Source organism: Streptomyces sp. NPDC060232 (assembly GCF_042726555.1).
Lineage (GTDB): Bacteria > Actinomycetota > Actinomycetes > Streptomycetales > Streptomycetaceae > Streptomyces.
Map to the genome: position 1 here is coordinate 110505 of NZ_JBHXAG010000018.1, position 40892 is coordinate 151396.

Annotated in this window: 41 protein-coding genes, 1 tRNA gene and 3 pseudogenes (1 of these 45 only partly in view); 22 read left to right on the forward strand and 23 right to left on the reverse strand. The window is 72.1% G+C overall.

What is annotated here, in order from left to right; all coding sequences use genetic code 11:
- From nagA to ACFWFZ_RS24735, 3 genes are all read left to right on the forward strand, one after another.
- On the forward strand, positions 1-99 hold the end of the coding sequence (gene nagA, locus ACFWFZ_RS24725) for an N-acetylglucosamine-6-phosphate deacetylase (RefSeq protein WP_387125037.1). Its footprint begins 1053 nt before the window's first position; the window shows 99 of its 1152 coding nt (coding positions 1054-1152); its start codon lies beyond the left edge, outside the window; its stop codon occupies positions 97-99.
- 136 nt (positions 100-235) lie between these two features.
- The gene (locus tag ACFWFZ_RS24730) at positions 236-1156 is read left to right on the forward strand and encodes a 1-phosphofructokinase family hexose kinase (RefSeq protein ID WP_387125039.1); all 921 of its coding nucleotides are present in this window, start codon (positions 236-238) and stop codon (positions 1154-1156) included.
- A 159-nt stretch (positions 1157-1315) separates the two neighbouring features.
- Positions 1316-1774 (forward strand): hypothetical protein, encoded by a 459-nt coding sequence (locus ACFWFZ_RS24735; RefSeq protein ID WP_387125041.1) that lies wholly within the window; start codon positions 1316-1318, stop codon positions 1772-1774.
- A 71-nt stretch (positions 1775-1845) separates the two neighbouring features.
- Here ACFWFZ_RS24735 and ACFWFZ_RS24740 read toward each other — a convergent pair whose 3' ends face one another.
- Both ACFWFZ_RS24740 and cdgB read right to left on the reverse strand, forming a co-directional pair.
- Positions 1846-2895, reverse strand: a complete 1050-nt coding sequence (locus ACFWFZ_RS24740; RefSeq protein ID WP_387125044.1) for a CBM35 domain-containing protein — start codon at positions 2893-2895, stop codon at positions 1846-1848.
- Between the two features lie 68 nt (positions 2896-2963).
- Positions 2964-4721, reverse strand: a complete 1758-nt coding sequence (cdgB, locus tag ACFWFZ_RS24745; protein ID WP_387125045.1) for a diguanylate cyclase CdgB — start codon at positions 4719-4721, stop codon at positions 2964-2966.
- 302 nt (positions 4722-5023) lie between these two features.
- Here cdgB and ACFWFZ_RS24750 point away from each other — a divergent pair, with 302 nt between their 5' ends.
- A complete protein-coding gene (locus ACFWFZ_RS24750) occupies positions 5024-5590 on the forward strand; it encodes a flavin reductase family protein (protein ID WP_387125046.1) in 567 nt (188 codons plus the stop codon).
- Positions 5591-5683: 93 nt separating this feature from the next.
- On the opposite strand, the gene arfB is transcribed toward ACFWFZ_RS24750, so the two are convergent.
- On the reverse strand, positions 5684-6109 hold the full coding sequence (arfB, locus tag ACFWFZ_RS24755) for an alternative ribosome rescue aminoacyl-tRNA hydrolase ArfB (protein WP_387125047.1): 426 nt from the start codon (positions 6107-6109) through the stop codon (positions 5684-5686).
- Between the two features lie 157 nt (positions 6110-6266).
- On the opposite strand from arfB, the gene ACFWFZ_RS24760 reads away from it, so the two are divergent.
- Both ACFWFZ_RS24760 and ACFWFZ_RS24765 read left to right on the forward strand, forming a co-directional pair.
- Positions 6267-6842 carry a TerD family protein gene (locus ACFWFZ_RS24760; RefSeq protein WP_387125048.1) on the forward strand — a complete coding sequence of 192 codons (576 nt, stop codon included), beginning with the start codon at positions 6267-6269 and terminating at the stop codon, positions 6840-6842.
- 105 nt (positions 6843-6947) lie between these two features.
- Positions 6948-7472 (forward strand): GNAT family N-acetyltransferase, encoded by a 525-nt coding sequence (locus tag ACFWFZ_RS24765; protein ID WP_387125049.1) that lies wholly within the window; start codon positions 6948-6950, stop codon positions 7470-7472.
- Between the two features lie 73 nt (positions 7473-7545).
- Here ACFWFZ_RS24765 and ACFWFZ_RS24770 read toward each other — a convergent pair whose 3' ends face one another.
- Both ACFWFZ_RS24770 and ACFWFZ_RS24775 read right to left on the reverse strand, forming a co-directional pair.
- Positions 7546-8958 (reverse strand): M1 family metallopeptidase, encoded by a 1413-nt coding sequence (locus tag ACFWFZ_RS24770; protein ID WP_387125051.1) that lies wholly within the window; start codon positions 8956-8958, stop codon positions 7546-7548.
- Positions 8959-8990: 32 nt separating this feature from the next.
- Complete coding sequence (locus tag ACFWFZ_RS24775) at positions 8991-9551, reverse strand: heme-binding protein (protein ID WP_387125052.1); 561 nt, start codon at positions 9549-9551, stop codon at positions 8991-8993.
- A gap of 244 nt (positions 9552-9795) precedes the next feature.
- Here ACFWFZ_RS24775 and ACFWFZ_RS24780 point away from each other — a divergent pair, with 244 nt between their 5' ends.
- The 3 genes from ACFWFZ_RS24780 (at position 9796) to ACFWFZ_RS24790 (ending at position 12239) form a co-directional block, all read left to right on the forward strand.
- Complete coding sequence (locus tag ACFWFZ_RS24780) at positions 9796-11028, forward strand: sensor histidine kinase (RefSeq protein WP_387125053.1); 1233 nt, start codon at positions 9796-9798, stop codon at positions 11026-11028.
- Positions 11025-11648, forward strand: coding sequence for a response regulator transcription factor (locus tag ACFWFZ_RS24785; protein ID WP_350998726.1), 624 nt, complete (start codon positions 11025-11027; stop codon positions 11646-11648). Before ACFWFZ_RS24780 ends, ACFWFZ_RS24785 begins: the two co-directional genes overlap by 4 nt.
- 87 nt (positions 11649-11735) lie before the next feature.
- Entirely contained in the window at positions 11736-12239 is a 504-nt protein-coding gene (locus ACFWFZ_RS24790) for a hypothetical protein (RefSeq protein WP_387125055.1), read from the forward strand.
- Positions 12240-12254: 15 nt separating this feature from the next.
- On the opposite strand, the pseudogene ACFWFZ_RS24795 reads toward ACFWFZ_RS24790, so the two are convergent.
- The 4 genes and pseudogenes from ACFWFZ_RS24795 to ACFWFZ_RS24810 all read right to left on the reverse strand — a co-directional run.
- Positions 12255-13244, reverse strand: a pseudogene (locus tag ACFWFZ_RS24795) (glycoside hydrolase family 26 protein); the annotation flags it as partial.
- Positions 13245-13472: 228 nt separating this feature from the next.
- On the reverse strand, positions 13473-14147 hold the full coding sequence (locus tag ACFWFZ_RS24800) for a pentapeptide repeat-containing protein (protein ID WP_387125057.1): 675 nt from the start codon (positions 14145-14147) through the stop codon (positions 13473-13475).
- 40 nt (positions 14148-14187) lie between these two features.
- On the reverse strand, positions 14188-14661 hold the full coding sequence (locus ACFWFZ_RS24805) for a GNAT family N-acetyltransferase (protein ID WP_387125059.1): 474 nt from the start codon (positions 14659-14661) through the stop codon (positions 14188-14190).
- A 19-nt stretch (positions 14662-14680) separates the two neighbouring features.
- A complete protein-coding gene (locus ACFWFZ_RS24810; RefSeq protein WP_387125061.1) occupies positions 14681-15580 on the reverse strand; it encodes an aminoglycoside phosphotransferase family protein in 900 nt (299 codons plus the stop codon).
- 109 nt (positions 15581-15689) lie between these two features.
- Between ACFWFZ_RS24810 and ACFWFZ_RS24815 the strand changes: the two are divergent.
- Positions 15690-16037, forward strand: a pseudogene (locus ACFWFZ_RS24815) (FAD-dependent oxidoreductase); the annotation flags it as partial.
- 92 nt (positions 16038-16129) lie between these two features.
- Here the strand turns inward: ACFWFZ_RS24815 and ACFWFZ_RS24820 are convergent.
- Positions 16130-16205: transfer RNA gene (locus ACFWFZ_RS24820), tRNA-Thr, on the reverse strand.
- 288 nt (positions 16206-16493) lie between these two features.
- Here ACFWFZ_RS24820 and ACFWFZ_RS24825 point away from each other — a divergent pair.
- A pseudogene (locus ACFWFZ_RS24825) lies at positions 16494-16565 on the forward strand (helix-turn-helix domain-containing protein); the annotation flags it as partial.
- 548 nt (positions 16566-17113) lie between these two features.
- Positions 17114-17749, forward strand: coding sequence for an RNA-guided endonuclease TnpB family protein (locus ACFWFZ_RS24830; RefSeq protein ID WP_387125063.1), 636 nt, complete (start codon positions 17114-17116; stop codon positions 17747-17749).
- A 217-nt stretch (positions 17750-17966) separates the two neighbouring features.
- Here the strand turns inward: ACFWFZ_RS24830 and ACFWFZ_RS24835 are convergent, their stop codons facing one another.
- The gene (locus ACFWFZ_RS24835) at positions 17967-18647 is read right to left on the reverse strand and encodes a hypothetical protein (protein WP_387125065.1); all 681 of its coding nucleotides are present in this window, start codon (positions 18645-18647) and stop codon (positions 17967-17969) included.
- A gap of 173 nt (positions 18648-18820) precedes the next feature.
- Here ACFWFZ_RS24835 and ACFWFZ_RS24840 point away from each other — a divergent pair, with 173 nt between their 5' ends.
- From ACFWFZ_RS24840 to ACFWFZ_RS24850, 3 genes are all read left to right on the forward strand, one after another.
- Entirely contained in the window at positions 18821-19909 is a 1089-nt protein-coding gene (locus tag ACFWFZ_RS24840; protein ID WP_387125067.1) for an ABC transporter ATP-binding protein, read from the forward strand.
- Between the two features lie 205 nt (positions 19910-20114).
- Positions 20115-20528, forward strand: coding sequence for a hypothetical protein (locus ACFWFZ_RS24845; RefSeq protein WP_030771129.1), 414 nt, complete (start codon positions 20115-20117; stop codon positions 20526-20528).
- Positions 20529-20555: 27 nt separating this feature from the next.
- A complete protein-coding gene (locus ACFWFZ_RS24850) occupies positions 20556-21314 on the forward strand; it encodes an NDP-sugar synthase (protein ID WP_387125069.1) in 759 nt (252 codons plus the stop codon).
- Between the two features lie 178 nt (positions 21315-21492).
- Here the strand turns inward: ACFWFZ_RS24850 and ACFWFZ_RS24855 are convergent, their stop codons facing one another.
- From ACFWFZ_RS24855 to ACFWFZ_RS24880, 6 genes are all read right to left on the reverse strand, one after another.
- Positions 21493-22998 (reverse strand): DoxX family membrane protein, encoded by a 1506-nt coding sequence (locus ACFWFZ_RS24855; RefSeq protein ID WP_387125071.1) that lies wholly within the window; start codon positions 22996-22998, stop codon positions 21493-21495.
- Between the two features lie 142 nt (positions 22999-23140).
- On the reverse strand, positions 23141-24112 hold the full coding sequence (gene rlmB / locus ACFWFZ_RS24860) for a 23S rRNA (guanosine(2251)-2'-O)-methyltransferase RlmB (RefSeq protein ID WP_387125073.1): 972 nt from the start codon (positions 24110-24112) through the stop codon (positions 23141-23143).
- 100 nt (positions 24113-24212) lie between these two features.
- Positions 24213-25613 (reverse strand): cysteine--tRNA ligase, encoded by a 1401-nt coding sequence (gene cysS / locus ACFWFZ_RS24865; RefSeq protein WP_387125075.1) that lies wholly within the window; start codon positions 25611-25613, stop codon positions 24213-24215.
- A gap of 93 nt (positions 25614-25706) precedes the next feature.
- The gene (gene ispF / locus ACFWFZ_RS24870; RefSeq protein WP_387125077.1) at positions 25707-26213 is read right to left on the reverse strand and encodes a 2-C-methyl-D-erythritol 2,4-cyclodiphosphate synthase; all 507 of its coding nucleotides are present in this window, start codon (positions 26211-26213) and stop codon (positions 25707-25709) included.
- Positions 26203-26949, reverse strand: coding sequence for a 2-C-methyl-D-erythritol 4-phosphate cytidylyltransferase (ispD, locus tag ACFWFZ_RS24875; RefSeq protein WP_387125079.1), 747 nt, complete (start codon positions 26947-26949; stop codon positions 26203-26205). The genes ispF and ispD overlap by 11 nt, the downstream gene beginning before the upstream one ends.
- Positions 26950-27220: 271 nt before the next feature.
- A complete protein-coding gene (locus ACFWFZ_RS24880; protein ID WP_003953493.1) occupies positions 27221-27703 on the reverse strand; it encodes a CarD family transcriptional regulator in 483 nt (160 codons plus the stop codon).
- A 627-nt stretch (positions 27704-28330) separates the two neighbouring features.
- Between ACFWFZ_RS24880 and ACFWFZ_RS24885 the strand changes: the two genes are divergently transcribed.
- Positions 28331-29017, forward strand: a complete 687-nt coding sequence (locus tag ACFWFZ_RS24885; RefSeq protein ID WP_387125081.1) for a DUF461 domain-containing protein — start codon at positions 28331-28333, stop codon at positions 29015-29017.
- Positions 29018-29288: 271 nt separating this feature from the next.
- Here ACFWFZ_RS24885 and ACFWFZ_RS24890 read toward each other — a convergent pair whose 3' ends face one another.
- Positions 29289-29969: a response regulator transcription factor gene (locus ACFWFZ_RS24890; protein WP_046419660.1), complete on the reverse strand. Its 681-nt coding sequence runs from the start codon at positions 29967-29969 to the stop codon at positions 29289-29291.
- Positions 29970-30010: 41 nt separating this feature from the next.
- The gene (locus ACFWFZ_RS24895) at positions 30011-31207 is read right to left on the reverse strand and encodes a sensor histidine kinase (protein ID WP_387125083.1); all 1197 of its coding nucleotides are present in this window, start codon (positions 31205-31207) and stop codon (positions 30011-30013) included.
- A 226-nt stretch (positions 31208-31433) separates the two neighbouring features.
- Between ACFWFZ_RS24895 and phoU the strand changes: the two genes are divergently transcribed.
- Positions 31434-32111, forward strand: coding sequence for a phosphate signaling complex protein PhoU (phoU, locus tag ACFWFZ_RS24900; protein WP_387125085.1), 678 nt, complete (start codon positions 31434-31436; stop codon positions 32109-32111).
- Positions 32112-32301: 190 nt separating this feature from the next.
- The gene (locus ACFWFZ_RS24905) at positions 32302-32451 is read left to right on the forward strand and encodes a hypothetical protein (protein WP_387125087.1); all 150 of its coding nucleotides are present in this window, start codon (positions 32302-32304) and stop codon (positions 32449-32451) included.
- Between the two features lie 221 nt (positions 32452-32672).
- Here the strand turns inward: ACFWFZ_RS24905 and ACFWFZ_RS24910 are convergent, their stop codons facing one another.
- Positions 32673-33233, reverse strand: coding sequence for a TetR/AcrR family transcriptional regulator (locus tag ACFWFZ_RS24910; RefSeq protein WP_387125089.1), 561 nt, complete (start codon positions 33231-33233; stop codon positions 32673-32675).
- Between the two features lie 95 nt (positions 33234-33328).
- Here ACFWFZ_RS24910 and ACFWFZ_RS24915 point away from each other — a divergent pair, with 95 nt between their 5' ends.
- Positions 33329-33922: a DUF2867 domain-containing protein gene (locus tag ACFWFZ_RS24915; protein WP_387125091.1), complete on the forward strand. Its 594-nt coding sequence runs from the start codon at positions 33329-33331 to the stop codon at positions 33920-33922.
- 69 nt (positions 33923-33991) lie between these two features.
- Here ACFWFZ_RS24915 and ACFWFZ_RS24920 read toward each other — a convergent pair whose 3' ends face one another.
- Complete coding sequence (locus ACFWFZ_RS24920; protein WP_387125093.1) at positions 33992-34750, reverse strand: phosphoglyceromutase; 759 nt, start codon at positions 34748-34750, stop codon at positions 33992-33994.
- Positions 34751-34879: 129 nt separating this feature from the next.
- Between ACFWFZ_RS24920 and ACFWFZ_RS24925 the strand changes: the two genes are divergently transcribed.
- A complete protein-coding gene (locus tag ACFWFZ_RS24925) occupies positions 34880-36256 on the forward strand; it encodes an MFS transporter (protein WP_387125095.1) in 1377 nt (458 codons plus the stop codon).
- A 29-nt stretch (positions 36257-36285) separates the two neighbouring features.
- Here the strand turns inward: ACFWFZ_RS24925 and ACFWFZ_RS24930 are convergent, their stop codons facing one another.
- Positions 36286-36807 (reverse strand): YbjN domain-containing protein, encoded by a 522-nt coding sequence (locus ACFWFZ_RS24930; RefSeq protein WP_387125097.1) that lies wholly within the window; start codon positions 36805-36807, stop codon positions 36286-36288.
- Positions 36800-38185: a D-inositol-3-phosphate glycosyltransferase gene (gene mshA, locus ACFWFZ_RS24935; protein ID WP_386184501.1), complete on the reverse strand. Its 1386-nt coding sequence runs from the start codon at positions 38183-38185 to the stop codon at positions 36800-36802. The genes ACFWFZ_RS24930 and mshA overlap by 8 nt, the downstream gene beginning before the upstream one ends.
- 250 nt (positions 38186-38435) lie before the next feature.
- Here mshA and ACFWFZ_RS24940 point away from each other — a divergent pair, with 250 nt between their 5' ends.
- Both ACFWFZ_RS24940 and ACFWFZ_RS24945 read left to right on the forward strand, forming a co-directional pair.
- On the forward strand, positions 38436-39257 hold the full coding sequence (locus tag ACFWFZ_RS24940; RefSeq protein WP_387125100.1) for a class I SAM-dependent methyltransferase: 822 nt from the start codon (positions 38436-38438) through the stop codon (positions 39255-39257).
- Positions 39258-39466: 209 nt separating this feature from the next.
- Complete coding sequence (locus tag ACFWFZ_RS24945; protein WP_387125102.1) at positions 39467-40570, forward strand: NlpC/P60 family protein; 1104 nt, start codon at positions 39467-39469, stop codon at positions 40568-40570.
- The last annotated feature ends 322 nt before the right edge of the window (positions 40571-40892 follow it).

Sequence of the window (40892 nt, forward strand, 5' to 3'; positions counted from 1 at the left end):
GAGCCCGGCAAGTACGCGGACCTCGTCGTCCTGGACGCCTCCTTCGACGTCCGGGGCGTCATGCGGCGCGGCGAATGGATCGTCAGCCCCGGCCTCTGACGGCGGTGCTGACGGCCGAGCGGCCGCAGGAGCCGAGGTGGCCGGACGCAGGGGGTGCCGTGTCGACACCCCCTGGGACTGGGCCGACCGCCTCGCGTTTGGCATGATCCCGGCAGCAACAGACCCGGGAGTGCCCATGATCCTGACCGTGACGCTCAACACCGCACTCGACGTCACGTACCGCGTGCCGCGGCTGCTTCCGCATGCCTCGCACCGGGTCACCGCCGTCACCGAACGGCCCGGCGGCAAGGGGATCAACGTCGCCCGCGTCCTGGCCGCGCTCGGCCACAAGGTGACCGCGACGGGCTTCGCCGGCGGTCCGGTCGGCTCCGTCGTACGGAAGCTGCTGGCGACCTCCCCCGGGGTGGTGGACGCCCTGCTGCCCTGCGAGGGCGCCTCGCGCCGCACCCTGGCCGTGGTCGACGAAGCCTCCGGCGACACCACGCAGTTCAACGAGCCGGGCCCGCTCATCACTGCCGCGGAGTGGTCGCGCTTCCTCGGGCACTACGAGGAGCTCGTGGCCCGGGCGGGGGCGGTGGCCCTGTGCGGCAGCCTCCCGCCGGGCGTGCCCGTGGGCGCGTACGCGGTGCTCGTACGGGCGGCCCGCGCGGCCGGCGTCCCCGTACTCCTGGACACCAGCGGCGAGGCCCTGCGGCGCGGGGTCGCCGCCCGCCCCGAGATCATCAAGCCGAACGCCGCCGAGCTGGCCGAGCTCACCGGCTCCCGCGACCCGCTCCCGGCCACGCGGGACGCCCGCCGCCGAGGAGCGCACGCGGTGGTCACCTCGCTGGGCCCGGGCGGCCTGCTGGCCGCCACCGCCGAGGGCACCTGGCAGGCGGCCCCGCCGCGCCCGCTGTCCGGCAACCCCACCGGAGCCGGCGACTCCGCCGTCGCCGGCCTGCTGTCCGCCCTGACGGAGGGCCTGGACTGGCCGGCCCGCCTCACCCGCGCGGTAGCCCTCTCGGCGGCCACGGTCCTCGCCCCGGTGGCGGGCGAATTCGACCCCGTCGTGTACGAGGAACTGCGCCGCACCGTCCGCGTGACCGAGGGCACCTGACACCCCCGCGGCTTTCACTGACCCACCCTCAAACTGTCGTGCAGACAACGCCCTTGACGCCCCCCGGCGGAGATCACCCCGTTTTCAGCTGATTATGATCATGACCCAGCCGACTTGATCAAGAACGCTGCCGATCTACGAGAACGCAAGGCAAAGCACATGAACCGAATCTCCCGCAGGGCGCTCGCCATCACCACGGGCGTCGTGGCCATCTCCACCCTGGCCGCGGCCCCCGCCCAGGCCAAGACCATCTCGGGCGGCTCCTGCGGCGCCGGCTACTACCAGCAGGACGCCTACCCGCTGGGCGACCACGCAGGTGCCACCGGCGCCGGCGTGATGTTCCTCTACTACAACAAGTCCACCGGCAAGAACTGCGCGATCCTCCGCCGCGACAGCAGGTTCAACATCACCGACGGCATGGGCATCTCCATCACGTCCAGCGACGGCAAGTCCGACATCGACGGTCAGGGCGGTTACACCCAGTACGCGGGCCCGGTCTACGTCTCCGCCCCCGGCAAGTGCATCAAGCTCTGGGGCGAGGTCACGGGCTACTGGAACGGCTCCACCGGCCTGCCGGGCACGCACAGCGAGACCACCGGCTGGGTCCACTGCGGCTGACGAGCCCTGCGACAAACGATTCTGGCCCTACCGCGCGTGCGGCAGGGCCAGAATCGTTCAACGGGTCACGGTCAGCGCTTGGTGTGGCCCGAAGCCAGCTCCAGCTGGTCGAAGATGGCATCGCACTGGTTGCCGGCCTCGCACGAGATCTTCATCGCGTTCGAGCCCTTCTTGAGGGTGATCCACGCAAAGGTGCGCGTCCAGCCCTTGTCCCAGGCACCGTCCGCGGCCTTGGCGAAGTTGGACAGGTTCAGCGACTGGTTCGGGCTCTGCCCGTTGACCGTGAGGGTCGCCTTGCCGTCCTTGCCGGGAACGCTGTAGTTGACGAACAGCGTGTAGTCGCCCGCCTCCGGCACGTCCACCGTCCAGGTGAGCGCCGCCCCGGTCTGGTTGAAGCCGGTGACGTACTGGCCGCTCGTGCTCTTCGAGTTGGGCACCACGCTGTCGAGCTTGGCGCCGCCGGTCAGCACCATGCCGGCACCGGCAGCCTCACCCTTCGGCAGCGGGGCCTGTGAGGGCTTTGCGCTCGGGGTGGGGCTGGCCGGGTTCTGCGGGGCCGCCGACTGCTGGCCGCCGTTCGCGGTGTCCTTGCCCTTGTCCTCGCCCTTGTTCTTGTCGCCGAAGGCGAGGGCCGCGCCGATGCCGATCACCACCGCGCCGACCACCGCGACGGCCGCGATCAGCAGACCGCGCCGGCTGGAGGCACCGGCGCCGCGGCCGCCGCGGCCGCCCCCCGGATGCCCGATCGTCTGGGTCTGCGCGGCCTGGGGCTGCTGCGGAACGCCGTAGCCGCCCGCCTGGAGCGCCTCGGGGGCCTGGTACTGGGCCTGGTAGCCGGGAGGCTGCTGCGCGGGGCTCTGCTGGTGCGGGACCGGGCCGCGCTGGCCGCCGCCGTTCCTGCGCTCGCCGACCGTCCGCACCTGGTGGTGCGACGTACGGGGGACACCGGGCTGCGCACCTGGGTGACCGCCGGCCGCCCCGCCGGGGTAGCCGTATCCGCCGCCCGAGGTGGGCGGGGCGGCTCCGGCAGACTGGCCGTCCGCGTAGAGATAGCCGAACGGATCATCGTCCTCGGGCTTGTTCGCCCCACCGTGCGGGCCGTTGTTCGCGGGCGTCGTCATCGCAGGTCACTCCTTTCGACCCCCGGGAGCCTACCCCGAACAGGTGCACACACGGGCGACAGACCGTCTCAGCCCGCCCGGCGGTGCGCCTTGGAACGGGACCTCTTCTCGATGTACATCCGCTGGTCGGCGGAGCGCAGCACCTCGTCCGCCGACATCCCGCAGCTGGCCCAGCCGATGCCGAAACTGGCGCCGACACGCACCGCACGGCCGTCCACGCGGATCGGCGGGATGATCGCGTTGCGCAACCGGACGGCGAGGTCCGCGGCGTCCGCGGCGCCGAGGCCGTCGGCCAGGACGACGAATTCGTCACCACCCAGCCGGGCGACGGTGTCACCGTCCCTGACGCCCGTCGTCAGCCGCCGGGCGACCTCGATCAGGACCGCGTCGCCCGTGTGGTGCCCGAACCGGTCGTTGATCGACTTGAAGCCGTCGAGGTCGCAGAAGAGCACCGCGAGCCCCTTCGTCCCGTCGTCGACGTCGGTCGCGGGTGCCACCGTGTGCACGTGGTGGTCGTACGGCCCGTCCGTCGGGGCGGTCGGCGCCCCGGGGAAGTCGAAAGGATCGGTTCCGCCGTACCGGTCGGGGCCGTCGGCCTGAAAGCCGTGCTCACCGGCACCACCCGCCTCCGCCCGGACCTCGTACCCGTCGGGTCCGACCTGGCCCGCCCTGCCGACCTGCCCGCCGTGCGGGTCGCGCCCCTCGAAGGCCGCGTCCAGGGCCTCGATCGCGCTGGCCCGCGTGGACTGCGGCCTGCGACACAGCCGCGCGCCGAGCCGGGCCCGCAGCTCGGCGCTGTTGGGCAGGCCGGTCAGCGAGTCGTGGCTGGCCCGGTGGGCGAGCTGGAGCTCGTGGCGCTTGCGCTCCTCGATGTCCTCGACGTGCGTCAGCAGGAAGCGCGGACCGTCGGCGGCGTCCGCCACCACGGAATTGCGCAGCGAGACCCATACGTACGTGCCGTCCCGGCGGCCCAGGCGCAGCTCGGCGCGACCGCCCTCGGCGGAGGTGCGCAGCAGGGTGCCGATGTCCTCGGGGTGGACCAGGTCGGAGAAGGAGTAGCGGCGCAGTACGGAGGCGGGGCGGCCGAGCAGCCGACACAGCGCGTCGTTGGTGCGCAGCAGCCGGCCGTGCTGGTCCCCGCCCATCTCGGCGATGGCCATGCCGCTGGGCGCGTACTCGAAGGCCTGGCGGAACGACTCTTCACTTGCGCGGAGGGCCTGTTGCTCGCGCTCCAGCCGGACGAGCGCCCGCTGCATGTTCGCTCGCAGCCGCGCATTGCTGATCGCAATCGCCGCCTGGAAGGCGTACATCTGGAGCGCTTCACGGCCCCAGGCGCCGGGTCGGCGGCCGTTGCGCGGTCTGTCCACCGAAATGACACCCAGAAGTTCCCCGCCGGACGCGTGCATGGGGGCGTAGAGCCGGTCCTCGGGGTGCCACTCGTCCTCGAAGCGCGGGTCGGGGCCGTCGGTGTGCCACTGGGGGACGTCGTCCTCCAGGAGGATCCAGCCCTCCGTGTGCGGGATGAAGCGGAGCCCGTCCCAGCACTCACCCATCGTCAGACGGCGTTCCCATGAGGCGCGGGACCCCACGCGACCTGTGATGAGGGCCTCCGCGGCGGGGTCGCCCGCGAAGGCGGCGACGACCAGATCGCCGTCCGGGCGAACGAGGTTGACACAGGCGAGCTCATAGCCGAGGCCCACGACGATGCCGTCCACGACGGTCTGCAGAGTGTCCGCCAGGCTCCGGGCCGTATTGAGATCGGCCACCACCCGGTGCAGCTGCCGCAGGGTCGCAAGACGGACGTACGGCTCCGACTCGGTCTCCATTGCTCGCTCTCCCCGAGACCTCGACAGCAACTCCAGGTTTGTCATCGGCGTTTCGTTGCGGTGTCCCGTCCACTGAATCACAGTGAGCTGTGCGCCAGGTACACAGGGTCAACAAATCTTGCCCTCTGTGACTCAAGTCACATGAGATGAATTACGGTGCGCGTGGAGAGGGTTCGGGCTGGGAGCGCTCCCCCGCATTCTCGTGAGCAAACGATACGCCTGAGGCCTAGGACGAGGAGTGGGGGCGCGACTCGGACCATGGCCCGATGTGCCGTACGGGAGGGTGAGATTAGCGTTTCAACGTGCTGAAGACGACCCCCGTACCCGCCCCGCCCGACGCCAGCCCCCATGCTGAGGGGGTGAGCAATGACGAGTTCCGCGCCGCGATGTCCCGGCTGGCCGCGGGCGTGTGCCTGATCACGGCCCACGAGATCCCGCTGACGGCCGACGGCCCGCGCGGCGAGGACGTCGGCATGACGGCGACCGCCTTCCTGTCCGTGTCCCTGGACCCGCCCCTGGTCCTGGTGAGCCTGCGCGAGGGCTCCCGCATGGACGACCTGCTGGCGGAGCAGCCGCTGTGGGCGGTCTCCGTCCTCGCCGACCACCAGCTCCAGATCGCAGGCCGCTTCGCCATGAAGGGCCGCATCAGCGACCGGCTGCTCTTCGCCGACCTGCCCTACGTACGCGGCGAGGCCTCCGGCGCGCCCCTGCTGAGCGGCGCCCTCGCCACCCTGGAGTGCCGTACGGAGAAGCGCGTCGAGGCGGGCGACCACACCCTGGTGATCGGCCGGGTCCTGACGGCCGCGCTGCCGTCCCCGGACTCGCCGCCGCTGGCGTACTTCCGCGGGCGCTACCGGCACCTGGGCTGAGCCCGGCCCTCAGCCTCGGCCCCGGCTCCCGGCCCTCGGCTCCCGCCGCGAGGGCTTGCAGGGGGGACTCCGCAGCGGGGGATCCCGCGGCGGCTACCAGTCCCGGCCGGCGCGGCCCCGCTTGGTCTCGGCCCGCGCCTTCTTCTCCCGCAGCCGCCGCTCGTTGATCCCGCGCGGGATCTTCGTCGGCCGGCGCTGCCTGGGCGGCGGCGCCGTCGCCTCGGCCAGCAGCGAGGCCAGCCGGACCAGCGCCATCTCCCGGTTGCGCAGCTGCGAGCGGTGCTCGGAGGCCCGTACGGTGACCACCCCGCCCACCAGCCGGCCCGCGAGGCGCTCCAGCGCCCGCTCCTTCCAGACCTCGGGCAGCGCCTTGGTCGCCGCCAGGTCGAACATCAGCTCCACGCGCGAGTCCGAGGTGTTCACGTGCTGCCCGCCGGGCCCGGAGGACCGCGAGAAACGCCAGGACAGCTCCCCCTCGGGGAGCGCGACCGAACCGCGGATGACATAAGGACCAGGCATGCCCCCTATGATCCGTGCCCGCCCGCTCCGCGTCACCCGCATTTGCCGTCATCCGGAATTCACGCCGGGAACCCGACAGGCCTCTCGTCGCGTTATAGGGGTCAGCGGTAGTTTGACCGCCTGTACATGCATGTCGGATGAGGAAAGGGACATTCCCATGGCTGTCAGCCTGTCCAAGGGCGGCAACGTCTCGCTCACGAAGGAGGCCCCGGGCCTCGCTGCCGTCACGGTCGGTCTCGGCTGGGACGTCCGCACCACGACCGGTGTCGACTTCGACCTCGACGCATCGGCCATCGCCGTGAACGCGATGGGCAAGGTCGTCTCCGACGGCCACTTCGTCTTCTTCAACAACAAGTCCACCCCGGACCAGACCATCGTCCACACCGGTGACAACCGCACCGGCGAGGGCGCCGGCGACGACGAGGCCATCAACGTCAACCTCGCGGGCCTGCCCGCCGACGTCGACAAGATCGTCTTCCCGGTCTCGATCTACGACGCCGAGAGCCGCAGCCAGAACTTCGGCCAGGTCCGCAACGCCTACATCCGCGTCGTGAACCAGGCCGGCGGCGTCGAGATCGCCCGCTACGACCTCTCCGAGGACGCGGCGACCGAGACCGCCATGGTCTTCGGCGAGCTCTACCGCAACGGCGCGGAGTGGAAGTTCCGCGCGGTCGGCCAGGGCTACGCCTCCGGCCTCACCGGCATCGCGCAGGACTTCGGCGTCAACGTCTGAGCCCACCGGGCCTGCCGGTCCGCCGCTGAGCGGACCCGCGGACACCGGCGGGTGCGAAGCCCCCTCCCGACCGGGGAGGGGGCTCGCTTCGCTACCGTTCCCCAGGTGATCCTCCAACCGCTGGTCCCCGTGGACGGCGCCCTCCCCGGCCCGGTCCTGACCGAGATCGCCGCCCTCTACTCGACCAACCACGCCTTCTTCGAACTCAGCGGCGACTTCCCCGATCCGAACCGCATCACGGTCGAACAGGTCGCGGCCGCCCTCGCCGGCGAACTCTCCCACGACAGCGCGGAGATCCTCCTCGCCCGCAGCGCCGGCCGCCTCGTCGGCCTCGCCGCCACCCTGGCCCACAACCCGGCCGCCACCCCCGGGGACGACGACCCCTGGATCGGCCTGCTGCTCATCGACGCCACCGCGCACCGCGAGGGATACGGCCGCGCCGTGGCCACCCTGGTCGAGGACCGCTTCCGCGCCGCCGGACGCAGCGGCGTACAGATCGCCGTACTGGACAACCACCCCGAGGGCCTCGCCTTCTGGCGCTCCCAGGGGTACTCCCCCGTACGCCGCGCCAAGGACCGCGCACGGGGCCGCGACTGCACGGTGCTGCGCAAAGCCCTCGGCACGGCGTAGCGGAGCAGCGGAGCAGCGGAGCAGCGGAGCAGCGGAGCAGCGGAGCAGCGGAGCAGCGGAGCAGCGGACAGGCCTACTTCGGCCGGGCCTCCCCGTACAGCCAGACGTCCCAGACCTTCTCCAGGTCGTGGCCGGTCCGCTCCTGCGCGTAGGCGGTGAAGTCGGCCGTACTCGCGTTCCCGTGCCGGTGGTCGGTGGCCCAGCCGCGCACCAGGGCGAAGAACTTCTCGTCGCCCACCTCCTGCCGGATCCGGTGCAGGACCATCGCGCCGCGCTGGTAGACCGGGCTCGCCGAAATGTCCTCGGGCCCGGGCGGGTCGGCCGGCGGGAAGGCGGCCCAGTCGGACTCGGCGGCCGCGTCGACGTCCGTGTCACCGCTCAGGAGGGCGTCGAAGTGCTCCTGCGCCGTGGGCCCGCCGTGGTCCTCGTCCCACAGCCACTCGGCGTAGGTCGCGAAGCCCTCGTTGAGCCACATGTCCTTCCAGGTCTTCGGCGACACCGAGTTGCCGAACCACTGGTGGGCCAGCTCGTGCAGCACCAGCGCCTCGTCCCCGGGCGCACCCGGGTACACCGGCTTGGTCTGCGTCTCCAGCGCGTAGTCGAGAGTCCCGGCGGGCAGCACGACCGCACCCGCCGTACCGAAGGGGTAGGGGCCGAACCGGCGGCCGCCCCACTCCAGCATCTCCGACTGCCGCGCCAGCGAACTCTCGCTCGCGGCCGCCTCCTGCGGCGACACCGCGTTGTAGAGGGCCACCCCGGAGGGCGTACGCCCCGTGGTCACCTTGTACGGGCCGACGACGGCCGTGGCCAGGTAGCTCGCCATCGGCTCCGGATTGTGCCACGCAAACTGCGTGCGCCCGTCGGCCACTTCGACCCGGGACTTCAACTCCCCGTTGGACACGGCCTCATAGCCGTGCGGGACGTTGATCGTGATGTCGTAGGCGGCCTTGTCGCTGGGATGGTGGTTGCCGGGGAACCAGGTCATCGACCCGACCGGCTCGCCGACGCCGACCGCGCCGTCCTCACCCGCGATCCAGCCCTCCTTGGAGCCGTCCGCGTCCGTGAGGGCCCTGGGCCGCCCGCTGTAGCCGACCTCCGTGCGGAAGACCTGGCCCTTCTTCAGGTCGTCGGCCGGGCGCACCGTCAGCTCGTTGCCGGTCCGGTTGAACCGGGCCGCCTCACCGTCGACGCTCACGTCCTCCACGCGCAGGCCGCTGAGGTCGAGGTTGAAGGAGCTGAGCCCCTGCTCGGCGTGCGCGGTGATGACGGCCGTACCGTGCAGCACCCCGTCGGCGGGGTCGTAGTCCAGGTCCAGCGCGTAGTGCTCGACCTGGTAGCCGCCGTTGCCGGCCTTGGGGAAGTACGGGTCGCGCAGCCCCGCCGCCCCCGGCCGCCCCTGCACCGGGCCTCCCGTGCACGCCGTGGTGACGGCGAGCAGGGCGGCGACGGCAGGGGCGGCGAGACGGGGGAGTGCGCGGCGGTCCACACGCTCGATCCTAAGCGGGCAAACCGCACTCTTTACTTGCCGAGCGCGTCGACGCCTGCCTTGGCGAACTTCTCGTCCAGGTCGCCGCTCGGGGCGCCGGCCACACCGATGCCGGCGACGGGCGCGCCGTTCGCCTGGACCGGGGTGCCGCCACCGAGGAAGAGGGTTCCGGGGATGTCCTTCAGGTTCGGGGCCTGGGCGAGACGGCCCACGAGCACCGAGGTCGGAGCGTTCCAGGACACGGCGGTGTACGCCTTGCGCTGCGCCGACTCGTAGGACTGCGGGCCGGCGCCGTCGCCGCGCAGGGTGACGATGGTGTTGCCGTTGCGATCCACCACCGCGACGGTCACCTTCTGGTTCTCCGCCACGGCGGCCTTGAGGGCGGCCTGGGCGGCGCGGGTGGCGGCGTCGACGGTCAGGTGGGTCGTCGTGGTGAAGTTCTTGTCGCTCGGGCCGTCCTTCTTCGCCGGGACGGCGGCGGCCCGGGCGGTGGTGGAGGCGGGGGTCGCGCTGGCGCTCACGGCACCGAAGGCTCCGGCGCCCAGGGCGACGGCGAGGGCGGTACCGGTGAGAACGCGGGTGCGGGTGTTCATCTCTGCTGCTCCTGAGAACGGTGACACGGTGACGGCTTCGGGTCGGTCCGGGCCGGTCGGACCGGCTCCTTCACTGCTCCAAGCCTCTCCCCGCACCCCCTTCCGCCCCGTCCGCGTACCGGCTCGCCCCGCCCACCGCACCGGCTGACCCAGGGGTCAACCGATCGGCCGATGCGGATGGCCTCCGGCGGGGAAACCATCGGCCTGGGCGGGCGCCGCCCCGGCCACGGCGCCGCAGGCGACAATGGACGCAACCCCCGCACACCAGGAGCACCCGGTGAGTCACCCCGCGATCAGGCCGGACACCCGAACCCTCGCGACGGTCGCACACACCGCCTTCTTCCTCCTCCTCGGCGCCTCCGTGGCCCGCTTCCTGCTGCGCCACCCCGGCGAACCCCGCACCCCCTGGGTCCTCGCCCTCAGCATCACCCTGGCCCTGCTCTACGTACTCGGCCCCGTGCTCGGCCCCTCACTCGGCCCCTCACTCGGCGCCACGCCGGGCGCAGCCCCCACCCGCCGCCGCCTCCTCTGGCTCGGCCTGGTCGTCACCACCTGGGCCGTCCTCGTCGTCCTCGCGCCGAGCTTCGCCTGGTGCGCCGTACCCCTCTTCTTCACCGCCCTGCGCACCCTCCCCCCGCGCGCCGCCGTCGTCCTGGTGGCCCTCCTCACCGCATTCGTCGTGACCGCCCAGCTCCAGCTGTCCAAGTCCTTCGACCCCAACCTGCTCCTCGCCCCGCCCGCCGTCGCCGCCCTCGCCACCGCCGTCTTCGTCCACATGGAACGCCAGGCCCAGGCCCAGCGCGCGCTGATCGACGACCTGATCCGGACCCGCCGGGAGCTGGCCGCCACCGAGCGCCGCGAAGGCACCCTCGCGGAGCGCCAACGGCTCTCCATGGAGATCCACGACACCCTCGCCCAGAACCTCTCCAGCCAGCAGATGCTCCTCCAGGCCGCCGACCGCACCTGGGACACCGACCCCGCCACCGCCCGCGCACACGTCCGGACCGCCACCGGCATCGCCGCACACGGCCTCGCCGAGGCCCGCCGCCTGGTCCACGACCTGGCCCCGTCCGAGCTCGCCGACGGCGCCGGCCTCGCCGACGCCCTGCGCGCCCTCGACGCCGGCCCCGACATCAAGGTCCGCTTCCACCTCGAAGGCGCCCCGGCCCCTCTCCCGGACCGCGTCCAGTCCGCCCTGCTGCGCATAGCCCAGGGCGCCCTCGCCAACGTCCGGGAGCACTCCGGCGCCCGTACGGCCGCGCTCACCCTCAGCTTCCTCGGCGACCAGGTGGTGCTCGACATCGCCGACGACGGCCACGGCTTCACCGAACCCCGCACCGACACCGACGGGCGCGGACACGGCCTCCCGGCGATGCGGGCCCGCGTCCGCCAGCTGGGCGGCACCCTGACCATCGAATCCACCCCGGGCGAGGGCACCGTCCTCTCCGCGGCCATCCCCCTGGAGCCCGCTCCATGACCACGATCCTGCTCTGCGACGACCACGTGGTGGTCCGCGCCGGCCTCCTGGCCCTCCTCGGCAGCGAACCCGACATCGAGGTCCTCGGCGAGGCGGGCAGCGGCGAGGAGGCGGTCGCCCTGGCCGCCAAACTCCACCCCGACGTGGTCCTGATGGACCTCCAGCTCGGCGAGGGCATCGACGGCGTCGAGGCCACCCGCCGCATCACCGCGCTCCCGCGCCCCCCGCACGTCCTCGTCCTCACCACCTACGACACGGACGCGGACATCACCCGGGCCATCGGCGCGGGCGCCACCGGCTACCTCCTCAAGGCGGAACGCCCCGAGGAGCTCTTCGCCGCGATCCACTCGGCCGCCCAGGGCCGCACCACCCTCTCCGCACCGGTCGCGAGCCGCGTGATGGCCCACATGCGCGGCGGCCGCCCCACCCTCACCGACCGCGAACTCGACATCCTCGGACAGCTCGCACGCGGCCTCGGCAACCGCGACATCGCCCGCGCCCTGTTCATCAGCGAGGCCACGGTCAAAACCCACCTGGGGCGCATCTACGACAAGCTCGGCGTCGACACCCGCGCGGGCGCCGTCTCCGTCGCGAAGGAACAACGCCTCCTCCCCTCCTGAGCCGGCCCCCCTGAACCGGCCCCCCTGACGCGCCCCTCCCCCGGTCCGGGGTGGGGGCCCTCGGGCACCCGTGACACCATCGGGTACGTGCTCGACATCGGCTACTCCCTCTCCCGGCGCTTCCCCGACCCCCCGCAGACCGACTACCGCTCGGCGGACGTCCACACGCTGCGCCACGACCTGTTCTGCGGGGACGTGTACCTCGCCGACACCAACTCCGACCGGGAAGTGTCCACAGCCTGGGGATGGGTCCCCGTACTGGACTTCGCCTGGGCCCTGTGCGACATCGTCGAGCAGCTCGACCAGGACCCGCGCGGCAGCCGCTCCGCCAACCGCCAGTACGCCGAGATCGACTTCACCGAGTCCACGGACCGCATGCTCTTCGAGCGCCGCTTCGGCTGGGTCGACGTCGAGGCCGACTGGATGCCGGCCGAGGAGGCCCCGCTGACCTTCAGCCACCGGCTGCTGCGGCGCGAAGCCCGCGATTTCCTGCACGACCTGCTCGCGGACCTGATCGACATGCATGACGGCCTCGCCGACAACCCGGCCATCTGGACCCTCCAGGCCCGCTTCCCCCGCGTCGCGGCGTAGTCAGACCCGTCCGCCGGACAGGAACTCCCGGAACACCTGGGCCGAGCGCGGGTTCTGCCCGCACTGCCACACGCCGTGCGGGCAGTAGTCGGTGATGCTGTGGTAGAGCGGCTCGTGCTCGGCGAACCAGGCCAGCATGCCCCGCACGTACTCGGGATCGTCGCCGCGCCGGAACAGGCCCCACTCGGGGTACGAGATCCGCTTGCCGTGCGCCCTCGCGAAATCGACCTGCCGCTGCAGTCCGTAGGGCTGCGTGACCTGCTCGTCGAAGGTACGGCCGGGCTCCTGGTCGTAGGAATCCATCCCGACGATGTCCACCACGTCGTCACCGGGATAGCAGCTCGTCCAGGCAATCGCGTCACCCCCGCGGTTGGGGGCGTAGTCGAAACGGAACCGCTGCCCCTCGACCGAACGCATGGCGGCCACGATGCGCCGCCAGTACGTCTTCCAGTTCCCGGGATCCGGACGGCAACGGTGGGTGTAGTGGAAGCCGTTCATCTCCCAGCCGAGCACGATCACCGTGTCCGGCACCCCCAGGCCGACCAGCCGCCCGGCCAACCGCCGGAAGTGTTCGTCGTTCGCCCCGCGAGCGCCGGCGCGGATCAGCTCCGCGACCCGGCCGTCGGGGACACCGGCCTCGTTGCGCTCCTGCATGGGCACGTTCAGGACGAACAGCCGATCGGCCCTCTCCTTGCGCCACCGCGCCCACGTGCGCAGGGAATCCGGCGCCCCCTCGATGTTCGCCCAGGTGTCGCCGGGCAGATAGGTGTGCCCGGCGCGCAGCTCCGTCCCGCCGAGCCAGCGCGAGAACTCCTCCATCCGCTCGACGCCGGGCGAGCCGTAGTGGAGGTAGGCGCCCACGGCCGTCCCCCCGGCCGCCGCCCCCGGGCCGCCCCCGGACCCGGCTCGCGGCGGCCGTACGCCGGCGAAGCTCCCGACGACGAGCAGGGCGACGGCAACCGTGCCGCCGCAGGCGCCCGCCAACAGGCGGAACCGATGGGACATGACACCTCCACAGGCCTCGTGCACCGGTGCATCTGCCTGCACGTTAGGCACCCGCCCCGGTGACCCGCCCGTCCGGACACCCGAGAGCTCGGCCATTCGACGCAGCCACCCGCGCCCGCCCGGCGCACGACTCCAGCCCCGGCACGCAACTCCAGCCCCGCCGGAGTGGACGCGGGGGCCCGGGGGCAGCACCCCCGCAACGGCGCCGCACAAGACCCGGAGGCCCGCCTACGGCAGCACCCGCACCCCCAGCTGGGAAGCGAGCGCCGGCGCCAGGTCGAACAGCTGCGCCGGGCTGATCACCGCCCCGGCCAGCGCATCCACCCCCCGCGCGATCTCCAGTACGGCGGCCTCCCGCAGATCCACGTCCGCCATCCGCACCCCGGAGAAGTCCACCCCCCGCAGCGCGCAGTCCCGGAACTCCACCCGCTCCAGCACCGCACCCCCGAAGTCCGGCTCCACCAGCACGCACCCCTCGAAGACCACGTCCCGCAGCCGCGCCTTCCGCAGGTTCAGGTAGTCGATCTTGCCGCCCCGGACCACCACCCGCTCCAGCCCGGCCCCGTGCAACTGCACCCCGCCCAGGCGCGCGTCCACCAGCTCCACGTCCCGCAGCGAGGCCCCCGACAGGTCGGTCCCCACCCCGCGGACCCCTTCCAGCACCGAATCCAGGATCCGCGCCTTCGCCAGCCCCGCCTCGTCCAGCGCGCAGCGCCGCACCGCGCAGTCCATGAACCGGGCCCCGACCCCCTCCTGCCCCGCCAGGTCCAGGTCCGCGAACTCCACCCCGTCGTAGTCCCCGTCCGGCTCCAGCTCCCGCCCCTCCCAGGGCGCCAGCTCCGGCAGCCGCAGCTCCGGCCTCCGCGCCGCCTTCACCGACTCCTGCCGCCCGTTTCGCACCATGCCCCCATGGTGACCGACCGCACTGACAACACCCCCGACGCTACCCGGCTCCGAGCTCCGCCAGCGCCCCGTCCGTCAGCCGGTACACCGACCACTCCTCCTGCGGCCGCGCGCCCAGGGCCTCGTAGAAGGCGATCGTCGGCGCGTTCCACTTCAGGACCGACCACTCAAGCCGCTCGTAGCCGCGCTCGACACACGTACGCGCCAGCTCCGCCAGCAGCGCCTTGCCGTACCCGCCACCGCGCACGCCCGGCCGTACGTACAGGTCCTCCAGATAGATGCCGTGCACCCCGCGCCACGTCGAGAACGACAGGAACCACACCGCGAACCCGACGACCTCCCCGTCCGCGGTCTCCGCCACATGCGCGAACACCGCCGGCCGCTCCCCGAACAGCGCCTCCCGCACCTGCTCTTCGGTGGCCCGCGCCTCGTGCGGCACCTTCTCGTACTGCGCGAGCTCACGGATCATCGCGTGGATGACGGGGACATCGGCCACTTCAGCACTCCGGATCATGCCGGCAGCCTAGGTCGGATCACCGCCCCAGCAGCAGCTGCGCGGCCGCCAACTGCTTTTCGTCCAGCCGCTCTTCGCCGTCCTCCACGTCCCACAGGCAGTTCTGCAGCACCCGGCCCAGCGTCCAGGCCCGCGCCCGCTCCCGGTCCAGCCCGGCCGCCCCCGTCAGCAGGTCGAACCGCCACCGCACGTCCTCCGCACGGAAGTTGTTGATGATCGCCGGCATCAGGTCGAAGCCGGGGTCGCCGGCCAGCGGCTTCGGGTCGATTGCCAGCCAGGGCTCCCGGCCGCCCGAGAGCACGTTCTCGTAGTGCAGGTCCCAGTGCAGCAGCCGGTCCCCGGGCTCGCCCGCCACCTCCGCGACCGCGGCCGCGCAGTCCCGCAACAGCCGCCGGTCCCGCTCGTCCACCAGCCGCTCCAGCGCCTGCGGCACCTCCTCCAGCATCCCCGCGGCCATGTCCCCGAGCCCGCGCAGCCCCGCCGGAGCGGGCACCGCCGTCAGTCGCGCCAGCAACTCCCCGATCACCCGCACCGCCTGCCGCGCGTCCCGCCGCGCGAGGTCCGCCAGGTCACGCCCCGCGTCCAGCCGCTCCAGCAGCAGCGTGCCGGTGTCCACGTCGTGGTCCAGCAGCCGTACGCAGCCGTCCCCGTCCCAGGCGCGCAGCGCGACCGGCTCCCCCACGCACTCCTCGTCCAGCGACACCAGCTTCAGGACTGCCCCGCTGCCGTCGGCCCGCTCCACCGGCAGCACCAGGGCCGTCACCCCGTGCATCACCGGCCCGGTACGCCGCAGCCGCCACCGCTCCAGGAACTCCGCCGCCCGTGCGGGCAACGCGGCGATGAACTCCCGCCCGGCGTCCCCGTTGAACCAGACCTGCGCCTCGACCAGCCCGTCCGGAATCTCCGCGATCTCAACCATGGCGTGACGCTAGCGCCCTTCCCCTGTGGGGTGCTCGGCAGCACGCGGCTCGCCCTGCGGGCGGCTCGGCGGTACCGGTCTGGTCGCTCCGGGGTGCGGTTTGCCCTGCGGACGGGAGGTCCTGGGCGACATGGCCCACGCGTGCATGCACGCGCAGCTGACCTCCGACGACCGCATCGCGATCGGCGGATGCGGGGTCCCGTACCGCTTCGGCTCGCGCTTCGACCACGGCGGCCGTACCCTGCGCGACCTGGTCCTCGGCGAGTCCACCGAGCTGACCACCCTGCCGTGGGTGAACCACCGAGTCCGCCGCTGGGAGCCGGATCCCTTCCGCTGGCTCGGCGTACAGGCCCTCTACGCCGCCTACCGCGAGGCGGACCGCCGGGAGGCGGCCGCCCAGGCCCCGACGACGGCACCCCTGGCCCGCCTGGCCGACCGCGTCTCGGGCCGCCACTGACGGCGCACGAAAAACCCGGAAGGCCCCGGACGATCGCCCGGGGCCTTCCGCATGTGTACGAACTCCCTTGATCAGAAACCTCTGACCTGGGATGGAGCCGCCTATCGGAATCGAACCGATGACCTACGGGTTACAAAGCCGTTGCTCTACCAACTGAGCTAAGGCGGCACAAAACCACCCACAACCGCACTGCGTGTGGGGCCGCCATCACTCTACACAGCGCCCGTTTCCCCGAGCCATCGCATTGAACCCGCACCCGTAACCACTCACGCATACGTTCGTCGAACGGACTGGTGTGCCGTTCTGAAGATCAGATCGCGGGAGGGGCGATGGCGGACCGCATGACGGGGGGAGGCGGCCCGGCGCGTCAAGCGCGAACTCCTCGGGGTGGGCGAACGAACCGAACACCGGACCCGGTCCGCCCCACGCGTGAAGGGTTCGATAAGGCAGCCGGGCATGCAACAGCGCGCCTACCGGTTTCGCTTCTATCCGACCGCCGATCAGGCGGCACAGCTCCAGCGAACCTTCTGTGCCTGTCGCTGGGTCTACAACGAAGGCCTCTCCCTCCGGGAGAGAGCCTGGGAAGACCACAGCTTGTCCCTCGGCTTCGCGGAAACCTGCCGAGCCCTGACCGGGTGGAAGCGCACACCGGATACAGCTTGGCTGCAGGAGCCCTCTTCCACGGTCCTCCAGCAGGCGCTACGGCACCTCGACGCCGCGTTCTCGCGGTTCTTCAAGGGGTCAGCGAAGTACCCTCAGCGGAAGTCGAGGCACCGGTCGAAGGACTCGGCGACCTACGTGCGCACCGCTTTCCGGTGGAACGAGGACCCAGAGCGTCCGGGGACAGCCTCGGTCACCCTCGCCAAGCAGACGGCCCCGCTGGATGTGCGTTGGTCCCGCGCACTTCCGCAAGGCCGGTTACCGGTGAAACTGACCGTAACCCGCGACCGCGCCGGCCGGTGGTTCCTTTCCGTGCTGGTGGAGGAAGTGATCGTCCCGCTACCCGAGTCGTTGATGTCGGGCAGCGCGAACCCAAGGCCGTCGGCCTGGACCTCGGGCTCGCCACTCTGGTCACTTTGGACAGCGGGGAGAAACTCTCGCATCCCCGCCTGCTGGCGAAGTACCAGAACCAGCTGGCGTCCCTGCAACGCGACCTGCACCGGAAGGAGAAGGGTTCGAAGAACCGAGGGAAGGCGCGGGAACGGATCGCCCGCTTGTACGCCAAGATCGGTGATGTCCGTCGTGACCTGCTGGACCAGTTCACGACCCGCCTCGTGCGCGAGAACCAAGTACTCGTGGTGGAGGACCTGCCGATCATCAACCTCATGCGGGGCGCGACAGGCAAGGGCAGGCGCCGCAAGGCCGGGCTGAACCGGTCGATCACCGATGCCGCCTGGGGCGAGCTGCTGCGGCAGCTCCAGTACAAGTGCGCAAGGTACGGCCGGACGCTGGTGGTAGTGGACCGGTTCTTCCCATCGACCCGGCGGTGCTCCGCCTGCCACTCGAAGCGGCCGAAGATGGACGTCTCCGTCCGCGAGTGGACCTGCGCGGAATGCGGAACCGCCCACGACCGTGACACGAATGCGGCGGTGAACCTTCGCGACGAAGGGATGCGGCTCTACTGGACGGCGGCTTCCGCGCTGCCACCCGGACGCGTGGCACCGAGCATGATCAGGGCTTCGGAGCTGGTGGATCCCGCACCAGCGGCGTAATGAAGTGCGGTACGGACCGACGGGCTGTCGGCCGCCAGGCCTGTGGAGCCTGCATAAGACCGACTGGTGTGACTTTCAGGGTCGTACCGGTCGGCTGCGGGCGTTGAAGCAGGAAGCGCTGCTCGTGAGGGCAGTGGTGCGCCGAAAGGCGCAGAAGCCAAAAGTGCGCTGCTCTGGCCGGACTGGGCAAAGGAGGCACGGCACACCCCTCGGCGCGTCAGCACTCCACGGGGTACCCCGTCGCCGCCACCGCTGCGGCCACCACGGTGGGGTCCGCCGTCGGGTTCAGGGTCTTGGTCACCTCGGCCGTGAGGGGGCGCAGGGCGTAGACGTGGCGGACCGCTGCGAGGTCGGGCCGCCGCGCGTAGTACCTCTCCGCGAAGGCGTGGTAGGCCTCCGGGGTGCCGGCCGCCAGGACGTGGAAGAGGTGGCCGGCGCCGTCGTCGTCGTGCTCCCCGTACTCCACCGGCCCTGCCCACCAGGCGGTGTCGTGCGCCTCCCGCCAGAAGACGACCGTGGCCACCTGCACCTCGTCGTCGCAGAAGGCCGGCTCGTCGAGCAGCGGCCGGAAAACCTCCGGCAGGGTGTCCACCAGCCCGGGCCACAGGGCCATGTCCTCGTTCGTGTAGGGGCTCATGGAGGACTCGTGGTCGAAGCCGCGGCCGAAGACCCCGTCGGGGGTGAAGAGGACCGTGTATTCGTCACCTGCGCCGTTGTCCATCAGCCCGGCCTCGGTCCCCGGGCCCCACCCGGGGTCGTAGTCGAAGTAGCTCCCGCCCCGGCCGCCCATCAGGACGTCCAGGGCCGCGAGCGCTCTGCAGCGGTCGCGCAGGACGGGGACGTCCGGGAGGACGGTGATCAGTTCGTGGACGGTGCTCGGGCGCGGTGTCGCGGTCATGCGCGTCATCCAAGCAGGCGGGTCCGACAGATCGCACAAAGTTCGAAGTCACGACCGCGCGGTGCTGACAGCGGCGGGCACGACGGGTAGCGTCGGGCGGAGTCCGGATTCTGGACTAGACCTTCCACTCGGATCGTCCGGCACGTTCCTGCCGGTAGAAGGGATTCATCACCATGGCTTCTGTCACCTTCGACAAGGCGACCCGTCTGTACCCGGGCGGCGACAAGCCCGCCGTCGACCAGCTGGAGCTGGAGATCGAGGACGGCGAGTTCCTCGTTCTCGTCGGCCCCTCGGGCTGCGGCAAGTCCACCTCGCTGCGCATGCTCGCCGGCCTGGAGGACGTCAACGGCGGCGCCATCCGCATCGGTGACCGCGATGTCACCCACCTGCCGCCCAAGGACCGGGACATCGCGATGGTGTTCCAGAACTACGCGCTCTACCCGCACATGAGCGTCGCCGACAACATGGGCTTCGCGCTCAAGATCGCCGGCGAGGACAAGGCCACCATCCGCAGGAAGGTGGAGGACGCGGCCAAGATGCTGGACCTCACCCAGTACCTGGACCGCAAGCCGAAGGCGCTCTCCGGCGGCCAGCGCCAGCGCGTCGCCATGGGCCGCGCGATCGTCCGCAAGCCGCAGGTGTTCCTGATGGACGAGCCGCTGTCGAACCTCGACGCCAAGCTCCGCGTCTCGACGCGTACGCAGATCGCGGCCCTCCAGCGCGACCTCGGCATCACCACCGTCTACGTCACCCACGACCAGGTCGAGGCCATGACCATGGGCGACAGGGTGGCCGTGCTCAAGGACGGTCTGCTCCAGCAGGTCGACACCCCGCGCAACATGTACGACCGCCCCGCGAACCTCTTCGTCGCCGGCTTCATCGGCTCCCCGGCCATGAACCTGGTCGAGGTCCCGATCACCGACGGCGGCGTGAAGTTCGGCGACAGCGTCGTCCCGGTGTCGCGCGCGGCGCTGTCCGCCGCGGCCGACGCGGGCGACCGCACCGTCACGGTCGGCGTCCGCCCGGAGCACTTCGACGTCGCCGAGACCGGCGGTCTGACCATCACCGTGAACGTCGTCGAGGAGCTCGGGGCCGACGGCTACGTCTACGGCTCGACCTCGGCCGCCGAGGGCTCGCAGGACCTCGTCGTCCGCGTGGGCGGCCGCCAGGTCCCGGAGAAGGGCTCCAGCCTGCACATCGTGCCGCGGGCCGACGAGATCCACGTCTTCTCGACCTCTTCCGGGCAGCGACTGTCCGACTAGTCGTACCGGCAAGGAGGTTGGAGGGGCGTCCCGCCAAGGGACGCCCCTCCGCCGTTCGTTGCCGGAGGACATCCCGCAGGAACCCCGGCAGACCGGGCCATTCGGGCGGGGTCGTCAACCCGCAATTCGAAAAGCCACGTCGAACCATCCCCCGACAGGGTGACTAAATGTCGCCAAATCTTCACCGAGCGCTACTCTCGCCCTCGTGACCCACACTGCCCGCCGTATCGGCCGTTCCCTCGCCCTGGTCCTGCCCGTCGTCCTGGTCCTGTCCGGGACCCTCGCGGTCACGATGGTCCCTTGGGCGGACACTTCCTCCTCCCAGCTCGTGACCGCTTCCGCCGAAGGCGTCTCCACGCCCGCGAAGCCACGCGCCGCCCACGAGGTGCTGCGCACGCAGCTCGTCGGCGAACTGCAGCAGGGCCAGGAGCCGGACGACGTCCTGACCCACCTCCAGCAGGAGGTGAACCGCCGGCCGTCGCTCGCCGAGCACTGCGTGGGGATCGCCCGGGCGCTCGGACGCGCCGCCGTCGAGGCGTACGGCCCCACGAAGGCCCAGTCGTTCGCCCGCCCCGTCTGCGACACCTCGTACGCCTCCGGCGTCGCCTCCATGGGCTGACACGCGCCCCGTCCCTACGCTGGCCGCATGACCCACGACCCCCGATCCGCCTCCTCCGCAGCCGCGTTCCCCGCCGCCCCCGCCCAGGCAGTCGTCCTGGCGGGCGGCCAGGGGTCGCGGCTGCGTCCGTACACCGACGACCGCCCCAAGCCGATGGTGGAGATCCCGGGGACCGGGCTGCCGATCATCGGGCACCAGTTGGCCTGGCTGGCGGCCGAGGGGGTCACCGACGCCGTGGTCTCGTGCGGCCACCTCGCCGGGGTGCTCCAGGAGTGGCTGGCCGAGGCGCCGTTGCCGCTCCGCGTGACCACGGTGGTCGAGGAGGAGCCGCTGGGACGCGGCGGCGGCCTCAAGTACGCCGCGCGGCACCTCCCGGACCCCGAGGGGGCCTGGTACGCGACGAACGGCGACGTCTGGACGCGCTTCTCGCTCCGGGAGATGGCGGCCTTCCACGCCGAGCGCGGGGCGGTCGCGACGCTCGCGCTGGCCCGGCCGCGGATCCCGTGGGGGGTGGTGGAGACCAACGCGTTCGGGCACGTACTGGACTTCATCGAGGCCCCGCCGTCGCCCTATCCGGTGAACGCCGGCGTGTATGTCTTCGGGCCCGAATTCGCCGCCCTGTTGCCGGACTTGGGGGACCACGAGCGCACCACCTTCCCGCGCCTGGCGCGGGAGCGGCGGCTGGCGGGCTTCCCGCTGCCCCAGGGCGCCTACTGGCGGGCGATCGACACGGCCAAGGACCTCATCGAGGCGGCACGGGAGTTGGCCGCGCAGACGGGCGCCTGAGGCCCTCCACGGCCCCGGTCTCCGCGTCTTCCGCGTCTCCGCGCACGGCCCGGCCTCCCCGCCACAGCCCCCGCCCGGCACGGAACCTGCCCCGCCCGGCACGGAACCCGCACACACCGCAGGGGCCCGGCACGCTCTCGCGTACCGGGCCCCTGTGTGCCGGCCCCTGGCGGAGGGCTCAGCCGATGAGCCCGCCGATCAGGCCGGGCTGCTTGGTCGGAGCGGTGCTTCCCCTGCTCGTGGTGCTCCCCGACGAGGAGGACGGCGCCTTCGGCGCCGCGGACTGCCGGGGCGTGCTGCGCGGGGTCTGCTTGCCGGTCGTGCCCCGGGTCGCGGTGGGCGACTCCGAGCCCGTCCCCGCGGCCTCCCGGGAGGGTGCGCCCGATGCGGTCCTGCCGGCCTTGGCGGACGGGGTGGGCGTCGGCGAGGACGACTGCCGGTTCGGCTGCTGCGGTGCGGGCTGCTGCTTGGCCGGCGCCTGCGGCAGCGGGCGGCCCGGCAGGTAGTTGCTGGGGGCCTCGCCAGGCCCGGGGACGGTGACCACGGTGGTGGAGCGGACGGCGCCGCCGAGGAGCGAGCCGATGAGCAGGGTGAGTCCGCAGACGACGGTCGCCATGATCGCCCCGCGCCGCAGCACACGGCGGCGCAGCCGCCAGACCTCGGAGCGGGGGCCGAGGGTGCGCCAGGCCTCGCCGGCGAGGCGCCCGTCGAGGGAGTAGACCGGGGCGCCCGCGATGATCAGCGGGCTCCAGGCGGCGAGGTAGATGATGTCGGGCGCGTCGTAGGCCGGGACGGTCTTCCAGCTGACCGTCATCAGCAGCGCGGCGGACAGCAGCGCCCCGAAGCAGGCGGCGAACCGCTGCCACAGGCCGAAGACCGTCAGCACGCCGACGATGACCTGGAGGAAGGCCACGCTGAGGCCCGCCCCCACCGGGTGCGCGAGCGCGAAGTCGCGCAGCGGCTCGGCCAGCGCCCACGGGGTCAGGGTGTGCAGCCAGGTGACCATGGAGCCGCGCTCGCCGCCGTCGAAGTAGACGGGGTCGCACAGCTTGCCCATGCCGGCGTAGATGGAGATGAAGCCGAGGAAGACGCGCAGCGGGAGCAGCACGACACCGAGGTTCATCCGGCGGCCGGGGTAGTAGGAGGCCTGCGCGCGGTTGTCGCCCGCGAGGCGCCGGGATTCCGGTCCGGTACCGGCGGCCCCGGAGCCGGGCGGCTGCTCGTACGGGAGGTCCCGTACGGCGGCCAGGGGGCGCGTTTCGGCGGGGTCCCCGTAGCTGCGCTGGCCGATGACGGTCGGCGTGGCGAGGGTGTCCTCGGCGAGGTCGTGGGCCATGTCGACGCGCGGGATGACCTGGGTGGCGCCGCCGTCGTGCTCGTCGTGGCCGCGTACGGCCTGGAGCAGTCCGCCCATGGCCGCGGCGGCGTCGCCGGTGTCGGACTTGCCGCTCCAGACCACGGGGGCCCGGCGGCGGGTGGCCCCGGCGGCCGCCACCACGGCGCCGCCCAGGACGGGCGCGCGGCCGGGGGCCTTCGCGGGCTTGGAACGCGCGCTCGGGCTCGGTGCGAGCCGCACGCGGAAGCTGGCGTGGTTGACGATGACCTGTGCGGGGTCGCACGGCACCTTGACCATGCTCAGCGCGGGCTGGTCGTCGAACCCTGACGTTCTGGTGTCCACACTCATCTAACCGAGTGATCAGTGTTTAGGACACTGCCTTGACATCAGGGATCTGTCCGAGACCCGTCAAGATCAAGCCACCCCGCCCGAAACGGGCGGGGTGACACGCTCACGGGTCACTTTCCGTGAGCCAAGTGGATCAAGGCGATCAGGTACGGGGCTGCGCTGCGCGGCGGCGGGCCGCCTCGTAGAGCACGACGCCCGCGGCGACACCGGCGTTGAGGGACTCGGCGCCGCCCGGCATCGGGATGCGCACGAGGTAGTCGCAGTTCTCGCCGACGAGGCGGCCCAGGCCCTTGCCCTCGGAGCCGACGACGATGACGACCGGGCCGCCGAGCGCCTCCAGGTCCTGCACCTCGTGCGTGCCCTCGGCGGCGAGGCCGACGACGGCGATGCCGGCCTTCTTGTACTCCTGCAGGGCGCGGGTGAGGTTGGTGACGCGGGAGACCGGGGTGCGGGCGGCGGTGCCGGCCGAGCTCTTCCAGGCACCGGCGGTCATGCCGGCGGCGCGGCGCTCGGGGATGACCACGCCGTGGCCGCCGAAGGCGGAGACGGAGCGGACGATGGCGCCGAGGTTGCGCGGGTCGGTGACGCCGTCGAGGGCGACGATGAGGGGGTCCTCGCCGTTGTCGTAGGCCTCGGCGGTGAGGTCCTCCGGGTGCGCGTACTCGTACGGCGGGACCTGGAGGACCAGGCCCTGGTGGTTGAGCCCGTTGGTCATGCGGTCGAGTTCGGGGCGCGGGGCTTCCATCAGGTTGACGTTGCCGCGCTCGGACGCGAGCTGGAGGGCTTCGCGGACGCGCTCGTCGTTGTCGATGAACTGCTGGACGTAGAGGGTGGTGGCCGGAACGCCGTCGCGCAGCGCCTCGAAGACCGGGTTGCGGCCGACGACCATCTCACTGGTGCCCTTGGGGCCGCCGCGGCGCGGCGCCGGACGGCGCTTGGCCGCCTGGCGGGCCATGGCGTTGGCGATGCGGTTCGCCTTGTGCTTCTTGCGGTCCTCGGCCTTGGGCGTGGGGCCCTTGCCCTCCAGGCCCTTGCGCCGCTGGCCACCGCTGCCGACCGTCGCGCCCTTCTTGTTGGACGTGCGGCGGTTCCTGCGCTGGCTGTTCCCGGCCATGACCTCTACCTGTTTCGTTGGTGCTGCGATATGTACGTATGAAGAGTGTGCCGCCCGGAAGGCCGGGCGGCACAGCCGGACTGCTCCGGGTGCCGGGGGCTCAGCGGGGGCCGAGCGTCCAGCGCGGCCCCGTCGGGCTGTCCTCGATGACCAGACCGGACTGCTGGAGCTGGTCGCGGATGGCGTCGGCGGTCGCCCAGTCCTTGCGGGCCCGGGCGGACTCGCGCTGGTCCAGGACCAGGCGTACGAGGGTGTCCACGGCGCCGTGGAGGTCCTCGCCGCGGTCGGTCTCGCCGGCCCAGTGCGGGTCGAGCGGGTCCAGGCCGAGGACGCCCAGCATGGCCCGTACCTCGGACAGGCGGGCGATGGCCGCGTCCTTGTCGTCGGCGGCGAGCGCGCTGTTGCCCTGGCGGACGGCGGTGTGGACGATGGCGAGCGCCTGCGGGACGCCGAGGTCGTCGTCCATGGCCTCGGCGAAGGCGGGCGGGACCTCCTCGGCGGCCTCGACGGGGCCGCCGGCCTTCTCCACGACGCGCTGGATGAAGCCCTCGATGCGGGCGAAGGCCGACTCGGCCTCGCGCAGCGCCTCCTCGCTGTACTCGATCATCGACCGGTAGTGCGGGGTGCCGAGGTAGTAGCGCAGGACGATCGGGCGCCAGTGCTTGACCATCTCGGAGACGAGGACCGAGTTCCCGAGGGACTTGGACATCTTCTCGCCCGACATGGTGACCCAGGCGTTGTGCACCCAGTAGTTCGCGAACTCGTCGCCGAAGGCCTTGGCCTGGGCGATCTCGTTCTCGTGGTGCGGGAAGACCAGGTCGAGGCCGCCGCCGTGGATGTCGAAGGCCTCGCCGAGGTACTTGTGCGCCATGGCGGAGCATTCGAGGTGCCAGCCCGGACGGCCGCGGCCCCACGGGGTCTCCCAGGAGGGCTCGCCCGGCTTGACGGACTTCCACATGGCGAAGTCGCGGGGGTCGCGCTTGCCCGTCTCGCCCTCGCCGGAGGGCTGGAGCAGGTTGTCGAGCTCCTGGTTGGACAGGCTCAGGTAGCCGGGGAAGGAGCGCACGTCGAAGTAGACGTTGCCGTCGGCCTCGTAGGCGTGGCCGCGCTCGATCAGGCCGCGCATCATCTCGATCATCTCGGGGACGTGGCCCGTGGCGCGCGGCTCGTAGGTGGGCCGCAGGCAGCCGAGGGCGTCGTACCCGTCGTTGAAGGCCTGCTCGTTGTCGTAGCCGATGGACCACCAGGGGCGGCCCTGCTCGGCCGACTTCGTGATGATCTTGTCGTCGATGTCGGTGACGTTGCGGATGAAGGTGACGTCGTAGCCGCGGTACTCGAACCAGCGGCGCATCATGTCGAAGTTGAGGCCCGACCGGATGTGCCCGATGTGCGGGGCCGCCTGCACGGTGGCACCACAGAGGTAGATCGAGACGCAGCCCGGGACGAGCGGGGTGAAGTCGCGGATCTGCCGGGCGTTGGTGTCGTACAGGCGAATAGTCACGGCATCCAGGGTAGTGCGCCTGTAGCAGTGCCCCGCGACCTTTGAGGCCGCGGGGCCGCTTTGTTGCCGAAGATGTGCCGTCCCCTCGGGCGTTCAGGCCCGGTTCGTCCGGTACACGAGGGCGGTGGCGATGGCGGCGAGCCCCTCGGCCCGGCCGGTGAGGCCCAGTCCGTCGGTGGTGGTGCCCGATACGGAGACGGGGGCGCCCGCGGCGGCCGCGAGCGCCTTCTGCGCCTCTTCGCGCCGCTTGCCGATCTTCGGACGTACGCCGATCACCTGGATGGCGATGTTGCCGATCTCGAAGCCCTCCGCGCGCACGATCCGGGCGGCCTCCGCCAGCAGGGTGGCCCCGGCGGCTCCGGACCACTCGGGGCGGGAGGTGCCGAAGTGCGCGCCGAGGTCGCCGACTCCGGCGGCCGAGAAGAGGGCGTCGCAGGCGGCGTGCGCGGCGACGTCGCCGTCGGAGTGCCCGGCGAGGCCGTCCTCCCCCTCCCACAGCAGGCCGGCGCACCACAGCTCGCGGCCGGTCTCGAAGGCGTGCACGTCGGTGCCGATCCCGACGAGCGGGATCAGCGGTGCGGCGGCGGAGCTAGAACGCATCGGTGGCCCTCCTGCGGGCGAGTACGGCCTCCGCGAGGACCAGGTCGAGCGGTCGGGTGACCTTGAAGGCCTCCTCGTGTCCCGGGATCACCACGACGGGGACGCCGAGGCGTTCCACCATGCCGGCGTCGTCGGTGGCGCCCTCGCCGTCCACGGCGATCGCGGCGTGCGCCTCCAGGAGCGTGGCGAGGTCGAAGCCCTGCGGGGTCTGCACGGCGCGCAGCCGGGACCGCTCCGGCGTGGCGACGACCGGCTCGGGCTCGCCGGGTTTGCCGGGCTCGACCTCCTTGACGGTGTCCGCCAGCGGGAGCGCGGGGACCACGGCGCGGGCGCCGTCGCGCACGGCCTCGACGACGGCGTCCACGGTGTCCACCGGGACGAGCGGGCGGGCCGCGTCGTGGATCAGTACGGAGGTGACGTCCTGCGGCAGCGCGTCCAGGCCGGCCCGTACGGACTCCTGGCGGGTCTCGCCGCCGGGGACGACCAGGACCTCGGTCCGCTCGGGCAGCGCGTGCTCGCCCAGCGTCAGGCGCACCTCGGCCGCTTCGGCGGCGGGGGCGACGACCACCACGACGGACACCGCGCGGCAGCGGGCCATCGCGCGGACGGCGTGGACGAGCATCGGGGTGCCCCCGAGGGCCCGCAGGGCCTTGGGGGCGCCGGGACCGAGGCGTACGCCGCGGCCGGCGGCCGGGATCACCGCGGCCGTGCGGCGGGGGCGCGTTACGTCAGACATCAGTAGCTCCGAGCCAGGTTTCCGAGCCAGGTTTGTGACTTCGGCCGACATGGGTATGGCCTGAAGGGTGCCGGGTGCGACGCCCCTCGCCCCTTCCGTGACGACCGGTCGAGCACGCTGCCCGGGCCCGGCACGCCAGTGAGAAGTACGAGTACGGCAAGAGGTACGGATACAGACATGCCGCAGCGCCCGGCAACACGCCTCTCCTGGGGGAGAAGCCTTGTCATCGGGCACCGCGGCAAGCTGTGCACACCGTGCACGGGGCCTCGCGTCAGGACGCGAGCACCTCGTCGAGGAGGGCCTCGGCCTTGTCCTCGTTCGTGTTCTCAGCGAGCGCGAGCTCGCTGACCAGGATCTGGCGCGCCTTCGCGAGCATGCGCTTCTCGCCCGCGGAGAGCCCGCGCTCGCGCTCACGACGCCACAGGTCACGCACCACTTCGGCGACCTTGATGACATCGCCAGAAGCGAGCTTCTCCAGATTTGCCTTGTAGCGCCGGGACCAGTTCGTCGGCTCTTCGGCATACGGTGCACGCAGCACCTCGAAGACCCGGTCCAGCCCGTCCTGGCCGACTACGTCGCGAACGCCGACGAACTCCGCATTGTCCGCAGGCACACGAACCGTCAGGTCGCCCTGGGCGACCTTGAGCACCAAGTAGGTCTTGTCCACGCCTTTGATCTGGCGAGTCTCAATGGCCTCGATCAGCGCGGCCCCGTGATGGGGATAGACCACGGTGTCGCCAACCTTGAACGTCATGTGACAGGTACCCCTTCCGTGGCTATCCAGGGTAACACGAGAACTGACTGTTATGAATGGCGTTTTCGCAGGTCAGGGCACATCTCGGGGCTTGACAACAGCGACAGGAACGTGCTGCGGAAGGGTTCCGGAAGGGGGTATTCGCAGGTCGGGGGCGCTGCACGGACCAGGCGAAAGGGCCACGCCGCACCCCCCGCACACGCCCACCAGTGTGACGTACGTCCCGTTTTGCCGGTTTGAGAGTCGCGAAACCGAACTGCTCCGTTCGGCTGGCGAGCACCTGCGCGGCGGCGGGTTCCGGCCCAATCCGGAATTGATCACCGAGGGGTGTTCGAGGGAATCCCGGAATTGATCAGCGGGCGGCGGACGCACGATATGCGTGCGCCACATGATCGGCGAGGTGAACGGCAAGGTGAACCCCGGCCGGAATGCAAGATCGAGGACCACCCCCAGGGCGGCGGCCTCCCTGCGGAGGGTCGGGTGCGGGGGCGGGGCGGCGGCTCGGTAACCTAAGCGCGCTGACACACCCTTAGAGCGGCTTCGCCTCGGCCGTTCCGGGGGTACCTCCCAGCGGTTGCCGGGAGAGCCCACCCTCCGTTTCCGTTCGTCCAAGGAGTTGCCGCCGCCGTGAGCCGCAGCCTTCGACGCGGCGCCCTCGCCGCCACCGCCGTCGTGTTCTCGATCGCCTCGCTGGCCGCATGCGGTGCGGGCAACGACGCGCAGACTCTCCAGATCAAGCCGGACAACGCCGCCGCCACCAAGGGCGACATCGAGATCCAGAACGCTCTGGTGATCACCCAGGGCGAGAAGGACAAGAAGGGCCCGGCCGTCGTCTCGGCGACCGTCTTCAACAACGGCACCAAGGCGCAGACGCTTGACGGCATCACCCTTGCGGATGGCAAGGGCAAGGTCGCGCTGAAGCCGGCCGGGGGCGGCGGCAAGATCACCGTGCCGGCCGGCGGCTCCGTGGTGCTCGGCGGCGCGGGCAACGCCTCCGCCGTGATCGAGAACGGCTCCGAGGCCGCCAAGAACGGCGACGTGCAGAAGGTCGTCTTCCAGCTGAGCAGCACGGGCGGCGTCGAGCTGCAGGCCTTCGTGGTCCCGGCCACCGGCATGTACGCGGGCTTCGGCCCGTCCGCTGCCCCCTCCGCCACCCCGGCGGCCACGCCGTCCGGTACCCCGGCCGCCACCCCGGCCGCCGGCTCCACCCCCTCCGGCAGTGCCTCGGGCGCGGCCTCCGGCGCCCCGTCCGGGTCCCCCTCGGGTGCGGCCGCTTCGCCGTCGGGCTCCGCCTCGCACGCCGCGGGCCACTGACCCGGGTCACGGCGTAGCGCCGTACGCATACGGAAAGGGCCCCCGTCCGCACCAGCGGACGGGGGCCCTTCGCCTTGCCGCGGCGGGGGTGCCGCCTACGGCTCGAACGTGTAGCCGAGGCCGCGGACGGTCACCAGGTAGCGCGGCGCGCCCGGGTCCGGCTCGAACCCCTCCCGCATGCGCCCTCGCACGACGAGGCCCCTGGGGGCCTCACCGGCTTCGGGACACTGCGCCGGCCTCCGACCGGCCCGCAGGAACGCGGGGGTGCCGGCTACGGCTCGAACTTGTAGCCGAGGCCGCGGACGGTCACCAGGTAGCGCGGCGCGCCCGGGTCGGGCTCGATCTTGGCGCGCAGCCGCTTGACATGGACGTCGAGGGTCTTGGTGTCGCCGACGTAGTCGGCGCCCCAGACCCGGTCGATCAGCTGCATGCGGGTCAGCACGCGGCCCGCGTTGCGCAGCAGCATCTCCAGCAGGTCGAACTCCTTCAGCGGGAGGTCCACCTTGGCGCCGGCGACGGTGACCACGTGGCGGTCGACGTCCATCCGTACGGGACCGGCCTCCAGGGCCGCCGGGGTGACCTCCTCCGGCTCTCCGCGGCGGCGCAGGACCGCGCGGATGCGGGCGACCAGCTCCCGCGAGGAGAAGGGCTTGGTGACGTAGTCGTCCGCTCCTATCTCCAGCCCGACGACCTTGTCGATCTCGCTGTCCTTGGCGGTCACCATGATCACGGGGACGTTGGAGCGGCCGCGCAGCTGCCGGCAGACCTCGGTGCCGGGCAGACCGGGCAGCATCAGGTCGAGGAGGACGAGGTCGGCGCCGTTGCGCTCGAACTCGTCGAGCCCGTCGGGGCCGGTCGCCGCGACGGCGACCTCGAAGCCCTCCTTGCGGAGCATGTAGGACAGGGCGTCGCTGAAGGATTCCTCATCCTCGACGACGAGCACTCGGGTCACGGAAGGACCTCCGGGGCAGGGATGGCTGGAGCGGTTCTGGTTCAGGCTGGGGTCGGGTGGGTGCGGGGGGCCGCCGGGGCCGAGGCGGCTGCCTCGGGCAGCCGCAGGGTGAAGGTGGAGCCCTGGCCCTCCGAGCTCCACACCGACACCTCCCCGCCGTGCGAGGCGGCCACGTGCTTCACGATCGCAAGGCCGAGGCCGGTTCCACCCGTGGCGCGGGAGCGGGCCGGGTCCACGCGGTAGAAGCGTTCGAATATCCGCTCGCGGTCCTTCTCCGGGATGCCGATGCCCTGGTCGGTCACGGCGATCTCGATCAGGTCTCCCCCGGGGGCCGTCACCCTGCGTCCGGCGATTCCGACGCGGGTGCGGGCGGGGCTGTAGTTGACGGCGTTCTCGACGAGGTTTCCGAGGGCGGCCGCGAGCTGTCCGCGGTTGCCCCATACGCGAAGGTCGGCGGTGCCGCCGGCGGCCATGGTGATCTGCTTGGAGGAGGCCGTGTGGCGGCAGCGGTCGATGGCCTCGGCGACCAGCGTGTCCACGCGGACGGGCTCGGCGTCCTCCAGCGGGTCGTCGTTCTGCACCCGGGAGAGGTCGATGAGCTCCTGAACGAGGTTGATCAGCCGGGTGGACTCGATCTGCATGCGGCCGGCGAAGCGGCTGACCGCCTCGGGGTCGTCCGCGGCGTCCATGACGGCCTCGGACAGCAGGGAGATCGCCCCGACCGGGGTCTTCAGCTCGTGGGACACGTTGGCGACGAAGTCGCGGCGTACGGCCTCGATGCGGCGGGCCTCGGTGAGGTCCTCGACCAGGAGGAGCACCAGGCGGGAGCCGAGCGGGGCGACGCGCGCCGACACGGCGAGGGCCTCGCCCCGGCCGGTACCGCGACGGGGCAGGTCCAGCTCGACCTGCCGTATCTCCCCGTCGCGGCGGGTGTCGCGGGCCATGTGGAGCATGGGTTCGACGGCCAGCTTGCCGCCGCGTACGAGCCCGAGGGCGTAGGCGGCGGACGAGGCCTTGACGACGGCGTCGCCCTCGTCGAGGACCACGGCGGAGGAGCGGAGCACGGACAGCACGGTGTCCACGCCGGGCGGCAGCACCGCGTTGATGTCGGGGCGCATGGAGCTCCGGGTGGGGCGGGCCTGGTCGCGCTCGCTCCAGCGGAACGCCAGCATCGCGATGACGCCGGTGCACAGACCGGCGATCGCTGCAGCTGCGGCGACCGCCGCGTTCACGTCCATGGATCCAGGTTAAGCAGGCACGACGCCACTTCCACAGCCGTTCGGGTGGCACCTCGAACAGTCGTCGCCCAGAGTTCACCCTGGGGACGGGGTTGATTCACTTGTGGTGCCGGAGTCGGACGCGTTTGCGGCGCACCGTGTCAACGTGGGGCGGAAGGCCACCCCGGCCCGCCCCGGCCCGCCCCGGGCATTGCCGCAGTGACAGGTCGAGAGAGGGACACGAGACATGCGCGACGCGTACCACGAGGAACTGGACTCGATCGGAGAAGGCCTGGTCGAGATGGCCCGGCTCGTCGGTTCCGCGATCGGGCGGGCCACGACGTCCATGCTCGACGCCGACCTCAAGCTCGCCGAGAGCGTCATCGCCGCCGACCAGAAGGTCGACGACCTCCAGCACGACCTGGAGGCCCGCGCCATCGCACTGCTGGCCCGCCAGCAGCCGGTCGCCACCGACCTGCGGATCGTGGTGACCTCGCTGCGCATGAGCGCCGACCTGGAGCGCAGCGGCGACCTGGCCCAGCACGTGGCGAAGCTCGCCCGGCTGCGCTTCCCGGACCGCGCGGTCCCGCGGGACCTGCACGCGACGATCCTGGAGATGGGACAGCTGGCGCAGCGCCTGATGGCGAAGGCGGCCGAGGTCATCATCACGAAGGACGTCGACCTGGCGCTCCAGCTGGAGCAGGACGACGACGAGATGGACCAGCTGCACCGCACGCTGTTCCAGCACCTGATGGACGACCGCTGGAAGCACGGCATCGAGACGGCGGTGGACGTGACGCTGCTCGGGCGCTACTACGAGCGCTTCGCGGACCACGCGGTGTCGGTGGCCAAGCGCGTGGTCTACCTGGTGACGGGCGAGCACGCGGACGACCTCCAGCAGCCGACCCAGATCGAGGACGTCTGACGCAGCCGGGGCCCCGCCGGCCCCGGGCCGGCGGGGTGGCGGGGTGGCGGGGTGGGCGGCGGGCGGCGGGCCGCACCGAGCTTCCGTGCGCCGTTGACGCGCCGGTGGAGCTGGGCATGAATGAGGGCGAGGCGGTCAGTCGCACGAAGTCCCGCATGCCGCGGGGCACCGCCTCCTTCGAGGAGGAACCATGCCCGATTCCCCCGTCCCCATCACCCCTGAGCAGGAGCAGCCCGCGAAGCCCGAGCCGCTGCGGCTCCCGCTGCTCGCGGCCTGCGGCTGCGGCTCCGGCTGCGGCTGCGGCTGCCAGTCCGGTGCCCCCTGCCAGTGTGGCGGCTGACCGGGCCCACCCGGCTCGCCACCGCGCCCCGTACGCCGAGAGGCCCCCTGCCCGCGGTCGTCCCGCAGGCGGGGGGCCTTTCGCGGTCCCCGGCAAACTTTGGCGGTCACAGCACCAGTGCCGCGTCAGGCAACGGCACTAGGGTCTGTATCGAGTTGCCCCGTGGAGCAAGGAGGTGCGTGCCGGGCGTCGCGACGCCGCGGGGCCACTCGATACAGGCCCTAGCGCAGGAGCCATTTCCGGGTGAGCGCCATGACCTCCGCGCGGCTGCGGCCGCCGTGGTCCGCCGCGATGAAGTGGGAGCCGATCCGCAGGGAGAAGGTGATCAGGGAGCGGACCTCGACGTCGTCCTCGTCGGTGCAGAAGGCGCGGAACAGCGAGCGCAGGTACTCCATGCGCCGGCTGTCCGCGCGGCGCAGTCGCTCGGCGACGGCCTCGTCGCGGCGCGCCCAGTCGCGGATCGCCAGGTCGGCGTCGACGCCCACCACCGGCCCTTCCTCGTACGAGGCGACGATCGTGAACAGCCGGTCCAGCCTGGCCCGGGCGTCTCCCCCGCCGCTCTCGACCAGCTCGATCACCGCCTCGGTGACCTCCCGCTCCCAGGTGTCGAGCATCTCGGCGAGCAGCGCGCCCCGGCTGCCGAAGTAGCCGTAGAAGCCGCCCTTGCTGACGCCGAGCGCCTGCGCCAGCGCCTCGACGCGGACGGCCTCCGGGCCGCCGGCCGCCAGTGCCCGCAGTCCCTCCTCGATCCATTTGCCGCGTGGCGTGCGGGTCGCGCCCATGATGTGTCCTCCTCACCCGGACCCCATCTATACGGTGCCGTATAGAAGAGTGCTAGCCTCGTTCTATACGGCATCGTATAGATAGGGGCTTGCGCATGAGACTCCCCAGTTCCGCCCACACCTCGCGTCCCTGGCGCATCCACGAGATCGCCGGCGACTTCCGGATCGAGGACGTGTGGGCCCTGCCGACGCCCGGCGGGCCCGACGACCTCGCCCGACTGGTACGCCAGTTCGCGCGGGGCACGGGGGACCCCGTCCCCTCCCGCGTGGGACGGGCGCTCTTCGCGATCCGGTGGAAGCTCGGGGCACTGCTCGGCTGGGACGAGCCGTCCGACGGCCTGCGCTCGCGGGTACCGACGCTCCGCGACCGCCTGCCGGCCGACCTCCGCGAGGGCGAGCGCGGGCCGGACCTCACCGCGGCCCCGTTCACGTCCGTCTACCAGACGCACGACGAGTGGGCGGCGGAGATGGCCAACAAGACCATGCACGGCGTGATGCACATCGGCTGGGTCCCGGACGGCAGCGGCGGCCACCGCGGCCAGATGGCCGTCCTGGTCAAACCCAACGGCCTGCTGGGCGCCGCCTACATGCTGGCCATCAAGCCCTTCCGCTACCTGGGCGTCTACCCGGCCCTGCTCCGCTCGATAGGCAACGAGTGGCGGGCGAACACGCCGGCCGCCACGAACTGATCCGGAGAACACCGAGAAGCCCCCGCCCGCTGCGCAACAGCGGACGGGGGCTTCTCGTGGCGCAGGGGGCTACTTCTTGCCCTGGTTCTTCACGGCCTCGATGGCGGCCGCGGCCGCGGCCGGGTCGAGGTAGGTGCCGCCCGGGTTGAGGGGCTTGAAGTCGGCGTCGAGCTCGTAGACGAGCGGGATGCCGGTCGGGATGTTCAGGCCCGTGATGTCCTCGTCCGAGATGCCGTCGAGGTGCTTGACCAGACCGCGCAGGGAGTTGCCGTGCGCGGCCACCAGGACCGTGCGGCCCGCCAGCAGGTCGGGGACGATGCCGTCGTACCAGTACGGCAGCATGCGCTCGACGACGTCCTTGAGGCACTCGGTGCGCGGACGCAGCTCGTTCGGGATCGACGCATAGCGCGGGTCCTCGGACTGCGAGAACTCCGTACCGTCCTCAAGCACCGGCGGCGGGGTGTCGTAGGAGCGGCGCCACAGCATGAACTGCTCCTCGCCGAACTCCGCGAGGGTCTGCGCCTTGTCCTTGCCCTGAAGCGCGCCGTAGTGGCGCTCGTTCAGGCGCCAGGAGCGGTGCACCGGGATCCAGTGGCGGTCCGCGGACTCGAGCGCGAGCTGCGCGGTGCGGATGGCGCGCTTCTGGAGGGAGGTGTGCAGAACGTCGGGCAGCAGGCCGGCGTCCTTGAGCAGCTCACCGCCACGGACCGCCTCCTTCTCGCCCTTCTCGGTGAGGTTGACGTCCACCCAGCCGGTGAACAGGTTCTTCGCGTTCCATTCGCTCTCGCCGTGGCGGAGGAGGATCAGCTTGTACGGTGCGTCGGCCATGCGTACGAGCCTAATGGACGCGCGAGGGTGTCGATTGACGGCCCGGGTCAATTGAGTGGCGCCCCGAGCCCACCCCCTCGTAATGTGCCCATCGCCAGAGCGACGCTTACACCCTCGGGGGGATTCCGTATGTCCGCTGCCAGTCTGAGACGGGCTGCCCGGGAGAGCGTCTCGGGGCTGCCCCGGGCGTTCTGGTGGCTCTGGACGAGCACGCTCGTGAACCGGCTCGGGGCCTTCGTCGCCACCTTCATGACCTTGTACCTGACGCTGGACCGGGGCTACTCGGCCTCCTTCGCGGGACTCGTCGTCGCCCTCCACGGGCTGGGCGGGGTGGTGTCCTCCCTGGTCGCGGGCGTGATGACCGACCGTCTGGGGCGGCGCCCCACGCTGCTGGCGGCGCAGGCCTCGACCGCCTTCTCGGTGGCGCTGCTGGGCTTCATGGAGCACCCGGCGGCGATTGCCGCGGGGGCCCTTCTGGTCGGCATGACCTCGAACGCCTCCCGCCCGGCGGTCGCGGCGATGATGGCGGACATCGTCCGGCCCGAGGACCGCGTACGGGCCTTCGCGCTCAACTACTGGGCCATCAACCTCGGCTTCGCCGTCAGCGCGACCGCGGCGGGCCTGATCGCCGAGTACAGCTACCTGGCCGGCTTCCTCGGCGAGGCGGCCCTCACGCTGGCCTGCGCGGTGCTGGTGTACGTCAAGCTGCCCGAGTCCCGCCCGGAGCGCGGCGGAGCCGCCGCGTCCGGCGCCGCCTCGGGAAAGACGGGCGCCGGGGCGGAGATCGGGCTCGCTGCCGTGCTGCGGGACGGGCGGTTCATGGGCGTGGTCGGCCTGTCGTTCCTGATCTCGCTGATCTTCACGCAGGGCTCGGTCGGCCTGCCGGTGGCAATGGGGTCCGCCGGGTTCTCGCCCGGGGACTACGGCCTCGTCATCGCCGTGAACGGCCTGCTGATCGTGGTGCTGCAGATCCCGGTCACCCGCTTCATCGAGCACCGCGACCCGCAGAGGCTGCTGGTCGTCTCGGCGCTGCTGGCCGGCTACGGCTTCGCGCTGACGGCCTTCGCCGGACCGCTGTGGGCGTACGCGCTGACGGTGTGCGTGTGGACGCTCGCCGAGATCGTCAACTCGCCGACCCAGATGAGCCTGGTCGTACGCCTCTCGCCGGTGCACGGGCGCGGGCGCTACCAGGGCGTCTACACGATGTCCTGGGCGGTGGCCGCGCTGGTGGCACCGCTGATGGCGGGCTTCATGATCGACCGGTGGGGGGCGGGCCGGCTGTGGGCGGCCACGGGCGTACTGGGCACGGTGGCGGCGGCCGGCTACTGGCTGCTGATGCGGAACCTGCCCGAGGGGGACAGGGGTACGGACCCGGCGGCCGGTGGCGCCGCCGACCCGCAGGCGGCAAAACCGCTGCCCACCGGACCGGCTCCCGCTGAGCGGGCTCCCGCCGGACCGGCTCCCACCGGGCCGCTCCCCGCCCCGGACCCGGCCCGGGCGGGCTGACCGGAGCCGACAAGGCGGCGCCGTCGGTGTCAGTCGGCGGGGCCGCCGGGCTCGGTCGCCGGCTCTTCCTGCGGGCGCGTCAGGTGCTTGAAGGCGTCGAGGTTGAAGGTCGGCTCGCCGCGCGAGACCCGCCATTCGTACTCGCGCCGGATCGCGCTCGCGAAGCCCAGCTCCAGCAACGTGTTGAAGGAACCGTCCGCGGCCTCCAGCACCGTGCCGAGCAGCCGGTCGAGCTCCTCCGGGGTGACCACCGACAGCGGCAGGCGGGCCGTCAGATAGATGTCGCCGAGGCGGTCCACCGCGTACGCCATCCCGTACAGCTTGAGGTTGCGCTCCAGCAGCCAGCGGTGGACGCCCGCCTCGTTCTCGTCGGGGTGGCGGATCACGAAGGCGTTGACCGACAGCGAGTGCCGGCCGACCCGGATCGAGCAGGTGGTGCTGAGCTTGCGCGTACCGGGGAGCTGGACGACGTAGGTGCCCGGCCGGGGGCTCTCCCAGCTCAGCTCCGCGCCGGTGAGCGCGGTCTCGATGATCTCGGCGGTGTCAGCCATGGTGGGAGCGTACGCGACGGCGGTGATCGTGCATCGCCGCCGTGTAGACGTCGGCCGTGCCGGCGGCGGCCGTGTCCCAGCCGAAGAACTGCGCGTGCCGCGCCGCCTCGGCCCCCATCCGGTCCGCGAGCCCGGGCTCGTCGACGAAGCGGCGCAGCTGCCGCGCGTAGTCCGCCGGGTCGTGTCCGGGTACGAGGATCCCCGTGACGCCGTCGTTGACGGCGACGGGGAGCCCGCCGACCTCGGCGGCCAGCACCGGGGTGCCGGCGGCCTGGGCCTCTATCGCGACGAGCCCGAAGGACTCGCTGTAGGACGGCATGACCAGCACGGACGCCGCCCGGAACCAGTCGGCGAGGCCGTCCTGGGCGACCGGCGGGTGGAAGTGCACGAGGTCGGCGATGCCCAGCTTGGCGGCGAGCTTCTGCAGTCCCTCGGGCTTGGCGAGGCCGCTGCCGCTGGGGCCGCCGACGACGGGGACGAAGAGGCGGCGGCGCAGCGAGGGGTCGCGGTCGACGAGGACGGCGACGGCGCGCAGCAGGATGTCGGGGGCCTTCAGCGGCTGGATCCGCCCGGCGAAGAGCGGTATGACGGCGTCCTGCGGGAGGCCCAGGCGGGCGCGGGCGGCGGCCCGGCCGTCGCCGACGGTGAAGCGGTCGAGGTTCACGCCGGGGTGGACGACGGCCACCTTGGCGGGGTCGGCCTCGTAGTGGCGGACGAGCTCGTCGGCCTCTTCGGCGGTGTTGGCGATGAGGCGGTCGGCGGCGGAGACGATCTGGGTCTCGCCTATGACGCGGGCGGCGGGCTCGGGGGTGTCGCCCTCGGCCAGCGCCGCGTTCTTGACCTTGGCCATGGTGTGCATGGCGTGGACGAGGGGCACGCCCCAGCGTTCGGCGGCGAGCCAGCCCACGTGCCCGGAGAGCCAGTAGTGGGAGTGGACGAGGTCGTAGTAGCCGGGGCGGTGGCCGGCCCAGGCCTGCATCACGCCGTGGGTGAAGGCGCACAGCTGGGCCGGGAGCTCCTCCTTGGCGAGGCCCTCGTAGGGGCCGGCGTCCACATGCCGTACGAGGACGCCGGGGGCCAGCTCGACCACGGGCGGGAGTCCGCCGGTGGTGGCGCGGGTGAAGATCTCGACGTCGATGTTGATCGCGGCGAGGCGGCGGGCCAGCTCCACGATGTAGACGTTCATCCCACCGGCGTCGCCGGTGCCGGGCTGGTGCAGCGGTGAGGTGTGCACGCTGAGCATGGCCACGCGGCGCGGTTTGCGGTGGTGGCCGACGGCCGGCAGGCGCAGCCGGGGCGGTTCGTGGCGGGTGGCGGCGCGGGCGGCGGCGAGGCGCCCGCTGAGGCTGCCGCCGAGGCGGGACACGTACTGGCTCAAGGAAGCGCTTCCTCTCGGCTCGGACGGTGCGCGCTCGGACGCTCGGACGGCATGACGGACGCATGGCTGCGGCGGGCGCGTGGGGCGCCCTGCAAGGAGTGCAACCCGGATGGCCGTCCCCCGCATTCCGGGGTGCCCGGTTTTCCTGCGCGTTCCCCCTGTTTCCTGGTGCTTTCTCGGGGCGGGGCGTGCTTTTGAGGGCGTGCGGGCGGTTTTCACCGCGTGGGGGCGCTGCGCTTACCCTCGGCTCATGGCCTCCCGCAGTACCCCGTCACCCAGCCGCGCCCCCGGCCGTCCGGTGGGTTCGGTGACGCGCGGGACGACGAACCCGAACCGGTTGCGCCGGATGGACCGCTGGATCGCGGCCTCCCACGGGGCGGCGCTGCGGCGTGCGGGTGATCCGGTGGCGGTGGACCTCGGGTACGGGGCCGCGCCCTGGACGGCGGTGGAGCTGCTGGCGCGGCTGCGGGACGCGGCGCCGCGGGTGCGGGTGGTCGGCATCGAGATCGAGCCGGCGCGGGTGCTCGGGGCGAAGCCGTACGAGCGGGAGGGGCTGAGCTTCCGGCACGGCGGCTTCGAGGTCCCGCTGGAGGGCGGGGAGCAGGCGATGCTGATCCGCGCGGCGAACGTACTGCGCCAGTACGACGAGGAGCAGGTCGCCGAGGTCTGGGCGCGGCTGTGCGCGCGGCTGGCGCCGGGCGGGCTGCTGGTGGAGGGGACCTGCGACGAGATCGGGCGGCGGCACGTGTGGGTGGCGCTGGGGCCGGAGGGGCCGCGCACGGTGACGTTCGCGACCCGGCTGGGCTCGCTGGAGCGCCCTTCGGACCTGGCGGAGCGGCTGCCGAAGGCACTGATCCACCGGAACGTGCCGGGTGAGCCGGTGTACGCGTTCCTGCGGGACTTCGACCGGGCCTGGGCGGCGGCGGCTCCGTACGCCTCGTACGGGGCGCGGCAGCGCTGGATCCGCACGGCGCGGGCGCTGTCCGCGGACTGGCCGCTGGCGGACGGTCCGCGACGGTGGCGGCAGGGGGAACTGACGCTGCGCTGGGAGGCGTTGCGCCCGGTGGGGTGAGTGCGGTGCGGCGGGGAACCGGGGGCGGGGGGTGCCCCGTTGATCCGTGGGGGGCAGGGCTCGGGGTCCGTTGGGGCAGACAAGATCGAAACGGTATCCACAAGGGTGTCGGAATTCATCGACTCGTGGCACCATCCCGATGGCAGTGCGAAGTTACTGATGAATAGTCAGATCTGATACCAGGTCTGGCTCGGGTGCCTGGGGGGACCATGGGGTCGGTAAGGCGACGGCGAGGCGCAAGCTCTCTCGTGCTGCTGTGCGCGATGGCGGTGCTGACGGCACCGGGCCTGGCGACGGGCACGGCATACGCGGCGCCGGGGGCTCCGGCGGCGCCGGCCGTGCCGGGGGCTCCGGCCGCTCCCCTGCCGGGGCCGGGCGGCAAGTCCCTGGAACAGGTCCGCAAGGACATCGACGAGCTCTACCGGCAGGCGGGCACCGCGACGGACGCCTACAACCTCGCCGAGGCCGAGACCAAGACCCAGTCGGACAAGATCGTCGAGATCGCCAATCTGGTCGTCGCGGGCAAGGAGCGGATCGCCACGCTCAAGAGCCGCGCCGGCGCCGCGGCCCGCGCGCAGTACCGCTCGGGCGGCCTGCCGCCGGGCGCGCGGCTGGCGTTGAGCGAGGACCCGAACCAGTTCCTGGACGGGGCGGACCGGTTGCGGCAGGGCGAGAAGGCCGCCTCGGACCTCCTGTCCGAACTGGACCGCACCCAGACGGACTTGCAGCGCTACGCGGAGGAGGCGAGCGAGCGCTGGAAGAAGCTGGAGGCGAACCGGGTCAAGCAGGAGGAGTCCAAGAAGCAGATCGAGGAGAAGATCAAGGCCGCGGAGGAGCTGGAGAGCAAGCTGGAGGCCGAGGAGAAGGCCCGGCTCATCCAGCTGGAGCAGGAAGCCCAGTACCGGGCACAGACGGCATGGCTGTCCACGGGCGCGATGAAGGACGTGGGCGGCAAGGCGACGGACGCCGGCAAGCAGGCCGTGCAGTTCGCCACCGCCCAGATGGGGAAGCCGTACAAGTGGGGCGCGGTGGGCCCGGACTCCTTCGACTGCTCCGGGCTGACCTCACAGGCCTGGCGCGCGGCGGGGCGCGGTATCCCGCGCACCTCGCAGGAGCAGCTGCGGCTGCTGCCGAAGATCGCGCTCAAGGACATGCGGCCGGGCGACCTGATCATCTACTTCGACGACGCGAGCCACGTCGGCATGTACGTGGGCGACGGCGCGATGATCCACGCCCCCCGCCCCGGCCGCAACGTGACGCTGGCAGGAGCGGGCTCCATGCCGATCAAGGCAGTGGTCCGCCCGGACGCCTGACCCTGGCCTCCGGCCCGGTCTGCCGTTTGCGGGGCCCGGCCCTTGCTTCCCGACTGCGGGCTGGTGGCCGCGCCTCAAGCGCCGGCGGGGCTGGGGTGGTGTCCCTGGCCGGGGGCGTGACCCGTCGGGCTGGACGGTGGCTTCGGGTGGGGTGGTGCCCTTGTTCCCCGGCTGCGGGCCGGTGGCCGCGCCTCAAGCGCCGGCGGGGCTGGGGTGGTGTCCCTGGCCGGGGGCGTGACCCGTCGGGCTGGACGGTGGCTTCGGGTGGGGTGGTGCCCCTCCGGGGGCTCTCCTCGGCTCGGCGCGTGCGGGCACGTCTCGG

Coding starts and splice junctions, on each gene's coding strand:
- ACFWFZ_RS24730 (WP_387125039.1), top strand. CDS start 236: ATGATCCTGACCGTGACGCTCAACACCGCACTCGACGTCACGTACCGC.
- ACFWFZ_RS24735 (WP_387125041.1), top strand. CDS start 1,316: ATGAACCGAATCTCCCGCAGGGCGCTCGCCATCACCACGGGCGTCGTG.
- ACFWFZ_RS24740 (WP_387125044.1), bottom strand. CDS start 2,895: ATGACGACGCCCGCGAACAACGGCCCGCACGGTGGGGCGAACAAGCCC.
- cdgB (WP_387125045.1), bottom strand. CDS start 4,721: ATGGAGACCGAGTCGGAGCCGTACGTCCGTCTTGCGACCCTGCGGCAG.
- arfB (WP_387125047.1), bottom strand. CDS start 6,109: ATGCCTGGTCCTTATGTCATCCGCGGTTCGGTCGCGCTCCCCGAGGGG.
- ACFWFZ_RS24760 (WP_387125048.1), top strand. CDS start 6,267: ATGGCTGTCAGCCTGTCCAAGGGCGGCAACGTCTCGCTCACGAAGGAG.
- ACFWFZ_RS24775 (WP_387125052.1), bottom strand. CDS start 9,551: ATGAACACCCGCACCCGCGTTCTCACCGGTACCGCCCTCGCCGTCGCC.
- ACFWFZ_RS24780 (WP_387125053.1), top strand. CDS start 9,796: ATGGACGCAACCCCCGCACACCAGGAGCACCCGGTGAGTCACCCCGCG.
- ACFWFZ_RS24785 (WP_350998726.1), top strand. CDS start 11,025: ATGACCACGATCCTGCTCTGCGACGACCACGTGGTGGTCCGCGCCGGC.
- ACFWFZ_RS24800 (WP_387125057.1), bottom strand. CDS start 14,147: ATGGTGCGAAACGGGCGGCAGGAGTCGGTGAAGGCGGCGCGGAGGCCG.
- ACFWFZ_RS24805 (WP_387125059.1), bottom strand. CDS start 14,661: ATGATCCGGAGTGCTGAAGTGGCCGATGTCCCCGTCATCCACGCGATG.
- ACFWFZ_RS24810 (WP_387125061.1), bottom strand. CDS start 15,580: ATGGTTGAGATCGCGGAGATTCCGGACGGGCTGGTCGAGGCGCAGGTC.
- ACFWFZ_RS24835 (WP_387125065.1), bottom strand. CDS start 18,647: ATGACCGCGACACCGCGCCCGAGCACCGTCCACGAACTGATCACCGTC.
- ACFWFZ_RS24840 (WP_387125067.1), top strand. CDS start 18,821: ATGGCTTCTGTCACCTTCGACAAGGCGACCCGTCTGTACCCGGGCGGC.
- ACFWFZ_RS24850 (WP_387125069.1), top strand. CDS start 20,556: ATGACCCACGACCCCCGATCCGCCTCCTCCGCAGCCGCGTTCCCCGCC.
- ACFWFZ_RS24855 (WP_387125071.1), bottom strand. CDS start 22,998: ATGAGTGTGGACACCAGAACGTCAGGGTTCGACGACCAGCCCGCGCTG.
- rlmB (WP_387125073.1), bottom strand. CDS start 24,112: ATGGCCGGGAACAGCCAGCGCAGGAACCGCCGCACGTCCAACAAGAAG.
- ispF (WP_387125077.1), bottom strand. CDS start 26,213: ATGCGTTCTAGCTCCGCCGCCGCACCGCTGATCCCGCTCGTCGGGATC.
- ispD (WP_387125079.1), bottom strand. CDS start 26,949: ATGTCTGACGTAACGCGCCCCCGCCGCACGGCCGCGGTGATCCCGGCC.
- ACFWFZ_RS24880 (WP_003953493.1), bottom strand. CDS start 27,703: ATGACGTTCAAGGTTGGCGACACCGTGGTCTATCCCCATCACGGGGCC.
- ACFWFZ_RS24895 (WP_387125083.1), bottom strand. CDS start 31,207: ATGGACGTGAACGCGGCGGTCGCCGCAGCTGCAGCGATCGCCGGTCTG.
- phoU (WP_387125085.1), top strand. CDS start 31,434: ATGCGCGACGCGTACCACGAGGAACTGGACTCGATCGGAGAAGGCCTG.
- ACFWFZ_RS24905 (WP_387125087.1), top strand. CDS start 32,302: ATGCCCGATTCCCCCGTCCCCATCACCCCTGAGCAGGAGCAGCCCGCG.
- ACFWFZ_RS24910 (WP_387125089.1), bottom strand. CDS start 33,233: ATGGGCGCGACCCGCACGCCACGCGGCAAATGGATCGAGGAGGGACTG.
- ACFWFZ_RS24915 (WP_387125091.1), top strand. CDS start 33,329: ATGAGACTCCCCAGTTCCGCCCACACCTCGCGTCCCTGGCGCATCCAC.
- ACFWFZ_RS24920 (WP_387125093.1), bottom strand. CDS start 34,750: ATGGCCGACGCACCGTACAAGCTGATCCTCCTCCGCCACGGCGAGAGC.
- ACFWFZ_RS24925 (WP_387125095.1), top strand. CDS start 34,880: ATGTCCGCTGCCAGTCTGAGACGGGCTGCCCGGGAGAGCGTCTCGGGG.
- ACFWFZ_RS24930 (WP_387125097.1), bottom strand. CDS start 36,807: ATGGCTGACACCGCCGAGATCATCGAGACCGCGCTCACCGGCGCGGAG.
- ACFWFZ_RS24940 (WP_387125100.1), top strand. CDS start 38,436: ATGGCCTCCCGCAGTACCCCGTCACCCAGCCGCGCCCCCGGCCGTCCG.
- ACFWFZ_RS24945 (WP_387125102.1), top strand. CDS start 39,467: ATGGGGTCGGTAAGGCGACGGCGAGGCGCAAGCTCTCTCGTGCTGCTG.